At 64.2% G+C, this 57166-nt stretch carries 50 protein-coding genes and 1 tRNA gene (1 of these 51 running past the window's edge); 21 read left to right on the forward strand and 30 right to left on the reverse strand.

What is annotated here, in order from left to right:
* The 3 genes from LOZ77_RS08440 to LOZ77_RS08450 all read right to left on the reverse strand — a co-directional run.
* Window positions 1-586, reverse strand: the 5' portion of a protein-coding gene (locus tag LOZ77_RS08440) for an SOS response-associated peptidase (protein ID WP_230281679.1). It extends 14 nt beyond the left edge of the window; 586 of the gene's 600 nt are visible here — the first part of the coding sequence; the start codon lies at window positions 584-586; its stop codon lies beyond the left edge, outside the window.
* A gap of 122 nt (window positions 587-708) precedes the next feature.
* Window positions 709-921, reverse strand: coding sequence for a cold-shock protein (locus LOZ77_RS08445; protein ID WP_230281680.1), 213 nt, complete (start codon window positions 919-921; stop codon window positions 709-711).
* A 245-nt stretch (window positions 922-1166) separates the two neighbouring features.
* Entirely contained in the window at window positions 1167-2570 is a 1404-nt protein-coding gene (locus LOZ77_RS08450) for a short-chain fatty acyl-CoA regulator family protein (RefSeq protein WP_230281681.1), read from the reverse strand.
* Window positions 2571-2735: 165 nt separating this feature from the next.
* Between LOZ77_RS08450 and LOZ77_RS08455 the strand changes: the two genes are divergently transcribed.
* From LOZ77_RS08455 to LOZ77_RS08470, 4 genes are all read left to right on the forward strand, one after another.
* Window positions 2736-4331: an isocitrate lyase gene (locus tag LOZ77_RS08455; RefSeq protein ID WP_230281682.1), complete on the forward strand. Its 1596-nt coding sequence runs from the start codon at window positions 2736-2738 to the stop codon at window positions 4329-4331.
* 36 nt (window positions 4332-4367) lie between these two features.
* On the forward strand, window positions 4368-4520 hold the full coding sequence (locus LOZ77_RS08460; protein WP_230281683.1) for a hypothetical protein: 153 nt from the start codon (window positions 4368-4370) through the stop codon (window positions 4518-4520).
* Window positions 4521-4605: 85 nt separating this feature from the next.
* Complete coding sequence (locus LOZ77_RS08465; protein WP_230281684.1) at window positions 4606-6741, forward strand: malate synthase G; 2136 nt, start codon at window positions 4606-4608, stop codon at window positions 6739-6741.
* A 195-nt stretch (window positions 6742-6936) separates the two neighbouring features.
* Window positions 6937-8379: an ATP-binding protein gene (locus LOZ77_RS08470; RefSeq protein WP_230281685.1), complete on the forward strand. Its 1443-nt coding sequence runs from the start codon at window positions 6937-6939 to the stop codon at window positions 8377-8379.
* On the opposite strand, the gene LOZ77_RS08475 is transcribed toward LOZ77_RS08470, so the two are convergent.
* The 3 genes from LOZ77_RS08475 to LOZ77_RS08485 are packed head-to-tail and all read right to left on the reverse strand — an operon-like array spanning window position 8376 to window position 12899.
* Window positions 8376-9647, reverse strand: a complete 1272-nt coding sequence (locus LOZ77_RS08475) for an MFS transporter (protein ID WP_230281686.1) — start codon at window positions 9645-9647, stop codon at window positions 8376-8378. The two genes, LOZ77_RS08470 and LOZ77_RS08475, sit on opposite strands and share 4 nt — an antisense overlap.
* Window positions 9644-10540, reverse strand: a complete 897-nt coding sequence (locus tag LOZ77_RS08480; RefSeq protein WP_230281687.1) for an alpha/beta hydrolase — start codon at window positions 10538-10540, stop codon at window positions 9644-9646. The genes LOZ77_RS08475 and LOZ77_RS08480 overlap by 4 nt, the downstream gene beginning before the upstream one ends.
* 22 nt (window positions 10541-10562) lie before the next feature.
* Entirely contained in the window at window positions 10563-12899 is a 2337-nt protein-coding gene (locus LOZ77_RS08485; RefSeq protein WP_230281688.1) for a TonB-dependent receptor, read from the reverse strand.
* Between the two features lie 114 nt (window positions 12900-13013).
* Between LOZ77_RS08485 and LOZ77_RS08490 the strand changes: the two genes are divergently transcribed.
* From LOZ77_RS08490 to LOZ77_RS08500, 3 genes are all read left to right on the forward strand, one after another.
* Complete coding sequence (locus LOZ77_RS08490; RefSeq protein ID WP_230281689.1) at window positions 13014-13634, forward strand: TetR/AcrR family transcriptional regulator; 621 nt, start codon at window positions 13014-13016, stop codon at window positions 13632-13634.
* A 108-nt stretch (window positions 13635-13742) separates the two neighbouring features.
* On the forward strand, window positions 13743-15242 hold the full coding sequence (locus LOZ77_RS08495; RefSeq protein WP_230281690.1) for a DUF4139 domain-containing protein: 1500 nt from the start codon (window positions 13743-13745) through the stop codon (window positions 15240-15242).
* An 11-nt stretch (window positions 15243-15253) separates the two neighbouring features.
* Window positions 15254-16915 (forward strand): DUF4139 domain-containing protein, encoded by a 1662-nt coding sequence (locus LOZ77_RS08500; RefSeq protein WP_230281691.1) that lies wholly within the window; start codon window positions 15254-15256, stop codon window positions 16913-16915.
* On the opposite strand, the gene LOZ77_RS08505 is transcribed toward LOZ77_RS08500, so the two are convergent.
* A complete protein-coding gene (locus tag LOZ77_RS08505; protein ID WP_230281692.1) occupies window positions 16901-17488 on the reverse strand; it encodes a GNAT family N-acetyltransferase in 588 nt (195 codons plus the stop codon). The two genes, LOZ77_RS08500 and LOZ77_RS08505, sit on opposite strands and share 15 nt — an antisense overlap.
* Window positions 17489-17592: 104 nt before the next feature.
* Here LOZ77_RS08505 and LOZ77_RS08510 point away from each other — a divergent pair, with 104 nt between their 5' ends.
* The 3 genes from LOZ77_RS08510 to accC all read left to right on the forward strand — a co-directional run bounded on the left by LOZ77_RS08510 (window position 17593) and on the right by accC (window position 20110).
* Complete coding sequence (locus tag LOZ77_RS08510) at window positions 17593-18006, forward strand: holin family protein (protein ID WP_230281693.1); 414 nt, start codon at window positions 17593-17595, stop codon at window positions 18004-18006.
* A gap of 246 nt (window positions 18007-18252) precedes the next feature.
* The gene (accB, locus tag LOZ77_RS08515; RefSeq protein ID WP_370638062.1) at window positions 18253-18744 is read left to right on the forward strand and encodes an acetyl-CoA carboxylase biotin carboxyl carrier protein; all 492 of its coding nucleotides are present in this window, start codon (window positions 18253-18255) and stop codon (window positions 18742-18744) included.
* Between the two features lie 16 nt (window positions 18745-18760).
* Window positions 18761-20110, forward strand: coding sequence for an acetyl-CoA carboxylase biotin carboxylase subunit (gene accC / locus LOZ77_RS08520; protein ID WP_230281694.1), 1350 nt, complete (start codon window positions 18761-18763; stop codon window positions 20108-20110).
* Window positions 20111-20190: 80 nt separating this feature from the next.
* On the opposite strand, the gene LOZ77_RS08525 is transcribed toward accC, so the two are convergent.
* Window positions 20191-20610, reverse strand: coding sequence for a hypothetical protein (locus LOZ77_RS08525; protein WP_230281695.1), 420 nt, complete (start codon window positions 20608-20610; stop codon window positions 20191-20193).
* Window positions 20611-20800: 190 nt separating this feature from the next.
* On the opposite strand from LOZ77_RS08525, the gene argJ reads away from it, so the two are divergent.
* Window positions 20801-22021: a bifunctional glutamate N-acetyltransferase/amino-acid acetyltransferase ArgJ gene (argJ, locus tag LOZ77_RS08530; protein WP_230281696.1), complete on the forward strand. Its 1221-nt coding sequence runs from the start codon at window positions 20801-20803 to the stop codon at window positions 22019-22021.
* Window positions 22018-22809: an inositol monophosphatase family protein gene (locus LOZ77_RS08535; RefSeq protein ID WP_230281697.1), complete on the forward strand. Its 792-nt coding sequence runs from the start codon at window positions 22018-22020 to the stop codon at window positions 22807-22809. The genes argJ and LOZ77_RS08535 overlap by 4 nt, the downstream gene beginning before the upstream one ends.
* Here LOZ77_RS08535 and trxA read toward each other — a convergent pair whose 3' ends face one another.
* From trxA to LOZ77_RS08580, 9 genes are all read right to left on the reverse strand, one after another.
* On the reverse strand, window positions 22810-23130 hold the full coding sequence (gene trxA, locus LOZ77_RS08540; protein ID WP_230281698.1) for a thioredoxin: 321 nt from the start codon (window positions 23128-23130) through the stop codon (window positions 22810-22812). It lies immediately after the preceding gene.
* Window positions 23131-23227: 97 nt separating this feature from the next.
* Complete coding sequence (addA, locus tag LOZ77_RS08545; RefSeq protein ID WP_230281699.1) at window positions 23228-26710, reverse strand: double-strand break repair helicase AddA; 3483 nt, start codon at window positions 26708-26710, stop codon at window positions 23228-23230.
* Window positions 26707-29739, reverse strand: coding sequence for a double-strand break repair protein AddB (addB, locus tag LOZ77_RS08550; RefSeq protein WP_230281700.1), 3033 nt, complete (start codon window positions 29737-29739; stop codon window positions 26707-26709). Before addB ends, addA begins: the two co-directional genes overlap by 4 nt.
* Window positions 29740-29741: 2 nt before the next feature.
* Window positions 29742-30479, reverse strand: a complete 738-nt coding sequence (locus LOZ77_RS08555; protein WP_230281701.1) for a nucleotidyltransferase family protein — start codon at window positions 30477-30479, stop codon at window positions 29742-29744.
* Window positions 30480-30484: 5 nt separating this feature from the next.
* Entirely contained in the window at window positions 30485-31498 is a 1014-nt protein-coding gene (locus LOZ77_RS08560) for an aminoglycoside phosphotransferase family protein (RefSeq protein ID WP_230281702.1), read from the reverse strand.
* Window positions 31495-31947, reverse strand: a complete 453-nt coding sequence (gene tsaE, locus LOZ77_RS08565) for a tRNA (adenosine(37)-N6)-threonylcarbamoyltransferase complex ATPase subunit type 1 TsaE (protein WP_230281703.1) — start codon at window positions 31945-31947, stop codon at window positions 31495-31497. Before tsaE ends, LOZ77_RS08560 begins: the two co-directional genes overlap by 4 nt.
* A 13-nt stretch (window positions 31948-31960) precedes the next feature.
* A complete protein-coding gene (locus tag LOZ77_RS08570; protein WP_230281704.1) occupies window positions 31961-34285 on the reverse strand; it encodes a PAS domain-containing sensor histidine kinase in 2325 nt (774 codons plus the stop codon).
* 143 nt (window positions 34286-34428) lie between these two features.
* Window positions 34429-35844 carry an adenosylhomocysteinase gene (ahcY, locus tag LOZ77_RS08575; protein WP_230281705.1) on the reverse strand — a complete coding sequence of 472 codons (1416 nt, stop codon included), beginning with the start codon at window positions 35842-35844 and terminating at the stop codon, window positions 34429-34431.
* A 249-nt stretch (window positions 35845-36093) separates the two neighbouring features.
* Window positions 36094-36561, reverse strand: coding sequence for an S-adenosyl-L-homocysteine hydrolase (locus LOZ77_RS08580; protein WP_230281706.1), 468 nt, complete (start codon window positions 36559-36561; stop codon window positions 36094-36096).
* Window positions 36562-36821: 260 nt separating this feature from the next.
* Between LOZ77_RS08580 and LOZ77_RS08585 the strand changes: the two genes are divergently transcribed.
* Window positions 36822-37301, forward strand: coding sequence for a peroxiredoxin (locus LOZ77_RS08585; protein ID WP_230281707.1), 480 nt, complete (start codon window positions 36822-36824; stop codon window positions 37299-37301).
* Window positions 37302-37434: 133 nt separating this feature from the next.
* Window positions 37435-38787 (forward strand): DUF4010 domain-containing protein, encoded by a 1353-nt coding sequence (locus LOZ77_RS08590; protein ID WP_230281708.1) that lies wholly within the window; start codon window positions 37435-37437, stop codon window positions 38785-38787.
* 6 nt (window positions 38788-38793) lie between these two features.
* Here the strand turns inward: LOZ77_RS08590 and LOZ77_RS08595 are convergent, their stop codons facing one another.
* The 5 genes from LOZ77_RS08595 to LOZ77_RS08615 form a co-directional block, all read right to left on the reverse strand.
* Window positions 38794-40323 carry a phospholipase D-like domain-containing protein gene (locus LOZ77_RS08595; protein WP_230281709.1) on the reverse strand — a complete coding sequence of 510 codons (1530 nt, stop codon included), beginning with the start codon at window positions 40321-40323 and terminating at the stop codon, window positions 38794-38796.
* Window positions 40324-40401: 78 nt separating this feature from the next.
* Window positions 40402-40887, reverse strand: coding sequence for a hemerythrin domain-containing protein (locus LOZ77_RS08600; protein WP_230281710.1), 486 nt, complete (start codon window positions 40885-40887; stop codon window positions 40402-40404).
* A gap of 164 nt (window positions 40888-41051) precedes the next feature.
* Window positions 41052-41693, reverse strand: a complete 642-nt coding sequence (locus LOZ77_RS08605) for a family 16 glycosylhydrolase (protein ID WP_230281711.1) — start codon at window positions 41691-41693, stop codon at window positions 41052-41054.
* Window positions 41694-42247: 554 nt separating this feature from the next.
* Entirely contained in the window at window positions 42248-43006 is a 759-nt protein-coding gene (locus LOZ77_RS08610) for a molybdopterin-binding protein (protein ID WP_230281712.1), read from the reverse strand.
* The gene (locus LOZ77_RS08615) at window positions 42996-43661 is read right to left on the reverse strand and encodes a cytochrome b/b6 domain-containing protein (protein ID WP_230281811.1); all 666 of its coding nucleotides are present in this window, start codon (window positions 43659-43661) and stop codon (window positions 42996-42998) included. The genes LOZ77_RS08610 and LOZ77_RS08615 overlap by 11 nt, the downstream gene beginning before the upstream one ends.
* A 210-nt stretch (window positions 43662-43871) precedes the next feature.
* Between LOZ77_RS08615 and LOZ77_RS08620 the strand changes: the two genes are divergently transcribed.
* Window positions 43872-43948: transfer RNA gene (locus LOZ77_RS08620), tRNA-Arg, on the forward strand.
* Between the two features lie 135 nt (window positions 43949-44083).
* Here LOZ77_RS08620 and LOZ77_RS17835 read toward each other — a convergent pair.
* Window positions 44084-44551, reverse strand: coding sequence for a (deoxy)nucleoside triphosphate pyrophosphohydrolase (locus LOZ77_RS17835; protein WP_370638063.1), 468 nt, complete (start codon window positions 44549-44551; stop codon window positions 44084-44086).
* 80 nt (window positions 44552-44631) lie between these two features.
* On the opposite strand from LOZ77_RS17835, the gene LOZ77_RS08630 reads away from it, so the two are divergent.
* Both LOZ77_RS08630 and LOZ77_RS08635 read left to right on the forward strand, forming a co-directional pair.
* Window positions 44632-44814 (forward strand): Flp family type IVb pilin, encoded by a 183-nt coding sequence (locus tag LOZ77_RS08630; RefSeq protein WP_230281713.1) that lies wholly within the window; start codon window positions 44632-44634, stop codon window positions 44812-44814.
* Between the two features lie 149 nt (window positions 44815-44963).
* Window positions 44964-45140 carry a Flp family type IVb pilin gene (locus LOZ77_RS08635; RefSeq protein WP_230281714.1) on the forward strand — a complete coding sequence of 59 codons (177 nt, stop codon included), beginning with the start codon at window positions 44964-44966 and terminating at the stop codon, window positions 45138-45140.
* A gap of 115 nt (window positions 45141-45255) precedes the next feature.
* Here the strand turns inward: LOZ77_RS08635 and LOZ77_RS08640 are convergent, their stop codons facing one another.
* The 5 genes from LOZ77_RS08640 to LOZ77_RS08660 all read right to left on the reverse strand — a co-directional run bounded on the left by LOZ77_RS08640 (window position 45256) and on the right by LOZ77_RS08660 (window position 50988).
* Window positions 45256-46758 carry a M48 family metalloprotease gene (locus LOZ77_RS08640; RefSeq protein ID WP_230281715.1) on the reverse strand — a complete coding sequence of 501 codons (1503 nt, stop codon included), beginning with the start codon at window positions 46756-46758 and terminating at the stop codon, window positions 45256-45258.
* A 159-nt stretch (window positions 46759-46917) separates the two neighbouring features.
* The gene (locus tag LOZ77_RS08645; protein WP_230281716.1) at window positions 46918-47874 is read right to left on the reverse strand and encodes an acetyl-CoA carboxylase carboxyltransferase subunit alpha; all 957 of its coding nucleotides are present in this window, start codon (window positions 47872-47874) and stop codon (window positions 46918-46920) included.
* Window positions 47875-47929: 55 nt separating this feature from the next.
* Window positions 47930-48835, reverse strand: a complete 906-nt coding sequence (locus tag LOZ77_RS08650; protein ID WP_230281717.1) for a tyrosine recombinase — start codon at window positions 48833-48835, stop codon at window positions 47930-47932.
* A 12-nt stretch (window positions 48836-48847) separates the two neighbouring features.
* Window positions 48848-50740: a hypothetical protein gene (locus LOZ77_RS08655; RefSeq protein ID WP_230281718.1), complete on the reverse strand. Its 1893-nt coding sequence runs from the start codon at window positions 50738-50740 to the stop codon at window positions 48848-48850.
* Complete coding sequence (locus LOZ77_RS08660) at window positions 50737-50988, reverse strand: hypothetical protein (RefSeq protein WP_230281719.1); 252 nt, start codon at window positions 50986-50988, stop codon at window positions 50737-50739. Before LOZ77_RS08660 ends, LOZ77_RS08655 begins: the two co-directional genes overlap by 4 nt.
* Window positions 50989-51116: 128 nt before the next feature.
* On the opposite strand from LOZ77_RS08660, the gene LOZ77_RS08665 reads away from it, so the two are divergent.
* Both LOZ77_RS08665 and aroB read left to right on the forward strand, forming a co-directional pair.
* Window positions 51117-51698: a shikimate kinase gene (locus tag LOZ77_RS08665; protein WP_230281812.1), complete on the forward strand. Its 582-nt coding sequence runs from the start codon at window positions 51117-51119 to the stop codon at window positions 51696-51698.
* A gap of 2 nt (window positions 51699-51700) precedes the next feature.
* Window positions 51701-52816 (forward strand): 3-dehydroquinate synthase, encoded by a 1116-nt coding sequence (aroB, locus tag LOZ77_RS08670; protein ID WP_230281813.1) that lies wholly within the window; start codon window positions 51701-51703, stop codon window positions 52814-52816.
* Window positions 52817-52928: 112 nt separating this feature from the next.
* Here aroB and LOZ77_RS08675 read toward each other — a convergent pair whose 3' ends face one another.
* Window positions 52929-54485 (reverse strand): arylsulfatase, encoded by a 1557-nt coding sequence (locus LOZ77_RS08675; RefSeq protein WP_230281720.1) that lies wholly within the window; start codon window positions 54483-54485, stop codon window positions 52929-52931.
* Between the two features lie 297 nt (window positions 54486-54782).
* On the opposite strand from LOZ77_RS08675, the gene LOZ77_RS08680 reads away from it, so the two are divergent.
* Both LOZ77_RS08680 and LOZ77_RS08685 read left to right on the forward strand, forming a co-directional pair.
* Entirely contained in the window at window positions 54783-55694 is a 912-nt protein-coding gene (locus LOZ77_RS08680; protein ID WP_230281721.1) for a CHAD domain-containing protein, read from the forward strand.
* Window positions 55678-56226, forward strand: coding sequence for a CYTH domain-containing protein (locus tag LOZ77_RS08685; RefSeq protein WP_230281722.1), 549 nt, complete (start codon window positions 55678-55680; stop codon window positions 56224-56226). The genes LOZ77_RS08680 and LOZ77_RS08685 overlap by 17 nt, the downstream gene beginning before the upstream one ends.
* 225 nt (window positions 56227-56451) lie before the next feature.
* Here LOZ77_RS08685 and LOZ77_RS08690 read toward each other — a convergent pair whose 3' ends face one another.
* Entirely contained in the window at window positions 56452-56919 is a 468-nt protein-coding gene (locus LOZ77_RS08690) for an Lrp/AsnC family transcriptional regulator (protein WP_230281723.1), read from the reverse strand.
* Between the last annotated feature and the right edge of the window lie 247 nt (window positions 56920-57166).

Below are 57166 nucleotides of genomic sequence, written 5' to 3' on the forward strand. Positions count from 1 at the left end.
ATGGTTCTTCCGTGCGCGCAATCGCAATTGCCCCCCGATAGGGCGCGCATAGTTCCTTTGCCCTGTCGGGCGCGGCGTCCATCCATTGCGCCCTGTCGTCAGGCGATACAATCACGGGAGACCGGTCGTGGATGCCCTCCATCGCGGGGGCGGCATCGGTCATCACCATGGAATAGACAGGGCCCCATTCGTCGCTGTCGCGCCAGATGGCCGCGATGGTGAATACGGGCTGGTCGGGCAGGCTGAACCATGTCCGCGTCTTTCCGCCCTTCGGGCCCTCCGCCTCGGCAAAGGCGGTCAGCGGGATCAGGCAGCGACGCTCGGCAAAGCTGTAGCGCCACATGAAACTGTCGAGCTTGTCCGAGCGGGTATTATTGACCGGTCGGGGTTTCAGCATCCGGCCCGACTTGCCCTTGACCGAAAGGGGAAAGCCCCAGCCCATGCTGCGCAGGGCGGTGCCGTCGAACACCAGACCCGGATAGCCGGGATAGACTTCCTCTGCCGCGTTCAGACCGCCGGGTGCCTCTACGCCGAACAGCTTCGCAATTTCTGACGTAGCCTTGGTCATGCGATAGAGATTGCACATGCGCCAAGGCTGCCCCGTGCGCGGTCGGATGTCAAAGCAGTGCCGGAATTGCGCCCGTTCGAACCGGACGTCTTTTGCTGCCCCGCGCCGGTCGCAATGCCGGCGCGGGGAAGCGCAAAGGATCAGTCGGCAGCCGAAAGATTGACTGCGCTGGCCTTGCCGTTGCGGCCGGTTTCGATTTCGTAGTTCAGGCGCTGTTCCTTATCCAGCGTCTGCATCCCTGCGGCCTGCACGGCCGTGATATGGACGAAGCTGTCCGCCGTGCCATCGTCGGGCTGGATGAAGCCATAGCCCTTGTCGGCATTGAAGAATTTTACGGTGCCGGTCTTCGACATGATGTGTTCCTTTCAAGAACGGTGTGATTTGCCCGACGCGAATGCGACAAGGCGGTCGTGCATAAAGTCGTTCAAAAAAAGGAAGTCGCCGTCTAATTTACGCCGGACTGGTCAACAGTATGGGCGGTCGTCAAATGCCGAAGTCCGTCGCTTGTTTTCGACGTCAGCAGGCGCGGGCAATAGCAGGGTTTGGCTCCCGAACCTAATTCTTATTGAATCCCGATATTCATTGGCACTGCCCCGTTCTACTCGTCGGCAAAGGCGAAGGGCACGCCCGACTGGCGATAATGGTCGAACCGCAATTCGCGGCCCATCGGCGGGGCGGACCGCGCGATGCATTGCGGGCGGTGGCAAAAGCGGCAGGCAATACCGATCGGCGTCGGCTCTTCCGCGTCGGGCGCATTGCCATAGACCAGCTCTGCGCTGCGTGCATCGGCACAGGCCAGTGCGACGGCGCGGGTCACCCGCTCTGCCCGAAAGCTGCCGCCGCCCGAGATCACGGTGCGCGCGACCGACAGATAGCGTTCTCCATCGGGCAGTTCGATACGCTGGACCAGCACCTCGCCCTCACGGTCGAAAGCCTTGTGCACGTTCCACAAGGGGCAGGCCCCGCCGTGCCGCGCGAACGGAAAGCCCGCGCCGTCAAGCCGTTTCGACACATTGCCCGCGCGGTCGACGCGGATGAAGAAGAATGGCACCCCCTCTGCCCCCGGCCTTTGCAGCGTGGTCAGCCGGTGGGCGACCTGTTCATAGCTGACCTGAAACTCAAAGGTCAGCGCGTCGATATCGTACCGCAACCTCTTGGCCGCATCGAGGAACGGGCGATAGGGCATCAGCAAGGCTGCCGCCCAATAGGATTCCAGCGCGCGACGGGCCAGCACCTTGCCGTTCCCGCTTTCGAACCGTCCCTCGGCAATCGCGGCCTCGATCTCCTCGCCCCGTTCCAGCACCGCCAGTTGCAACGCCAGCTGAAAGCGGCGCGCCTTGTGATCCAGCTGGCGCGAAAACAGCACGCGGCGGCGATGGTAATCGTACCAGCGCATGGCCCCCATCAGCACTTCGGGCGGCGCGAAGGAAACGTCGAGCTGGTGCCGGTCCCTGATCCGCGCGATCATCGAGGACACAGTGGGCAGGTCCTGCGCCGCGAGCGATGCGCTGTCGTCGAGCGCGGGAAAGCAATTGCGCCGCGCGGCGAGGAAGTTGCGCGCCTCTGCCACCGGATCGGGCGCGGTCGGCCCGCCTTCGCCCCCCGCACCATCCTCGCGCCGCGCGGCCAGCGCCAGTTGCTCCTCGCCATAGGCGGTGTGAAGGCGCAGCAGTGCCTCGGCAAACGAAGGGAAGCTGGTGGCGATATCGGCTACGTCGAGCGTGGGCAGGTCGATATCGGCAAAGATCGGATCGCGCAGAACGGCTTGCAGGCGGGTCACCGTCTCTTCGCTATCGTCGCTGGCCAGATCGGCGATATCGATGCGATAGGTGGTCGCGATTTTTAGCAGCAGATCGGCGGTAACAGGGCGCTGGTTGCGTTCCATCAGCGCGATATAGCTGGGCGAGACATCCAGATCGCCCGCCATATTGGCCTGCGTCAGCCCCAGTTCGCGGCGCATGCGTTTCAGCCTTGGCCCCAGATAGATTGCCTTGCGCGCCATGGCTGCATACCCGCTGTGAATGACATTACAACTATACAAGCAAATCTTGTAAAGTTTGACAAGAGCACACCGCGCGCAATTTCCGAAAAGCATTTTGCACTGCACAAGACCGGTCATGCCCAAAAGGGGCGCACGAATCACATTTGCAACGAAGGCCGATCACCAATGACTTACGCAGCAGAAATCCAGCGCCAGCGCGGCACCATCGCCAGCCTTGGCCAGAAATGGGCCGCCATCGAACCCGAAATGGCCGCCCGCATGGCCGTGCAGAACAAGTTCCGCACGGGGCTCGACATTGCGCGCTATACCGCAAAGATCATGCGTGAGGACATGGCCGCCTATGACGCGGACCCCGCCAATTACACCCAGTCGCTGGGGTGCTGGCACGGGTTCATCGGGCAGCAGAAGATGATCTCGATCAAGAAGCATTTCGGCACGACCAAGGGCAAGTATCTGTATCTGTCCGGCTGGATGGTCGCCGCTCTGCGCAGCGAGTTCGGCCCCCTGCCCGACCAGTCGATGCACGAAAAGACCAGCGTTCCCGCGCTGATCGAGGAACTCTACACCTTCCTGCGGCAGGCCGATGCGCGCGAGCTGGGCATGATGTTCCGCGAACTGGACGATGCGAAGGCCGCAGGCGACGTGATCAACACGCACCGCCTGCTGCGCGAGATCGACGAACACCAGACCCATGTCGTGCCGATCATCGCCGATATCGATGCAGGCTTCGGGAACGCCGAGGCGACCTATCTGCTCGCCAAGAAGATGATCGAGGCCGGCGCCTGCGCGCTGCAGATCGAAAACCAGGTTTCCGACGAAAAGCAGTGCGGCCATCAGGACGGCAAGGTCACCGTTCCGCACGAGGACTTCCTGCAGAAGATCCGCGCGATCCGTTACGCGTTCCTCGAACTCGGCGTGGAAGACGGCATCATCGTCGCCCGCACCGACTCGCTGGGCGCGGGGCTGACCAAGCAGATCGCCTTCAGCAAGGAACCCGGCGATCTGGGCGACCAGTACAACGCCTTCCTCGATTGCGATGAAGTCGATCCGGCGAACATCACCAATGGTCAGGTGTTCATCAGCCGCAACGGCAAGCTCATGGCGCCAAAGCGTCTGCCGTCGAACCTTTACCAGTTCCGTTCGGGTACCGGTGAGGACCGCTGCGTGCTCGACTGCATCACCGCGCTGGAAAACGGGGCGGACCTGTTGTGGATTGAGACCGAGAAGCCCCACGTCGCCCAGATCGGCGGCATGGTGAACCGCATCCGCGAGGTGATCCCGAATGCAAAGCTGGTCTATAACAACTCGCCCAGCTTCAACTGGACGCTGAACTTCCGCCAGCAGGTGTTCGACGCGTGGAAGGCCGAGGGCCGCGACATGTCTGCCTATGACCGGGCAAAGCTGATGAGCGTGGATTACGACGGCACCGATCTGGCCGCCGAAGCCGACGAGCGCATCCGCACCTTCCAGAAGGACGCGGCACGCGAGGCGGGGATTTTCCACCACCTCATCACCCTGCCGACCTATCACACGGCGGCATTGTCGACCGACAATCTTGCCAGGGAATATTTCGGCGAGGCAGGCATGCTGGGCTATGTCGCAGGGGTCCAGCGCAAGGAAATCCGCGAAGGTATCGCCTGCGTGAAGCACCAGAACATGGCCGGTTCCGACATCGGCGACGACCACAAGGAAGCCTTTGCCGGCGAAGCGGCCCTGAAGGCCGGCGGCAAGGACAATACGATGAATCAATTCGCGGCGTAACACCCGCGCGACACCAAGAAGGAAAGGAGACTACCAATGCCCGAACCCGCACTTGCCCGTCCGGTCTTCTCGACCGAAGATTCGCGCCTGATCCGCCGCGCTGTGCAGGAATTCATCCGGAACAATCAGGACGATATCGAAACGCCCAAATTCGTGAACCTGCACCACCGGCTCGGCCGGCTTGGATAAAGCGAATTAACTGACGAAAATACATGGAAAGACCCGCCCCCCGAAGCCAGCGCGCTTCGGGGGCGCGGTACAGGAAGGACGAGTTATGCTGACCGATTTGCACCACGAGAGCGAGACCCCCGGCGGGGAGGCTGGGACCGTGTCGCGTGCCGGGTTGCAAGTCGACCGGTCCCTGGCGAGCTTCGTGGAAAATGAAGCCATGCCGGGGACCGGTATCACTCCCGACGAATTCTGGCAGGGGCTGGCGGCGCTGGTCGCGCGTTTCGAACCGCGCAACCGCGAACTGCTGGCCACCCGCGACAGCTTGCAGGCGCAGATCGACGCATGGCACCGCGCCCACGTCGGTGCGGCCACCGGCGCGCCCGAAAGCTTCCTGCGCGAGATCGGCTATCTGGCGCCCGAACCGGCGCCCTTCACCATCGGCACGCAGAATGTCGATCCCGAAATCGCCAAGGTCGCGGGCGCACAGCTTGTCGTTCCCGTGCTCAACGCCCGCTTCCTGCTGAACGCGGCGAATGCGCGCTGGGGCAGCCTGTATGACGCGCTTTACGGCACCGACGCGCTGGATGGCTCGCTGCCGCAGGGCAAGGCCTATGACGAGGAGCGCGGCGCGCGCGTGATCGCATGGGCCAAGGCGTTTCTGGACGATGCGGCTCCGCTGGCCCAAGGGTCGTGGGCAGACTGGACAGGCGGCGCTCCGGCTCTGGCCGATCCGTCGCAATATATCGGTATGCGCGGCGACAATATCCTGCTGCGCCGCAATGGCCTGCATATCGAAATCGTGGTCGATCCCGCCCATTCGATCGGTCGGTCAGACCCCGCCGGTATCGCGGATATCGAACTGGAATCGGCGCTGACCACCATCGTCGATCTTGAGGATTCGGTTGCCGCCGTCGATGCATCGGACAAGACCGATGCCTATCGCAACTGGCTGGGCATAATCCGGTCGGACCTGACGGCCGAGTTCAGCAAGAACGGCGAGACGATGATCCGCCGCGCCAGCCCCGACCGCAGCTACACCACCGCCGACGGCGAGCTGACCCTGCCGGGCCGCAGCCTGCTGCTGGTCCGCAATGTCGGCCATCTGATGCGCAATCCGGCGATCCGCCTGCCTGACGGAAGCGAAATTCCAGAAGGTATCATGGATGCGGCGATCACTTCGCTGATCGCCCTGCACGATTTGAAGGGTCTGTCCGAAAACACCAACAGCCGCGCCGGTTCGGTCTATATCGTCAAGCCCAAGATGCACGGGCCCGACGAATGCGCGTTCACCAACGAACTGTTCGACGCGGTGGAGGACCTGCTGGGCCTGACGCGCCACACGATCAAGGTCGGCGTCATGGACGAGGAACGCCGCACCAGCGCGAACCTTGCCGCGTGTATCCATGCGGTGAAGGACCGCGTGTTCTTCATCAACACCGGCTTCCTCGACCGCACGGGGGATGAAATCCATACCTCGATGCTGGCAGGCCCGATGCTGCGCAAGGGCGAGATCAAGCAGGCCGGATGGATCAAGGCGTATGAGGATCGCAATGTCCAGATCGGGCTGGCCTGCGGCTTTGCCGGACGAGCCCAGATCGGCAAGGGCATGTGGGCCGCGCCCGACCGGATGCAGGCGATGCTGGCGGAAAAGACGGGACACCCGCAATCGGGCGCCAGTACGGCATGGGTGCCATCCCCCACGGCGGCGACATTGCATGCGACGCATTACCATCGCTGCGACGTCGCCGCGCGGCAGGCAGCGCGCGCGCAGGAGAGCATCGCGCCGCTGTCTGCCCTGCTGACCGTGCCGCTGGCAAATGGGGCCAACTGGTCGGAAGACGAAATCCGCGAGGAGGTCGAGAACAATTGCCAGGGCATCCTCGGCTATGTCGTGCGCTGGATCGATCAGGGCGTCGGCTGTTCCAAGGTGCCCGACATCCATGACATCGGGCTGATGGAAGACCGCGCCACCTTGCGCATTTCCAGCCAGCACCTTGCCAACTGGCTGGAACATGGCGTGATCACCCGCGACACTGTGGAAGCCGCGCTGTGGCGAATGGCCGAGGTGGTCGACCGCCAGAACGCGGGCGATCCGTCCTACGCCCCGATGATCGCACGCGGCCGCGACTGCCTGCCGATCAGGGCATCGCGCATGCTGATCCTTGAAGGGCGCGACCAGCCCAATGGCTATACCGAGCCGGTGCTGCACCGGATCAGGAGAGAGGCGAAGCAGGGCTAAACGGCGTTATTGCCGCCAAGGCAGGTCTCGTATAAAATTCGGCATCCCGCGCGCGGAGAAATTCCCGGTCCGCGCGAAAATGGCGGCCCGGTCGTACTCCGTCGCCAGCGGGATTTCTGTCTGTCACAACCCAATCGGGCAAAAGCCCCCTCCCCACCCTTGGGCGCTGGGGCGCCAGCCGCTAACCCCTGATCGGTGGATTCGCATATTGTCATAGGTCAGGACGCGCACGGGGCAGATGTGCGTGTCGATATTGAAGAGCTGCTCGCCACGCGCCTGCTGGTGCAGGGCAATTCGGGTTCGGGCAAATCGCACCTCCTGCGCCGCCTGCTGGAAGAAAGCGCGCAGATGGTGCAGCAGATCATCATCGACCCCGAGGGCGATTTCGCCTCGCTCTCCGATCATTTCGGCCATGTGGTGATCGATGCCAGCGCGCATTCGGCGGCGGAGATCGTGGCGCTGGCCGCGCGCGTGCGCGAACATCGCGCCTCGGTGGTGCTGGGGCTGGACGGGCTGGATGTCGAATTGCAGATCCGCGCCTCGGCCCAGTTCCTGAACGCGCTGTTCGATGCCCCGCGCGAGCACTGGTTCCCTGCCCTTGTCGTGGTGGACGAGGCGCAGATGTTCGCGCCATCGGCCAGCGGCGAAATGGCCGAGGATACGCGCCGCCTGTCGCTGGGCGCGATGACGAACCTGATGTGCCGCGGTCGCAAGCGCGGCCTTGCGGGCATTGTCGCCACGCAGCGCCTTGCCAAGCTGGCCAAGAATGTCGCGGCAGAGGCGTCGAACTTCCTGATGGGGCGCACATTCCTCGATATCGATATGCAGCGCGCCGCCGATCTTCTGGGGATGGAGCGCAAGCAGGCCGAACAGATCCGCGATCTGGAACGCGGGCGCTTTCTGGGGCTGGGGCCCGCGATCACGCGGCGGCCCGTCGCCATCAAGATCGGACCGGTGAAATCGGGCTCGCGCGTCAACGCCAGCGCGCTCGTGCCGCTGCCCAGCGCCCCGCCCGAAGAGATGGAAGCGCTGCTCCACAAGGAGCTGGACAAGGTCGTCCCGCCGCCCCCTCCCCCGCCGCCGCCGCGTCAGGATCCGGAGGAACTGGCCCGCCGCATGGAGCCTGCCGCACAGGCACGTGCCTCCTCTGGCGGACCTGCCGCGTCTGCCGTGACTTCGGCGGAGAGCGAGGCGATGCTGGACGAAATCCTGGTAGAAATGGCGGGCGATACCAATATCACATTCCAACCAGCCGCCAGCCAGTTCCAGAGCTTTATGATGGCCTGCCGCCGCAGGGGCGCGACCGCCGCGCTGCTCGACATGGCGGCATTCCGGCGCCGTTTCGCCATTGCGGTGGCGGGGCTGGACCATCTGGACGACGACATGCGCGAACGGGTGCTGGGCCTTGGCGCCATGGTCGATGACGATCTGCTCGCCCCGTTCCTGTTGATTGCCCGATCTGCGGCACAGGGCATGGAATCGCCCGACGAGGAGGAATTGTCGCGCGCCTATGGCACCAGCTCGCCGGGGCGCATCCGGCGGTTGCTGGAACATCTGGAACGCAAGGGGCTGATCGTGACCCGCGAGGATTACGGCGGCGGGCGCACGATCAATGTGCCGGGTCTTGAACTGGCTTAGGCTTCCTCAACCCAGCCCTTGCGCAGCTTCGGCCCCGCCAGCAACATCAGCAGCCCTGCCAGCAGGTAAAGCGTCAGCCCCAGCAACATCGAATAGCGCAAGGCCTCGTCACCATAGATGGGCGTCAGCAGGGTCGAAACCTGCCCCAGCGCATAAATGCCTCCGCCAAGACCGATCAGATTATTGATCAGCAGGAACAGCGCCGATGCCGTCGCCCGCGCGGGCGGAGGGACAAGGTGCTGAACAGCCGACAACACCGGCCCCAACCACACATAGACCAGCGCCTGCGGCAGGATGAACAGCGCGAACGCCAGCATCACGCTGCCGCTCATGATACCAAGCGCGAACAAAGGCGCGCCGATCAGGAATGCCGCACCCGGCACCCATGCGAACCATGCCCGGTCGCGCCCGCCCAGCCGGTCGCCGATCCAGCCGCCCAGCAGCATGCCCGCCACCCCGCCGATCAGCAGGACAAGGCCAAAGAACCACGCAGCCTCTACCAGCGTCAGGCCAAAGCTGCGCTGCAACAGGCTGGGCAGCCAGAATGCAAGGCCATAGCCGCACATCGAACTCGACGCAGCGCCAAAGGACAGGAACCAGAACGCGGGCTTTTTCGCCAGCATGCGCGCGGTTTCGGACAGGCGGGGCTTGTCGATCACCGGCTCGCCCGCGGCCACCTGCGGACGATTGTCGCGCACCAGCAGGCGGAAAACGGGTGCGATCAATATGCCAAGAATGCCGACTGCCAGAAACGCCATGCGCCAGTCGACCCGCGCCGCGATATAGCCGCCCGCCAGCACGCCCGCCGCCGAACCCAGCGGAATGCCCAGCGAATAGATCGACAGCGCAAACGCCCGCCTGTTCGACGGGAAATAGTCCCCGATCAGCGCATAGCTGGGCGCAACGCCCCCCGCCTCGCCAATACCGACCCCCAGCCGCGCAAGGAAGATGTGCCAGAACCCCTGCGCCGCGGCGCAGGCGGCGGTAAAGCCGCTCCACAACACCAGCGACACGGTGATCACCCAGCTGCGGCTGGTGCGATCGGCCAATGCCGCCAGCGGCACGGCAAGGGTGGAATAGAGGATCGCAAAAGCCAGCCCGCCCAGAACGCCCATTTCGGCATCGCTGAGATCCAGATCGGCCTGGATCGGGGCGGCAAGGATCGACAGGATCTGCCGGTCGACGAAGTTGAAGATATAGACGACCAGCAGCATCGCCAGCACCACATTGGGGCGCGATTGCCGGGGATTGGCTGCGGCGTCGGTCATACCGGATAGTGCTCCGTCAGGAATGTTTCGATCGCTTTGCGCGCCGCAGGCTCGTTCAGCAATGGGGTATGGCCGCGAAGGGGCACGTCGACCGATGCGAAGGGGCCTTCGTGCGTGCGGTCCATTTCCGCGACCGTGGCGGCGGACAGCAGATCGCTCATCACCCCGCGCACGACCAGAACGGGTAGCCCGTCCATGGCCCGCCATACGGGCCACAGATCGACCTCGCCATTGCCGGATTCGTTCCCGGCCTCGAACGGAACGGCGATGGCGGGATCATAGTCATAGGCAACGCCATCCGCTGTGTCGCGGCAGGTGCGGCGGGCGAATTCCATCCAGTCGGCATCGGTGAAATCGGGAAAGACCGGCCCGTTCACCGCGCGGCATCCCGCTGCCGCCTCGTCCCAGTCGGCAAATGCGGGCGATTTGCCGACATAGCTGGCGATGCGGGCCAGCGCGTCGGGTTCCAGATGCGCGCCCACATCGTTCATGATCACCGGCCCCACGCGCGGCGGCAGATCGCGCGAGCGTCCGCGATCCATCGCCGCCATGGCCATTGCGATCAGCCCGCCCATCGACGTGCCGATCAGCCCCGCGCTGTCGATGCCCAGATCGTCCATCAGCGCGAACATATCCTCGGCATAGACGGCGGGGTTGTAATGCGCCGGTTCGGGATCGCGGTCCGACAGGCCGCGACCGCGCACATCGGGGACGACCAGCCGGTATCTGCCACCCAGCCAGTCGATCAGCGGTTCGAAATCGGCGCTGTTGCGGGTGAGCGCATGGATCAGCAGCAGCGGCCGGGCGGCGCTGTCCGTCCCGGGATAATCCCGGGCGAACAGGTCCAGCCGCCCGTCCGCGCTGCGGAAGCGGTGGGATCGGTAATCCGTCATGGCAATCCGGTCCGCGAGCGGATCAGAAACGGATTTCGCCGGTCACGAACACGCGGCGCGGGTCGCCATAGAAACCGGTCAGCGTCCCTTCCTGCCCCAAAGTGGGCGCGCCATTCGCGCCGATGAAATTATAGCCCGACACGATATAGCGCTTGTCGAACAGGTTCTTGCCGTGAACCCCGATCGAGAAGCGGTCGGAATCGTCGGTATAGACCACGCTGGCGTTGACAAGCGTAAAGCCGTCCTGATCCAGATAGGGATTGGGCACTTCGAACTGGCTGGCATCGCTGCGCATCGAGACGGAGCCGATGAAATCCACAATGCCGCTCGCCACCGGCAGGCCAAGGTCGAAACCGGCATTGACGGTGAATTCGGGCGTGTTCTGGAACACGCGCTCGTCCGCCACGTCATTTCCGAATGCGTCGATATATTCGTTGAACTTCGCATCCAGATAGCCAAGCGCGAAATTCACGTTGAACCGGCTGCCCATCCCCGCGAAATCGCGACCCATCAGGGCGTTCATCTCGAACTCCACGCCGTTGACGTCGGCGTCGGCGGCGTTCGATGTGATGCCGATGAACGTTTCGTTCACGCCGTCGCCGTCGGAATCGACACCTGCCGATCCCGGGATCTGCACATCCTTGTACTGCGACATGAAACCGGCAAGGCTGATGTTCAGGCGGCGGTCGAGCAGCGAAGCCTTCCACCCCAGTTCAAAGCTGTCGACCGTTTCGGGGTCGAACTGCATGAAGTCATAGACTTCGTCATACGAAACCGTGCCGTCGCCATCGAAATCGGGGGCGCTGCTGGTCTGGCCGCGTGGGTCGAAGCCGCCGCCCTTGAAGCCCTTGGAATAGGTGAAATAGAAATTGTGATCGGGCGTCGGCATAAAGCTGATCGACGCGCGCGGCGTGAATTCCTTGAACGTCGCGCTATCGTCGAAGTCCGAAGTCACGGCGATCGGGATGGACCCTTCGGCGAACAGGTCGGAATAGCCCCCGATGAATGTGGTGCGCAGCACGCGCGACGAACGCTTGTCATAGGTGTAACGGCCGCCGACCGACAGGCTGAGCTGGTCGGTAAGGTCATAGGTGAAATCGCCGAACACCGACCATGTCTTGGTGTTCACATCGCCCAGCGTCTGCGCGGTCAGGCCCGGCAGGCTGATCAGATCGCCCGTGGTCCAGATGCCCACGTCGAACGCGGTATAGGCATTGGCGTCAAGGTAATAGGCGCCCAGCACACCCGAAAGCCGGTCGCCTTCGTACAGCAATTGCAGTTCCTGGCTGAACTGGTCGTTCTTGTAGATCGCGGGCACGTCGACATCGACGGCGGGCAGCGAATCGAAGTCGATGGGCGAGGTCGATTCATCCTTTCGATAGCCGGTGATCGACTTCAGCGTGATCGTGTCGGACAGTTCGAGCGCCATGTTGAGCGCGCCGCCATAGGCCTCCACTTCCTGATCCACGACATCCAGACCGGCGCGCGTGTCATAGGGATCGTCCAGAACCGGCGCGCCGCTGACCATGCCCTCGATCAGGCGGTGGCCCTGACGGGCGGCGGAATCGTCCTTGACGTAATCGCCCGAAAGGCGTGCGAAAAACGCGCCGCTCTCGAACTCGATAGTGCCGCGCGCGGCCCATACGTCCTTGTTATAATTCTCCACCCCGTCCTGATAGAGATTGTCGCCGAACCCGCCGCGCGACAGGCGCGCGCCGCTGGCGCCGATATTCAGATTATCGCCGATGGGCGTGGAGGCCGTGACGATCAGATCGGCCTGGTTATAGGAGCCATAGGTGCCGCGGACCTTCACCTCGGTCTCGTCAGGCAGGCGCGCGGTGACATATTTGATCGCGCCGCCGATGGTGTTGCGGCCGTAAAGCGTACCCTGCGGACCGCGCAGCACCTCGATCCGTTCGACATCGTAAACGTCCAGAACGGCAGCCTGCGGGCGGTTCAGATAGACATCGTCGACATACAGGCCGACGCCTGCCTCGAAACCGGCGACGGGGTCCTGCTGGCCCACGCCGCGGATAAAGGCGGTCAGCGTGGTATTGGTGCCGCGCGATACTTCCAGCGTCAGGTTCGGGACCTGCTCGCCGATTTCCTCGATCGTCTGGGTGCCCTGCTTGGCCATGGCGTCGCCGCTGATCGCGGTGACGGAAATCGGAACGTCGATCAGCCGCTCTTCGCGGCGGCGGGCGGTGACGACGATGGCATCGCCGTAATCGACGTCATCGGTAATCTCGGTTTCGGCGACGGCATCGGCAGCGTCCTGCGCAATGGCGGACGGCGCGGCGATGGCGGTGGAAATGGCAAAAACACACGCGGTCGTATGCCGCAGACGGGCCTTCAGCATCCAATATTCTCCCACTTGGAACCTTTGTTATGACCCGGTGAATATTGAAACCCGAACCACCTTTCAACTTTAAAATTTTGCCAAGCGCGATTTTGCGGTTTAGCCAGTGTCCTTATGACCACAGATCGCCCCGCCATCGCCCTTGCCGGCGGCAAGCAGCCGCGCACGGAACGCGGCCGCAAAAGCTTGCGCAAGCTGCTGGATGCCGCCGCGCTGGAGTTCGGGGAAAAGGGATTCCACGATGCCTCTATCAGCGGGATCACCCGCCGCGCAGGCATGGCGCTGGGCAGTTTCTATACCTATTTCGACAGCAAGGACGCGCTGTTCCGCGCATTGGTGAACGATCTGTCGGCCCGCGTCGGTGAAGAAGCTGGCAAGGCGCTGGCGGGCGGCCACGATGCGCTGGGAGCCGAACGCGCGGCGTTTTCCGCATTCCTCAACTTCGCGCGCGAGCATCAGGAAATCTATCGCATCATCGACGAGGCTGAATTCGTCGATCCCGACAGCTTCCGCGCCCATTACGAATCGGCAGCGCAGCGCATTCACGAACGCTTGCAACGCGGCGTGGCTTCGGGCGAATTCCGCCCCGATCTGGACGAGGCTTGCGCATGGGCGATCATGGGCATGAACGTGTTCCTCGGCCTGAAATACGCGGTCTGGTCCGATGGCCGCGCGACCGACGATATTGCCGGCATCGCCAGCGCCTTGCTGGAAAAAGGCATCGTAAAGCGTTGAAAAACCGTACCGCCGCGTAACGAAATCGCATCATTCAGCCGCGATGCAGGATCGGCCTGACAGCTTTCGGGCCGGCTTTTGCGCGCATAATCCGTTGGGGGACGATCGATGAAGCATTTCAGACTGGCACTGGCACTGACTTTGGGAACAGGCTGCACGGCGATGGCGGCCTTTGCGCAGGATGCCAGCGACCCCACCGGCAAAAGCCAGCAGGGCGATGTTTCCGTCACCATCTATAACGGCGATACCGCTCTGGTGCAGGACGTGCGCGATCTGTCGTTTCCGCGCGGGCGGACGCGGATCGAATTTCCCGACGTGTCCAGCCGCATCCGGCCCGAGACATTGAGCTTTGCTGCCGACAATACGGGCATTGTCGAACAGAATTTCGATTTCGACCTGCTGACCCCGTCGAAGCTGATGGAAAAGGCGGTGGGCGAAACGATCACGCTGGTCCGCACCAATCCCGCCACCGGCGCCGAAACGCGCGAACGGGCCAAGGTTCTGTCGGTCGCGGGCGGCGTGGTGGTGCAGATCGGCGACCGGATCGAGGTGCTGCGCGACGACGGCCTGCCGGTGCGCGCAGTGTTCGATCGCGTGCCCGACGGGCTGCGCGCCCGCCCCACCCTTTCGGTCACCGTAGATTCGAGCACGGCAGGGCGGCGGCCAGCCTCTATCCGCTATCTGACGACGGGGCTGGGCTGGAACGCCGACTACGTGTCGCTGTATGACGAGGCTTCGGGCACGCTGGACATGCAGGGCTGGGTCACGCTGACCAATAACACCGGCACGACATTCGAAAACGCGAAAACCGTGCTGGTGGCCGGCGATCCGTCGACCGGGCGCAACAATTACAGGCCGCAGCCGCCGCGCAATCAGGTCCGTTCCATCGGCACCGAAAGCGCGGATCGCGAGCGTCTGGCGGATTATTACCTCTATCCGCTCGACGCGCGGACCACCATCGCCAATGCGCAGACCAAGCAGGTCAGCTTCATGGACGTGCAGGGCGTGCCCGCGCGCAAGATCTATGCCCGCACGCTGAACTGGATGCAGAACGACAGCGATCCGGTGCAGGTGGAAAGCCGCCTCGCCTTCTCCTCGTCGCGCGAGGGCGGATTGGGCGATGCACTGCCTGCTGGCACGGTGCGTTTCTACCAGCGCGATGCGCAGGGCACGCCGCAATTCATCGGCGAGGACGCCATCGGCCATACGCCCATGGGCAGCGAGATGAGCCTGAAGCTGGGCGATGCGTTCGACATTTCGGTACAGGCCAGCGTCACCGCGCGGGCGAAGATCGATTCCGAGGAATATGTCCGTTCGGCCCGATACCGCGTGATCGAGGATGACCGCGTCCGCCAGATTACCGTCGAACGCGCGCAGACATTCTATCGCACCACCATGCAATATCGCGTGACCAATGCGAAAGCACAGCCGGTGACCGTCGATGTCGCACAGGCGGGGCTGGATCGTGGATGGTGGAGCAACGACTTTCGCGTCGTCAGCGAAAGCATCAAGGGCGAACAGGTCAATCTGGACAAGCGGCAATGGGCCGTGCCCGTTCCCGCCAATGGAGAAACCGTGCTGACCGTGGTTTACGAGACGCGATACTAGGGGGCGGCGCGATGCGGCGCTTTGCTTTCCTGATCTGCGCGCTGGCAGCGACCGGTGCCGCGGCGCAAGAGCCGCCCGCACTGCCCGCGCGGCTGGCCGTCGACGCCTCTGCCCCGTCGGACATCGCCGTTACCATCTATCGCGACGAGGGCCGCGGCGGCGATCCCATCGACGTGCGCTGGGTGGGCGGCTTTGCCATGATTTCAGAAGTGCGGCAGGTCACCCTGCCGCCCGGCCATTCACGTATCCGCTTTACCGGCGTGGCCGAAAGCATGGTGGCGGTCAGCGCCATCGTAACCGGCCTGCCCGGCGGGACCATCGAAAAGAACCGCAACGCCGATCTGCTGTCCCCCGCCGCTTTGGTCGACGGCACATTGGGCAACCGCGTCACCATCACCCGCACCAATCCCGCGACCGGAGCCGAAATCAGCGAAAGCGCGGTGATCCGCACGCGTGCCGATGGCGGGCTGGTCCTGCAAACGCGCGAGGGGTATGAGGCAGTGCGTTGTTCTGGCCTCCCCGAAGGTCTGACCTTCGACCGCGTGCCAGAGGGGCTGTCGTCCGACCCCGTGTTCAGCGTCGATACGTACAGCGCGGCGGGCGGGACCCATACGGTCACGCTGACCTATCTGGCGACGGGGTTCGACTGGCAGGCGAATTACGTCGCCACATTCGCAGAGGCCAGCCGCGAGAAGGATCGCACGCTGGAACTGATGGCGTGGCTGACCGTGGCGAACGGTAACGGGCAAAGCTTTCCCGATGCCGAACTGATGACCGTCGCGGGCCGGATCAATGTCACCAGCGATTACGAGGATCTTTCCGATCCACCCGTTGCCCGCCCTTTGCAGCTGAGCTGCTATCCCATCGGCAGCACATCGCGCGGCACCTATCCGCCGCCGCCTGCACCCCCTCCGCCCCCACCGGCGCCCGCCCCAGCGATGATGGCGGACCAGATCGTCGTGACCGGCAGCCGTTTACGGAAGGCCGAGATGGAATCGGCCATGGCCGTGACAGAGGTCGAGGCGGGCGAGGAAGCGCTGGGCGATCTGAAGCTCTATCGCGTGCCGGTAGCGGTCGACGTGGCCGCGCAGTCGCAGAAGCAGGTGAAATTCCTGACCCTCGACGCGGTCAAGGGCGAATTGATGCATACAGGGCGCTGCGTTGCGGAAATGGAAGAGGCGCTCGCCGGTATCGAATTGCGCAGCCGCAATCTGGAAACGCAGGGTCTGGGCCGGTCGCTGCCGCAAGGGCGGATCGCCGTTTTCGAGCCCAGCGCCCATGGCCCCCTGCTGGTGGCCGAGGACGATATGCGCGACCGCGCCGTCGGCGAGGATGTGGAGATTGTCCTCTCTCCCGACAGTGCGGTAATCTATGCCTGCCGCCCGCGCGGCGCATCCTCTGCCAGCGACCGCGATACCGCGCTGGAGGCATGGCGCAATGCCGTCGCCAAGGGAAAATGGGCTGCGATGGAAGCCGATGTCACCAATCCGACAGGCGAGGCCCTGCGCTTCGAACTGGCGCTTGGCCCGGCCAGTGCGATCGCCCTACGCCGCGCCTCGCAAAAAATCGCGATCTATCGCGGGCAACAGGTGCTGCGCATCGACGTGCCCGCAGGTGCGACGCGGCGGATCACATGGCAGATGCGCGATCCGAACGCGTCAGAAAGCCCTTAGCCAATATTGCATCGCCTTGGGCGTCTCCGCCGCCTCGCCATGGTCTTTCCATGCAAGCTGTGTCACCAGACCGCCCACCGGCGCATAGCCCCGCCCCGTCCAGAACCGGTCATGCGGGTGGTATCCGGCAGGGCGCAGCGGATGATCGTCGGGCCTGACGACCGATGCGAAACACGCCGATGACGCGCCCCATGCCTGCGCCTGCGCTTCCCTTGCATCAAAGAACGCATGGCCGATCCCCTGTCCGCGATATTCGGGCAGCAACACGCTCTCTCCGAAATAGAACAGGCTTGCCGTATCAATTCCGCGCGCATCGAACGGTGCGCGGAATTCGGGCTTTTGCGATGCCATGGGCGATGCCGTTGCCGCGCCGACAATGCGCCCCGCATCTTTCGCGGCGATCAGTACGCTGTCGGGCTCTGCCATGAATTCGCGGACATATGCCCGTTCGTATTCCGCGCTGCCGTCATAGAGATAGGGGTATTCGGCAAAAACCGCGATGCGCAGCGCCGCCAGCGCATCGACCGCGTCGTGCAGTGCCGCGCCCGTCAGCACATCGATGTTTACAGCCACAGCGGCAATCCCTCTGAAGCGAACCGCACCGGTTCTTTTATTTTCCTACTTCCCGCCGATTCGGCACGACGCCTGCTGGCCTGCCACAACAACGGGAAAATGCCATGCCCCTTATAGAATCGCTTATCGGTCCAATCTCAAAGATCATCGACCGCGTCATCCCCGACAAGGAAGCACGTGAACGCGCCAAGCTGGAACTGCTGCAACTGGAAAACAGCCAGGAACTGAAAACGATCGAGGCGCGCCTGTCCGCCATCGTGACCGAGGCGCAATCCGCCGATCCCTGGACCAGCAGGGCGCGGCCCGGCTTTCTCTATGTAATGTATGCGCTGATCCTGTTCGCCATCCCCATGGGTTTTATCGCCGCGTTTCGCCCCGACGCCGCCGATGCCATCGCGCGCGGGATGACGGGCTATCTCGGCGGGCTGCCCGAACCGCTCTATGCGCTCTTCGGTACCGGCTATCTGGGCTATACCGCCGCGCGCCAGTGGGGAAAGGCCAAGGGCACCGATCGCTAGTTTAAGCACTCTCCGTCAGGGTCGGGCCGCATCGAAGATCGACGGCACCGGCCCTGCCGCCTCTGCCGGCCGCATCCCAAACCGGCAAATTAATGCCTGTATGTCAGGGATTTGCCACATGATTCGGAGGCTGGCAGCCCTTATGTCGCTGCCAAGTTTCCGCACAATCGCCCCGCACCCTCTTGCCCTTGTCGATGCACAAGCGCATAGGCCCGTCCCATTGTGCAACCTCAAGCGAGGCGATGGATGAGCGACGGAAAGACCGCTCCCGGCAAGACGAATTCGGGAATGAACGTTGATAGCGCGCTGGTGCGCGAACTGGCCGAACTGCTCGGCGAAACCGGCCTGACCGAGATCGAGGTCGAGGATGGCGACCGCAAGATCCGCGTATCGCGCGCGGGCGGCGTCGCTGCCTATGCCGCGCCTGCGCCCGTGATGGCCGCGCCTGCCGCACCTGCCGCCGCCCCCGCGGCAGAGGCCGCCCCCGCCACCGCTCCCGTCAATGGCGACGCTGTAAAAAGCCCGATGGTCGGCACCTGCTATCTGGCGCCCGAACCCGGCGCCGCCGATTTCATCAAGGTCGGACAGAGCGTGAAGGCAGGCGAAACCCTGCTGATCGTCGAAGCGATGAAGGTGATGAACGCCATCCCTGCGCCCCGTGCAGGCACGATCGCGCAGATTCTTGTCGGCAATGCGGACCCGGTCGAATTCGACCAGCCGCTTGTCGTGATCGAGTGACGGCGGGCCGCTGACCATGGCCATCAAGCGTATCCTGATCGCCAACCGGGGCGAGATCGCGCTGCGCGTGCACCGCGCCGCGCATGAAATGGGCATCGAAACCGTCGCGGTGCATTCCACCGCAGACGCCGATGCCATGCATGTGCGCCTTGCCGACCATTCGGTCTGCATCGGCCCCGCGCCTGCCAGCGAAAGCTATCTCAACATCGCCGCGATCATTTCGGCAGCCGAAATCGCAGGCGCGGATGCAATCCATCCCGGTTACGGTTTCCTGTCCGAAAACGCCCGTTTTGCCGAGATTGTCGAGGCGCATGGCATCAAGTGGATCGGGCCCAAGCCCGAACATATCCGCACCATGGGCGACAAGGTGGAAGCCAAGCGCACCGCGGGCGCGCTGGGCCTGCCGCTGGTGCCGGGCAGCGACGGCGCGGTCGACAATGCCGACGAAGCACTGAAACTGTCGGCGGAAATCGGCTATCCCGTGCTGGTCAAGGCGGCCAGCGGCGGCGGCGGTCGCGGCATGAAGGTCGTGCAGACGCCCGAAGAACTGCCCGCCCTGATGAGCGCGGCGCGGTCCGAGGCAAAGTCGGCGTTCGGCGACGACACGGTTTATATCGAGAAATATCTGGGCAATCCGCGCCATATCGAATTTCAGGTGTTCGGCGACGGCAACGGCCAGGCCATCCATCTGGGCGAGCGCGACTGTTCGCTGCAACGCCGCCACCAGAAAGTGCTGGAAGAGGCCCCCTCCCCCGTCATCAGCGCGGACGAGCGCGAGCGGATGGGCGGCATCTGCGCCAAGGCGATGGCTGACATGGGCTATCGCGGCGCGGGCACGATCGAATTCCTGTGGGAAGACGGCGAGTTCTATTTCATCGAAATGAATACCCGTCTGCAGGTCGAACATCCGGTAACCGAAGCAATCACCGGCGTCGATCTGGTGCGCGAGCAGATCCGCGTCGCCGACGGCAAGCCGCTGTCGGTAAAGCAGGACGAGCTGGTCTTTGCCGGCCACGCCATCGAATGCCGCATCAATGCGGAAGACCCGTTCAACTTCACGCCATCGCCCGGCACGCTGACCAGCTATCACGCGGCGGGCGGCATGCATGTGCGCGTGGATAGCGGGATCTATGCGGGCTATCGCATTCCGCCTTACTACGATTCCATGATCGCCAAGCTGATCGTCTATGGCCGCACTCGCGAAGGCTGTATCATGCGGCTGAAACGCGCGCTGGAAGAAATGGTGATCGAAGGGGTCAAAACCTCGATCCCGCTGCATCAGGAACTTATCCGGCAGGACGATTTCCTGAACGGCGATTATTCGATCAAATGGCTGGAGGAATGGCTCGCGGAGCGCGAGGCATAGGGGCAACCCCATCGGCGTTGCGTAAAGTCACGCTAGTCCGGTTCAGTTCACTTCAGGGCTGACCGGGCTGGCGCCTGTCTTCAGAACGCCCAACTTACGCGGACATGGGCCAGCCGGCCCGATTTCTTCTGGCCGCCGCCCAAGGCGGCAAGCTCCAGCGCGGGGCCGTCTTCGACGGGGCGGATCGACCATTCGCGTTTCAACCCGTCGTCCACCCATGGCTGGCGCGGCATGGCAGGCGCTTCGAGCGCGCCTTCCTCTTCTTCTGTTTCAGCCTCTGTTTCGGCAGGTGCGGTTCCGGCATCGCTCTCGTGCAGCGCTTCGGCACGGTCACGTCCTGCAAGGTCGAAGTTCATCGCCAGCAAGGCGGCCCCGCCGACGCGGGCCAGTGCCGGATCGTCCCGCATATTCGCCGGTTCGGCACAAGCGGGCAGTGCGGCCATACCGGCACCGCAACAGCAGCCGGCAAAGACAAGGCGCGAATAAATCCTGTTCGACATGACGGATGGCATGGATTTGTCCCGAAGCTCCGCAACGCGTAATTTCTATCCTATATCCATTTCCAATGCGAATATTGTGTGACGGTTCCCCCGACGAAGCGAGATATTTGCGGGGGAAAACGAACGGCGCCCCGTCCGCACCCATTTCGCGATTGCGCCCCAACCCGCCGCGCCCTAGTCAGCGCGCATTATGGAAACATCGCCGCTTGCCCGCCCCTTTCCCGCCCTTCCCGCGATCGCGGGCGCCGTGCCGCGCGTGGCGCGGGCCGGTTACAAGAACTGGGGCCGCTGCGACCTGACCTTCGTGACCCTGGACAAGGGTACGGCCGTTGCGGGCGTGTTCACCAAGAATGTGTGCTGCTCGTCCGAAGTCGAACTGGGCCGCGAACAGGTCAAGCTGGGCCGTGCCCGCGCGCTGGTGGTGAACGCGGGCAATTCCAATGCCTTCACCGGCTATCGCGGGCGCGAGGCGGTGGAGACGATCATGGCCGAGGTTGCCGCCCATCTGGACTGCGAACCGAGCGATGTGTTCGTCTCCTCCACCGGCGTGATCGGCGTCCCCCTGCCGCAGGACAAGGCACGCGAAGGGCTTGCGCGCGTGTTCGGCGCGGAACCCTGCGGCTGGGAACAGGCGGCAGAGACCATCGGCACCACCGACACATTCACCAAGGGCGCGCATGCCAGCGCGATGATCGGCGGCACCCGCGTCGAATTCAGCGCCATCATCAAGGGCAGCGGCATGATCGCGCCCGATATGGCGACCATGCTCGGCTATGTGTTCACCGACGCGAATGTCGCGCCCGCGTTTCTGCAACAATGCCTGTCCGCCGCGAACGCGGCGACGTTTTCCTGTATCACGGTCGATGGCGATACCTCGACCAGCGACACGGTGCTGGCGTTCGCCACCGGCAAGGCCGGGAACGAGGAGATTACCGGCCCCGACAGCCCGGGCGCGGATGCGTTTGCCGCCGCGCTGCACGATATCTGCCGCCAGCTGGCCCATCTGGTGGTGCGCGACGGCGAAGGCGCGCAGAAATTCATCGAGATCGCGGTGACCGGCGCGACATCCGACGAAAGCGCGCGCCGCGTGGGGCTGGCCATTGCCAATTCGCCGCTCGTCAAGACGGCCATCGCGGGCGAGGATGCCAATTGGGGCCGCGTCGTCATGGCCGTGGGCAAGGCGGGCGAACCGGCGGACCGCGACCGCCTGTCGATCGGCTTTGGCGGCATATGGACGGCAAGGGACGGCCAGCCGGTCGCCGGATATGACGAAGCGCCCGTCGCCGCCCATCTGAAGGGCGAGGATATTCGCATCGATGTCGACCTTGGCCTTGGCAAAGGGCGCGCGACGGTTTGGACATGCGACCTGACGCATGGCTATATCTCGATCAATGCGGATTACCGGACATGAATGCGCTGACCGATCAAGTCGCCGCGCTGATGCGCGAGGTGGCGGAAAAGGCGATCTTGCCCCGCTATCAATCGCTGGCCAGCAGCGAGATTATCGAAAAGGCGCATGACGATCTGGTCACCGTCGCCGACCGCGAAAGCGAAGTGATGCTGGCCGAGGGGCTGGCGCGCATCCTGCCCGACGCCGCCATCGTGGGCGAGGAAGCGGCCCATGCCGACAGCGCGGTCATGGACCGGCGCGGCGCCGATCTGTGCTGGATCATCGACCCGCTGGATGGCACCAATAATTTCGCGCGCGGCAAGGCCCCGTTCGGGATCATCATCGCGCTGGCCGCTGGCGGCGAGACACAGGCTGGCTGGCTGTGGGATCCGCTGGGGCAGCGCTTGTGCCACGCCGAACTGGGCAAGGGCGCGTTCGTCAATGGAGATCGCATCGACGCGCGCCCGACGGGCGAGGACAAGCCCGTGGCCGCGATCAGCACGGTGTTCATGGACGAAGCGCAAAGGCACGAGGTTCAGCGCAATGTTGCCCCGCACTTCCGGCTGGTCGACATTCCGCGCTGTGCAGCGGAGCAGTATCCGCGGCTGGCGCTGGGCGTGAACGATGTGTCGGTGTTTCAGCGCACCCTGGCATGGGATCATGCGGCGGGCGTCTTGTGGCTGAACGAAGCGGGCGGCATGGCCGCGCGGATCGACGGTTCGCCCTATCGGCCGGACCAGGACGGCACCGGCCTGCTGGCAGCGGCGAGCCCTTCGCTGTTCGAAAAGCTCGCCGCCTGCATTCCCTGATTAAAGCTCGCTTTCCAGCCAGCCCTTCAGCTGGCTTTTCGGCGCGGCGCCCAGCTTTTGCGCGACAGCCTCGCCGTTCTTGAACAGCACCATCAGCGGGATCGACTGCACGCCGATCTGGCCCGGAACGCCGGTGTTTTCCATGATGTCCATCTTGGCGATGGTCACCTGCTCGCCCAGCTCCTCGCTGATTTCCTCAAGCGCGGGGGCGATCATCTTGCACGGGCCGCACCAGTCGGCCCAGAAGTCGACCAGAACGGGCTTGTCGGACTTGAGGACGTCTTCCTCGAAGCTGGCGTCGGTGACGGCGATAGTGGCCATGAATCAATCTCCAAAAATGCGAATGGGCATGAATATGTCTTGGACGTATAGATAGGGCCACATACCGCAGACGCAAACGGCGGGCGGGCAATGGATTCTACCCCCCCCTTAACGCGGCCTTCTCGCGCTCCAGAATATCGGGCGGAATCGCGAAAATGCGCGGGGCATGGGTATAAAGCAGCAACGCCTCTACCCTGCGGCCGGGGTGGATCGCCTCCAGCGCGCAGGCATAGGCAGCCATCTGGCGTAAATAGGCTGGCGGAACCTGATCCAGGCGTTCGGGCGGGCGGCGCGCGGTCTTGAAATCGACAATGCGGATCGGGTCGGCAGGCGTATTGCCCAGATGCAGACGGTCGACTGTGCCCGCCACCACACGCGTGCCGACAGTGGCGGAAAGCGAGACTTCGGCCAAAGCCTCAGGCGCGAACAGCGCGGCGCAGGCCGGATCGTTCAGCGTGCGTACCGCCGCCTGCACCATTTCGGCGCGCGTTTCGTCGGACAGATCCGCCGCCTGCCGCGCCAGCCAGCGCGTGGCCGCGTCGGCGCGGCGGTCACCCGGCAGTTCGGGCAGGCGTTCCAGCAGCCGGTGGATCAGCACGCCGCGCCGCGCCGCATCCACGCCAATGCCGCCCATGGGGGCCAGCGGCGGCTCGGCCGCTTCATGCGGGTCGCCCAGCGACGATGGCGCAAGCGGGCGCGGCGGCGCGGGTTCCGCCCCTGCCGGTGCCAGCGCCCAGCCCGGCAGCAGGGCGAAACCCGATTGCTTTGCGCCCGCGGGCATGCCGGGAGTTCGCTGTGCCCCCTGCCCCAGCTGTTTCGCGCCGCCCCACACCGGATCGGTCAGCCAGTCGTCGCTGTCCCCGAACAGAGGTGCCAGCCGCGCATACCAGCTGTTCGCGGGCGGCTCGGTCTTTTTGGCCCGCAATGCGCCCGCGATGAACAGCGCTTCTTCCGCCCGCGTCATCGCGACATAAAGCAGGCGCCAGTGCTCCTCGCGCTCCTCGCGCGCGGCCTCTTCCTCGGCCGCGGCGATGGGGCCGAGTTTTTCGGATTTCCTCAGCGAGGGCAGCGGAATGGTGCGCGGTGCGAAACCCGCCATGTCGGGCAATGGCTCGGCCAGTTCCAGCGTGCGCGGCATCGCCAGATCGGGATCGTCGGCGGCGTCGGCCAGAATGACGATGGGGGCCTGCAATCCCTTGGACCCGTGCACCGTCATCACGCGAACCAGCCCGCCCTGCTGGTCGGCTTCGCGCTTCAGCTCGCCGTCGCCTGCCTCGAACCATCGGATGAATCCGGTCAGGCTGGGCGTCTGGGTTGCGCTGAAGGCCATGGCGGCATTCAGCATCTCGTCTATGGGATCGTTGACTTCGCCGCCCAGCCGCGCCGCCAGCCTGCGCCGCGCCTGCCACGGTCCCACCAGCATCCAGTGGAGTAGGGCCTGCGGCGTATCGTAATCGGCCAGCCGCAACAGATCGTTCAACATGGCCAGCGCCTGACGCGGGCGGGCTTCGGTGCTTTGGCGCAGCCGGTCATAGAGCCGGACACCCTTTTCGCGCCAGCCGTGTTCCAGCAGCTCTTCCTGCGTCCAGCCGAAGATCGGCGATACCAGCAGGCAGGCGAGCGAGAGATCATCCTCGGGCTGGGCGGCAAAGCGCATCGCCGCCATCAGGTCGCGCACCCCCAATGGCGCGCCCAGCCGCAGCCGGTCCACCCCCGCGACCGCGACGCCCTTGGCATGCAGCCGCGCGACGATCAGCCCCGCCAGCTCCTTGCGCTTGCGGACAAGCACCATCACGTCGCCCGGCCCCGCCAGCCGCTCGCCGCCCTTTACCAGCGGAAAGCCCGCATCGATCCAGTGGCGGATCTGGGTCGCGATATTTTCCGCCACGCGGCGGTCGGGGCGCGAGAGCCAGCCCTCTTCACCCTCGTCAGCTTCGTCATCCAGACCGACGGGATCGCCGACCGTGCGCCACATCACCACCTGCCCGGGCCGTTTCTCGCCCAGATGCACGCCCGGATCGTCGGCAAGGCCCAGCGCCTCGGGCCCGATTTCGGCAATCGCGGCATCGACGAAATCCAGAACGGGCTGCGCGGTGCGATAGCTGCGGGCAAGGCCATATTCGCGGAAAGGGCGATGCTCTTTCGCGCCGCGCGTAAAGGACAGGTTCTCAATCGCGCCTGCCATCCGTTCCTTCACGCGGTCGCGCGCCAGCTTGAAATTTTCGGGACTGGTGCCCTGAAAGCGGAAGATCGCCTGCTTGTAATCGCCCACCACGAACAGGGTCCGCAACCGATCGCCCCGCGCGCCTTCGCCGGTAAAGAACTCCTCGGTCAGCGCGTCGATCACGTCCCATTGCGCGCTATTCGTGTCCTGCGCCTCGTCGACAAGGATATGGTCGAATTGCCGGTCCAGCTTGTACCGGATCCAGTCGGCCATGTCCGACCGTTTGAGCAGGCGCGCCGCCTCCGCGATCTGGTCGTCGAAATCGATCAGGCCCGCCCGCGCCTTCGCCTCACCCCATTTCAGCGCGAATGCCCGGCCAAGCGTCAGCGCGGGGGCCAGCCACTGCGCCAAGGCGCCCAGATCGCGGCAGGCGATAACGCGGTCGATGGATGCGCGCACGGATTCGACCGCATCGTCATAGGCAAAGCTGTCCTTCACCAGCTTGCGCGGCTCGCCCTTTTGCGTGAACAGCGCGTTGTAAAGGTGGTCGAGCGTCTCCAGCCGCTTGTCCGCATCGCTGCCCAGCCACGCGGCGATAGGTTCGGCCGCATCCAGCGCCTTTTTCCCGCCCTTGTCGCGCAGCATCGCCTCGGCCGCTTCCAACGCGCGGCAATCGAACGCATCCGGCCCGCAGAGTGCTGCCACATGCGCCTCGCAATGATCGGGCTTCAGCCCCAGCAGACGATAGACGCGCGGCAGCAGCGGCGGCACCCAGCTTCCGGTCCCTTCCCATGCCGCGCGCGCTTCGGCGCAGGCCATCAGGAACCGTTCGATCGCACCCTGATCGGCCCGCAGCGACAGGGTCGCCAGCGCATCGGTCAGCGAAGTGTCGCCCCGCTCCTCGGCCTGGATCAGCAATTCGGCCAGCGTGTCGCGCAGCAGCAATTCGCGGTCGCGGTCCTCCATCGGGCGCGTGCCCGGGACCAGCCCCGCCTCCAGCGGAAAGGCCGAAAGCAGCCATTGCGAGAAGGCATGGATCGTCTCGATCCTGAGGCCGCCGCCGGGGCAATCGAGCACGGCGGCAAAACGCGTGCGGGCGCGGGCGCGGGCATCAGGACCTGAATCCGCGCAAATTGCTTCTAGCTCATGAAACAAATCATTGTCGGACTGTCGAACCCAACGCGCCAACACCTCGTTGACGCGATTTGCCATTTCCGCCGCACCCGCCTTTGTGAAAGTCAGACACAAAATCTGAGACGGCTCTACGTCCGGCTGCAGGAGCAAACGCAAGACACGGCTGGAAAGCACCTGAGTTTTGCCTGTGCCGGCACTTGCAGATAGCCAAACTGTGTCCGCCGGATTGACGGCATCACGTTGGCTGCCGGTCAAAGGGTATAACTTCGCGGGACCACTCATCCGGCTTCCCCCTCAGGCGAACCGCGCCCCTGCCATTCGTCCAGCCGCATCAGCTGATCGTAATCGTTATATCCGGGCAGATCGGGGTTGAGCCGCGCGGTAAACGGCTCCTCCCCCACGATCCAGCGGTCGAGCGCGTCGTGCAGCAGCCGTTCGCTCTCGGTGAGGAACTCCTCGCGCAATATGCCGCTTTTCTTGCGGCCCTCCAGGATCGGCTCGTCGCGATAGCCGAACTCGCCCGTCTTGCGGTCGCGGCCCAGCGACCAATATTCGAAATGCGTCGGTTCGCCGCGCAAGGCATCGAACCCCTCATGCGCTGCGATCACGCCCGTCGTGCCAAGCTGCAACGCATATCCCGCCGCCACTTCGGAAGCGCGCGGCGGGTGTCCCGTCTTGTAATCGACGATCGCCAGATCGCCATTGGCCAGCCGGTCGATCCGGTCGGCCCGCGCGCTGATTTCCACGCCCTTCACGCTGATCCTGCCGGTTTTCTCCACCACCGCGATCTCGCGCCCCTCGGCGCGCAGGGCCTGCGTTTCGGCGTCCAGCCATTCCAGCGCGGCCAGCAGGCGCGGCTGCCACAACCCGCGCATGAACGGATGGCCCGACAATTCGCGCAGCCGCTCTTCCGCCAGCGGCACCAGCGCGCCGGGGGCGGCATCGTGTTTCTTGTACCAATCCTCTAGGATCGTATGCACCGCGCTGCCGCGCCATGCGGGCGTCGGCTCCTCGTCGATGCTGTCCAGCCGTTTCAGCCGCATAATGTGCGAGGCATAGAACTGGTACGGGTCCGACCGCAGCCGGTCCAAGGCCGTCGCGCTGATGTCCACCTTGCGCTGCGCGGCGCTGGGCATGGGTTCGGGCTGCGGATGCGGCGGAACCGGCTGGGCGAAATCCATCTGTTCGGCCAGCGCCGGTATCTCGCGCTCCATATGCTTTTCCAGCAATTCGCCCAGCATGGCGCGCACGCGCAGCACAAAGCGGCTGGCAATGGCGGGCCCGCTGGCGTCCTTGCGCGCATAGGACAGCACCACTTCCGGCGCGCCCAGCGCGGCGGCAAGGTCATGCGCTGAAAGCCCGATGCGGAAATCGCCCCCCGGCACGCCCAAGGCGCGCATCACGGCGGGCGCGACCAGCGGATCGCGCGCAGGCGGCTGGGGCCAGCTGTTTTCGGTCAGCCCGCCGCAGATGACAAGGTCGGCGCGGCTCATCCGCGCCTCGATCAAGCCATAGATCGCGATGCGCGGGTGCCCGCCATAGGGCGGCCGGACCGAGATCGTGTCGATCGCATCGCGCAGCACCAGCGGCACCTCGGCAGGGGCCAGCGCGGTCGGCACCTCGCGCGCGGCGCTGCGCAGGGTTTCCAGCGCCGCGGACAATGCGCGCCCGTCCGCCTCGGCCCAGATGCGCATATCACAAAGCGCTTCGCCCGCCGTCGCAATCGCGGACAAAGCCTCGGCCATGTCGACCTCTTCGTGCTCGCCAAGCATGACCAGCGGCTCGATCACCGGCTCGACCGAGGCTTCCCACCAGTCCAGCAGGCGTGTGCTGCCGCGATCCCTGGCGTGTTTTTCCAGCTGGGCACGGATCGGCATCAGGCCGGTATCGATGCGCGGCCCGCGCAGCAGCTTTTCGAACCGGCGTAAATTGCGCAGCCATGTGCCGCGATCATCCCCCGTGCCGCCCGCCAGCGGGTGCGACAGCGCCGCGACCAGCGGCACCGGCGATGCGCGGGTGGCCAGAATTTCGGCCAGCAACAGCGCCATGCGCCCTGCCGTGGTGTGCGGCATGGGGCGTCCGGCGGAATCGTCGGCCTGAATGTTCCAGCGTTTCAGATGGGCGATCACCCGCCCCGCCAGCCCGCGATCGGGCGTGACCAGCGCGACGCGGCGTTCGGGCGTTTCCAGCGCCTCGCGGATCAGCAGGGCAATCGACTGCGCCTCATGCTCGGGCCTTGCCGTTTCCATCAGCCGAACCCCCGACAGGCGGCGGCGTTCGGGCGGCAGATCGACCCAGCTTGCGCTTTCCTTCGGCGGCAGGAACAGGCTGGAAAGCGCCCGGCTGCGTTCTGGCGGGGCGGCGGAAGCGCCCCGGCGGTGCCAGTTGCGCACTTCTCCGCGCGCCACGCCCATGCGGTTCAGCAGCAGCTTTAAATGATATTGCGGGTGAGTCACCGCATCGCCCGCGCCCAGCGGCGCATCGCCCGCTTCGGCGCCGATGCCCGCGCGGCCCAGCGCCTCCCACACCTCGTCATCGAGCGAGAGGTCGAGATCTGGCAGCACCACCGCCCCGTTCGGCAATCCGGCAATCGCCCGCAGCAATCCGGCAATGGCGGGGCTGGCGCTGGTGATCCCCGCCGCGACTATCGGGCTGGCGGGAGGGGTTTCGCGCCAGCGGCGGGCGGCATGGTCGAACAGCGCATTGCGGCGCGCGGGCGTGTCGGTTTCGCCGCGTTCCTGCAATTCGGCCAGCCACAATGCCTGCACCGTGGCGAACAGATGCAAGTTCTGTTTCCAGTGCTCCGACAACTCGCCCACGATATCGAGCACGCGCTCGCCCAGCAATTCCTCGGGCCCGATGCCTTCGACCAGCAGCCGGTCCATCGCGCGCCCGATCTCGCGTGCCTGCCGCAAAAGGGCAGAGGCAACGGGAATCTGCATCCCCGCCCGCTCCATCGCGGCGCGCAGCAATTCGGCCAGCCGCAACCAGCGCCGCGTGGGATCGGCGGCAGGGGGAATGTCGGCCCCTTCCCCGATGGGGTCGAGCAGCGGGCCCAAAGTCTCGTCCAGATCGATATCGCCGATCACCGCCATGCGCGGCAGCAGCAGGCCGGTCCGGCCTTCTTCTCCCATCAGGCGCGTAAACGCCTCGGTCATGGTGCGGATCGCGCGGCGGCCGGGCAACAGCAGGGTCAGCCGTGCAAGGCCATAGCCATCCTCGTGGTAACGCGGCACCAGCCCCGCCGCGAGCGCATCGGCAAAGCCGCGATGGGCGGCAATGGAATAGATCGAGAGCTGCTGCGAACCCACGATTACAATGTATCTGAGAACAAGGCCTCTGCGGGCGCGATATGCTGCGGCTCGCCGATCTCGATCCAGTCGCCCTGATGGACGACGCCGTAAAGCCGTCCGTTCTCTATCGCGCGGTTCCAGAATATATTGGTCGAGAATTTCGCCTCTGCCGGCGGATCGCGCAGCAATGCTTTCGATACCAGCTGGATGCCGGTGAACACATAGGGGGCGACGCGGCCCGATTTGCGGCGCGATATCCGGCCATGCGGGTCAAGGTGGAAATCCCCCTTGCCGCGATAATTATGCGCGCGCTTGTGCGGCACCATCAGCAACAAGGCGTCCATCCGCTCCGCGTCCCATGCGGCCGACAATTCGTGGAACACGTCGACCGGTCCGTCCAGCCACATCGCATCGGAATTCAGGCAGAAGAACGGATCGGCATCGATCAGCGGCCATGCCTTGACCAGCCCGCCGCCGGTTTCCAGCAATTGTTCGCGCTCGTCCGAAATCGTGACCTGCGGGCGGCTGCGCAATTGCATATGCCCCTCGATATGGTCGGGCAGGTAATGCACGTTCACCACCACGCGCGCGATGCCCGCATCGGCGATCTTGTCCAGCGCATGGTCCAGCAGCGGCTTGCCCGCGACCTTGACCATCGGCTTGGGACGGCTGGCGGTCAGCGGGCGCATGCGCTTACCCAGCCCTGCGGCCATCACCATCGCCACATCGGAAACCAGCGGGGGCTTGCTGTTTGCCATGAACCTTACGCCTCTTGCGTTGCGCCACCGGCCGAACGGAGATGGCCGGGAATATTCGCCTCCATCCAGCGCGTCACCGGTTCCAGCGCGGGATGGGCAAGGTCGCGCTCCATCAACGCCCAGACGCGCGGGATCAGGTCAAGATAATGATGCTTGCCGTCGCGGCGCGACAGGCGGACGAAAATGCCGACGATCTTGGCATTCCGCTGCGCGCCGAGGATGGCGTAATCCGACAGGAAATTTTCGCCCGCGCCGGTCTGCGCGCGATAATGATCCAGCATTTCGGCTTCCAGTTCCGGCGCGACATCGCGGCGCGCGTCCTGCAGCAGCGAGACAAGATCATAGGCAGGGTGACCGACCAGCGCGTCCTGGAAATCCAGAAGACCCTGCTCGGTCAGGCCGTCCAGCAGCATGACGTTTTCGGCGTGATAATCGCGCAGCACCGTCACCCCGCCACCGGGCAAACCGGCCTGCGTGTCGAGCACGGGGGCCAGCACCTCGCGCCACGCGGCCTCGAACCCGTCGTCGTCCACGGCAAGGCCATGCGCGACGCAGAACCATTCGGTGAACAGCTTCGCCTCGCGCAGATAGGTGTTGAGGTCATAGGGATCGAACGGGCCCGCGGGCGCCTTGGCCAACCGCGCCAGCACATCGACCGCCCCTTTATAGACCGCGCCTTCGTCATCTCCTGCCACGTCCAGATGGTCGCGCATGCGCCGATGCCCGAAATCTTCGAGGAGGACGAGGCCCTGCGCTGCATCCTCGGCCAGAATGGCGGGCGCGCGAAAGCCGTGATCGGCAAGGTAATGCGCCGCCCGCAGGAAAGGGCGCGGATCTTCATGCGGCGGGGGCGCGTCCATCAGCATAGCGCTGGCCCCGCCGCGCAAAATGCGGAAATAGCGCCGGAAAGAGGCATCGCCCGGCAGCGGTTCGATCACCGCCCCGCCCCAGCCCGCCGCGTCGAGGAACGCGCGCGCATGCGGGGGGAACGGGCGGGAACTGGATACGGGCGTGCTCATCCCCAGCGCCTTAGCCAATCGGCCCCCGCGCGGGCAATGGCGATCCGCCCTGCTTCACCCGTTTCGATGTGGATTTGCAGGCACGCCGGATCATATTCGAACCCGCCCGCCATTTCGGGCCATTCGGCAATCAGTGCGGCATCGTGGCGATAATCGTCAAGGCCAAGCTCCTCGGCCTCCATCGGATCTTCCAGCCGGTAGAAATCGGCATGGACCAGCGGCAGCGACACATCCGGCGGATCATATGTCTGGATGATGGCAAAGGTCGGGCTAGGCACCTCTCCCTCATGCCCCAGTGCGCCGATGATCGCGCGGGCAAGAGTGGTCTTGCCCGCGCCCAGACCGCCGCTCAGTGCCACGACATCGCCTGCGCGCAGCAGGGCCGCGATGCGTTTGCCGAAAGCCGCGGTTGCGGAAAGGTCGGGCAGCGGGTGGCGGGTTTCGTTCATGACACTCCGGCGATCATGGCAGGTTGATCGTCACCACGACCCGCCCGCGCGCGTCCTGCGCATAGTCGAGGCTGCCCTTGTGCGCCTCGATCAGTTCGCGCGCCAGCGGCAGGTTCAGCCCCGCATTGGTGTCCGCGCTGCCCGATACGCCTTCCTGCGCATTATCGTGGGTGATGATCACGGCCACCCCTTCGCGGCGGCGGCGCAAATCCATATTGATCCGCCCCCCGCGCGGAGAGGACGCGATCGCATTGTCGACCAGATTGCCGATGGCGCGCGCCAACTGCCGCTCGTCCCCCTTGACCATGCCCGAAGACCGGTCGCCGCGCAGGTTGAAGCTGATATCGGCTGCCTCGATCGACTTGACGCGGTCCTGCACCAATGCCGTCACCAGCGGCATCAGTTCGACGTCTTCCTCGGCCAGCGGCATCAGCCCCGCCTCGCTTTGGGTCAGGTCCAGCACCGCCTCGATCTGCTGCGACAGGCGAGCCGTGGAATCGAGGATCGCGTTCACATAGTCGCGGCCCGTCTCGCTCATCTCGCCCGCCACGCCCTCGCGCAGCATCTCGGCAAAACCCGCGATAGAGGTCAGCGGCGTGCGGAATTCATAGCTCATATTCGCAAGGAAACGGGTCTTGACCGCATCGGCCTCGACCAAAGCCTCGTTCCGCTCGATCAGCGCGGCCTCGGCCTTTTGTGAATCGGTGATGTCGAGGCTGGTCAGCATGCCGTTCCCGTCAGGCAGAGGCACGCCCATCAATGCCAGCGTGCGCCCGTCGGCCAGATTGACGCGCCCCGTCGCGGGCTGGCGCTGCAAGGTCGCGCTTTCGACCAGTGCGCGGATGCGGCGCGTATCGGCCCTGTCTTTCAGCAACGGCCCCATCGCGTCGAGCAGCGCGTCGATATGGGGGTGCCCTGCCAGCATCCCCTCTTGCAAATCCCACTCGCCCGCGAAACGGCGGTTCCAGATTTGCAGGCGGCCATCGGGGGCCAGCACGACCAGCCCTTCGAACAGATTGTCGAAAGTGGCCGTGCGCGTGCGCAACAGCGTGTCGCGCGCGCTGGCCAGTTTCAGCTGTTCGGTCCGGTCCTCGACGATCATCACCAGCCCGCCGTCGGGCATGGGCTGCGCCACCACGCGCAGATGGGTGCCGTCGGCCAGCACCCATTCCTCGTCCTTCACCTCGCTCGCGGTAAACCAGCCCTCGTGCTCGGCGCGCCATGCGGGAAAGTCGCGCACTTCGGGCAGACGGCCCGCATTGCGCATCATGTCGAACACGCGTCCCACGGGCAGCGCTTCCTGTCCGATATTGGGCGGCAGGCGGAAGATGCGCTGCATCGGCAGATTGGTGAAAACCAGCTGCCGCAGATGATCGAACTGCGCCACGCCGCTGCTCATCTGGTCCAGCAACGCGCGCTGCGCATTGCGAAAGGCGCGATATTCACGCTCCAGCAGCTGCAGATCCTCGACATCCACGGCATAGCCCGCCACGCCGTCATCGCCCACCGGCAGGTCCGACACGCGAAAGGCACGGCGTTCGCCGTCGATGGTGATCATCGCCTGCCGCTCCACGGCCTGTTGCGACGATTTGGCCTGTTCGGCCACTTCAATCGCGGTCACGCCGTCGACCGTTTCGACCAGCTCGATCCCGCCCGACACGACTTCTTCCGCGCTTTCGGCCCCGACCGCGGCGACATAGGCGGAATTGACCAGCCGCAGCCTTCCGTCGGTATCGCGGAACCACATCGGCACGGGCGCAGCCTCGATCAATCCGACCAGCGCATGGAAATCGTGGCGCGACCTTTCCGCTTCCGCCGACAGGCGCGCGATTTCCTCTGCACTGTCGCTGGCGTCGAACACCCACAGCATCACCGCCCCGCCGCCCGCGACCTGCGGATCGGCCAGGTGCCCGATAACCGACAGCGCATGGTTGCGCCCGCCGGGATGCAGCATCATGCGCAAGGGCGCGGCGGAGGACCGCGTCTTTTCGACCGCTTCCCACAGGGCTTCCGCCTCTTCCACCGGCAGACCCGATTCCGGACCCGCCAGCCCGTGCAGATGTTGCGGCAGGCTGGCACAACCGAACCACGCCGCCAACCGTTCCGATGCCTCTATCCGCCCGTTCGACCGCACCAGCAGCGGCAGGGCGGGCGATTCGTCGATCATGCGCGACAGGCGCAAATTCGCCTTGCGGTCGCGGCGCGCGCGGCGAAACTTGCGCTGCGAAACTACCAGAGCCCAGCCTGCCGCCGCCGTCCACGCGGCCAGCAACAGGCCGATCAGCAGCAAGGCGGGCAGTCCCAGTGTAAACCCTTCGGCAGCGGTCGTTGCATTCATGGCGATGGGCTAGGACAGCTAGGGCGCAAGGGCAATCGCGTTAAGCGCGCTTATGCGCGATGATGCAGTTCACTTGCCCCGAACGAAAACGGCCGCCTCCGGTATAGAGGCGGCCGCTTGCCCGGATCGACGGATATCCGCGATCAGTAACGGTAGTGCTCGGGCTTGAACGGCCCTTCGACTGGCACGCCGATATAATCGGCCTGACGCTGCGACAGCTTGGTCAGCTTCACGCCCAGCTTGTCGAGGTGCAGCGCGGCGACCTTTTCGTCGAGGTGCTTGGGCAGGATATGGACCGAATTGTCATACTGGTCCGCCTTGGTGAACAGCTCGATCTGTGCCAGCGTCTGGTTGGTGAACGACGACGACATGACAAAGCTGGGGTGGCCGGTGGCGCAGCCCAGGTTCACCAGACGACCCTTGGCCAGAACGATGATCTGCTTGCCGTCAGGGAAGGTGACGAGATCGGTGCCCGGCTTCACTTCCTTCCACTCGTAATTGTCGAGTGCCGAAATCTGGATCTCGCTGTCGAAGTGGCCGATATTGCACACGATCGCCATGTTCTTCATGGCTTCCATATGGGCGCCGGTGATCACGCCTTCGTTGCCGGTGGCAGTGACGAAGATGTCGCAGCGCTGCACAGCCTCGTCCATGGTGACGACTTCATAGCCTTCCATCGCGGCCTGCAGAGCGCAGATCGGGTCGACTTCGGTGACCATCACGCGTGCGCCGCCATTACGCAGCGAATCCGCCGAACCCTTGCCGACATCGCCGAAACCGGCGACGCAGGCGACCTTGCCGGCCAGCATCACGTCGGTCGCGCGGCGGATCGCATCGACCAGCGATTCCTTGCAGCCATACAGATTGTCGAACTTCGACTTGGTGACGCTGTCGTTCACATTGATCGCGGGGAACGGCAGCTTGCCGTTCTTGGCGATGTGATACAGGCGATGGACGCCGGTGGTCGTTTCTTCCGACACACCGCGGATATTGGCGACGGTCTTCATCAGATAGCCCGGATGCTTGGCGACGAATGCCTTCAATGCGCGCTGCATCTCGATCTCTTCGGCGTTTTCGGGATCGGGCATGGTCTCACCCGCGTCCAGACGCGCACCCCACAGCGCGAACATGGTGGCATCGCCGCCATCGTCGAGGATCATGTTCGCCGTCTCACCGCTGCCATCGGTGGCGCCCCAATCGAAGATGCGGCCGACATAATCCCAATATTCGGCAAGGCTTTCGCCCTTCACCGCAAACACAGGGATGTTACTGGCCGCGATCGCGGCGGCGGCGTGGTCCTGCGTCGAAAAAATATTGCAGGTCGCCCAGCGCACCTCTGCGCCCAGCGCAGTCAGCGTTTCGATCAGCACGGCGGTCTGGATCGTCATGTGCAGCGATCCGGTGATGCGCGCGCCCTTCAGCGGCTGGGCGGCGCCATATTCCTCGCGCAGCGCCATCAGGCCCGGCATTTCGGTTTCGGCGATGGCAATCTCGTCGCGGCCATAATCGGCAAGCGACAGATCGGCGATGACATAATCCTTTTCAGCGACGGTGGCCACGGCGGGTGCTCCTGATCTTCGGGCTTTGGTCAATGGCGGCGCAATGCGCCCCTGCTTGTGCACTCCGCTCTACAGGGCCAGCCGCGTTAGGGCAAATATAAAGCTTTCTTTATATCGCTTGCGCCGCACGATAGCCCGCATGCGCAAAAAAGGCCGGAGCGCGATGCTCCGGCCTCTCCCGGCAAGAAGGTGGAATGGATCGCCTTCTTGCAAGCGTGCCCCCTTTTCAGGGGGATGGAAAAGCAGCTGTCAGTCCACCATCGCGAATTGCGCCGGACGGGCAGGAGCCAGGAGATGCTCTGCCGCCAGCAACAGTTCGGCATGGCCGCCATTATGCGCAAGGTCCTGCGTCACCTGCTTCAACTGGTCGCATTCCAGCCAGGGATGGCCCAGCCCGTACTGGTTCGCCATGCCCACGCTGATCTTGTCCATCTCGCGCTTGGCCCCGCGTTCGCCAAGGCGCCGGACATGCCCGCTCTTCAACGTGGTATAGGCCGACTTCATGATCGTCAGCCGCTTGGCCGAAAAGTCGTTGTAGTCCGCCTGAAAATCGAACGCGCCCTTGCGGCAGCGCAGCGACGTGACCATCAGCATGATGTCCAGCTTGCGCAGGCTTTCCGCCTGCGAAACCTCTGCCTGCGTGGCGGCCGTCGCCGGAGCGGCGACCAGCATGGCGGCTGCCGAAGCGGCCGCGGCGATTTTTCCCAAAGTCCCCATTGTGCACGAACCCCATTTGCCCGGACCACCCCTCGGCCCATGACGGCAGGATCGCGCAAAGCGTTTACGCAAACTTAAACCCGTGCGGTAAACCGGTTTTTACCATAAAGCGCCGATGCGCTGGTGCAGGCGATCGCGCGGGCGGACTGGCTGGCACGCGAACAGGGCGCATGCCGCTTCTTGCACCTTGGCGCTTTAACCCTATGTCTCGGCCTGACGCGCGGCAAAGCGCGGGACACGGGAAAGAAGGACCCCAGAATATGACCATCCAGCAAGGCCAGAAGCTGCCCGATATCACGCTGATCAAGCCCACCGCCGATGGCCCGGAAAAGGTTCAGTCGGGCGAATATTTCGCCGGCAAGAAAGTGGCCCTGTTCTCCGTCCCCGGCGCTTTCACCCCCACCTGTTCGGCCAAGCACCTGCCCGGATTCGTCGAAAAGGCGGACGAGCTGAAGGCCAAGGGAATCGACGAGATCGCCTGCACCGCGGTCAACGATCCCTTTGTCATGGGCGCATGGAACGAACGTGACGGCAGCGCGGATGTCACCATGCTGGCCGACGGCAATGGCGATTTCGCACAGGCGCTGGGCCTGACGATGGACGGTTCGGGCTTTGGCCTTGGCCAGCGCGGACAGCGCTGGTCGATGGTGGTCGACGATGGCACCGTCACCGAACTGAATGTCGAAGATCCCGGCGCGTTCGAGAAATCGACGGCCGAATATATGCTCGGCCAGCTCTGATCGCATCGATCCCCTGAAATAAAGAAAGGGCGCTTCCGGCAAAGGAGGCGCCCTTTTTCGCGGGCGATTAAACCATGTCGCACGGGCGCGCGGGGCCATTCCGCAAAGGCGCGCGGGCCGCTATGCAGGCGGCATGGACGGCGCGAACGACTGGGCCCTGCAATGGGATATGGCCATGCATCTGCTGGCCGCGATGGCCTGCGGCCTGCTGGTGGGGATCGAACGCGGCTGGCGCCAGCGCGACGAGGCAGAGGGCGCGCGTGTCGCGGGGGTGCGCACCTTTACCCTGATCGGCGCAGGCGGCGGTCTGGTCGCGCTGTGTTCGGTGGCGCTGTCGCCGGTGCTTGCCGCGATCCTGCTGGTCGCGCTGGGCGCGATGCTGGTCGGCGGGTTCCTGTGGCCGCGCCAGACACGGATAGAGCGCGACGCGACCACCATGATCGCCGCCATGGTCGTGCTGGGGCTGGGCCTGCTGGCGGGCGCGGGACTGGCGGCGCTGGCGCTGGCGGGCGCGTCGGTCACGGTGCTGCTGCTGGCCGCGCGCAGGCCAATGCACGGGCTGCTGCGCGAACTGACCGAGACGGAAGTGCGCGCCATCGCGCGTTTCGCGGTGATCGCGCTGGCCGTGTTGCCCTTTCTGCCCGATCGCGGCTTCGGCCCCTATGACGCGTGGAACCCGTTCCGCCTGTGGCTGGTGGCTTTGCTGGTCACGGGTTTTTCCGTCGCAGGCTATGTCGCCAATCGCGTGATCGGGCAGCAGCGCGGCACCATCGTGATGGCGCTGATCGGGGGTGCCTATTCCTCCACTGCCGTGACCGCCGCACTGGCGACGCAATTGCGCGCAAACGGCGGGGGCGGCAGTTTCGGCACCGGCATCGTGCTGGCAAGCGCAGTCATGTATGTGCGCGTCACCGTGCTGGCTGCCGTGCTGGCCCCGTCAGCCGCCGTGCCCGTCGCATCGCTGCTGGCCCCCGCGGGCGCGGCGACATTCGCGCTGGCATGGCTCGTCTGGCGCAGGGAACGCGCGGCGGACCGGATCGGGCCGGTGCAAGCCGGGGCAGCGCGGGCCGGGGGAGCGCAGGGTAGCGCCCCGTCTGCGGGCGAACCGACGAAGCTGACCGCACGACCGTTCGAACTGCTGCCCGCGCTGGGCTTCCTGCTGGCGATGGCGGCGGCGACATTGCTGGTGCGATGGGCGCAGGCCGAATTCGGGCAAAGCGGCGCGGCGGTATCGCTGTTCATAGCGGGCAGTTTCGATGTGGACGCGGCCATCGTCGCCTTTTCCGCCCTGCCCGCGGGCGCGATCGCGCTGGCGGTTGCGGCACTGGCGCTGTCGGGCACGGTCGCGGTGAACATGGCATTCAAGACCGGCATCACATTCGTGACCGCCGGAAAGGCCGGCCGCACGGCAGGCATGGCATTGCTGGCCAGCACGCTGATCCTGACCGTCACGCTTGCCCTGCGCGCGCTGATGCTGTTCGCCTAGGCCGCGCTAAACCGGGGCCCGTAACCGGCGGAACAGGGCGGGCCGCCTGCTTTTCGCAGCGACGATAGGCTCGAAGAAATCCGACGGATCCTCGGGGTCCAGCCATTCCTCGTCCGCCATCCGTTTTTGCAGCCCGTTGAGCTCACGCATGGGCAGCGGTTTCAAGCGGCGGCCCGGCTGGGGATGCCGGTCGATCAGCGCATGCATCGATCCATAGCGTTCGATCAGCGGCCCCACCTCTTCCGCCTCCAGCCCGATATGTTCGCCCAGCAGCGAATGGCGTATGCGTCGGATCTGTTCGTCGCAGCCCGCGTTTGCGGGGCGGTTCGCGTCGATGAACAGGTCGCATTCGCTGTCCAGCCCCAGCGAGCGGTTGTTCATATTGGCCGACCCCACTTTCAACATCATGTCGTCGACAATGGTCAGCTTGGCATGAACATAGATCGGGCTGTCGCCATCGGTGTGCGGGACATAGATGCGAAAACGGTTCTGCTTGTCGACGCGGCCGATGGTTTCCACCAGACGCTGGCGCGCGGTATCCATCGCTTCCTGTTCCAGCCAGCCATCGGCGAACAGGGGATTGATCAGCACGATTTCGGGCGGATCGGGTTCGCCCATACGCTGCGCGATGACTTCGGCAATCCGGCGCGATGCGAAATACTGGTTTTCGGCATAGATAAAACGCTGCGCCTTGCGGATCATGTCGAGGAACAATGTCTCGATCTCCGCGATCTCCTTGTGGTCCTTCCACTCGGCGCGGGTGCGGGCGATACCGATTTCGATATCGGTGAACTGCGGCTTCAGTTCGGGCGGCCACGCGCTTTCGGGCTGGTGCGGCAAAGGCGGAATGTCTTCGCCACCCGCTATGTGCCAGCGATTGCGTCCCAGCTCGTCCAGAGCGCCCGCGACCTCGCCCTCCACCATCATGGTCACATCATGCCATGGCATATAACGCTTGCCGCCCGGCGCGCGGCGCAGGCGATCCTTTTCGCGGTGAGCGCGCGTGTCCCAGCGTTCGGCAGTCATGTCGATTCCGCCGCACACGGCAAAGCGGTCGTCGATGATCACGATTTTCTGATGATGGCTGCATCCGACGGGATGGGCCGCATCGAATTTGAACGTGATCCGCCGGTTCTTGAACCAGCGCCACAGATCGATGATCATCGATCCGCGGAAAAACATCTTCACTGCCGCGAAATTCCATTTCAGCACGCGGATCTTCAGATCCTTGTTCTGCTTGGTCAGCCAGACGATGAACGCGCCCAGCCTGCGCGGCGGGTGGCGGCGTTTGAAGATATTCATCCACCCGCGCCCGCGCCCCAGCGCGATACGGGTGTCGAAATCCCATCCGATCAACATGATGCGCCTCTGCGCGCGCAACATCGCCTGTTGGATCAGCAGAAAATAATCCGCCGCATCGACGACCAGCGTGGCGCGCGTGCAATGTTCGTAACGCCACACCCCGCGCTCCTCGCTTTCGGGATCGGCGGGGCCGGGTTCGTCTTCGGGCGGCCAGAGAGGGGCTGGCTCCGTCACCTTGGGGCCGTCCCTCTCGTCGTTCACACTGGTCAAGCGCACCTCCGGCGGTCGATGCGGGTTGAAACTTGTCGGTGCTTACTCTTTCGCGTCGGCCATGGCGACAGGGGTCACCTCGGCTTCCTCGCATTCCTCGGCCTTATGCTCGTCGAATATCTTGCGCATATGCGCCTTGTCGGTCTCGGTCAGGTAATCCCCGAAATCAGGGAAATGCTCTTCCTCTTCCTCGTCGATATGGTGCGTGTAACGATGGGCCAGCTTGTCGAACTTGGCCAGCCATGCGCTGCTGCTCATATCCGTCGCGGCCAGATCGTTCAGCATTTCCTCGATCTCGTGATGCTCGGCGACCGAATGGCGTGTCTCGTCATTGGTGGGCGGCTTGCGCAGCGTGGTGGAATAGAGTGCCATTTCCTCGGCCGCGGCATGGGCTTTCAGTTCCTTGGTCAAAGTCTCCAGCAATGCGCGCCGGTCCTCGCTGTCGCCATGCGTCTCGGCGATCTGTTTCAGCAATTGGCGATGCTTGTCGTGATCTTCGATCAGGCGGTCAAAAATCTTGTCGGCCATTATGCGGCTCCTGTTGAATGGGTGTTTGCCCGATCAACAGGTAAAGGCGCGATTGGGTTCCGAAAGCGGTCTGGCAACGTTCCGAAAGCGGTCCACCAACAGGGCACGCGCGCGCCGAAAATGGGATGTGGCAGCGCCGCAACCGGCGGATTCCGGCATACCCCCTAATTCGAGTATTCGTATCCGTGCACGGTCATGCGCAATTCCTCGCCCGCTCGCATGCCCTGCCATTTGCCGGCCCAATAAACAAAACCGGCGTCTTCCGGATAGAGCGGAAAGAACTGCATAAAGGGTCGAAGCGGATCGTTGACGAACCAGCCGGTATCCGACCGCAGAAAGCTGTATACCACTTCGCCATCGACCAGCATGTCGATAACGCCTGCATCGCTATCGACGTCGATGCCGAAACGCATTGTCCGCCCTGAAAAATCCTGCCCCGCAAACAATCGCACGGTTTTCGACTTGTGCACGCCATCGACATAGCGATGGATCGAAACATCCAGGCCCTTGCGCCCGGCAAATTCGAAATCGATCTCGTCCCGCGTGTCGGAATTATACAGCCAAAGCGGCGCCACAATCATCCCGTCGCGCATTTCGGGCAATGTCACCTCGGCTTCCCACAAACCGTCACGACGCGCGGGCGTGCCATCAACCGCCTGAAGTTGCGGCGCGCCACTTGCATTGAGGATGAAGTCGACCGATCCGTCAGAGCGTTGGCGGACATGGTCGTATTTCCACGGAATGGGGCCGAATTCATTATCCCACTGCGACGCATGCCAGGGCGCGCTCCACCGCCACAGGGCCATTTCCGACAAATCCAGCGGCGGCAGTTCGGCAAGGGAGGATGATGTTCCCTGTGATGCCGATGGTGCCGGTGCAGGAGAAGGCGCAGCGGTTGGAGATGGCGCGGGTGTCGGAGACGGTGCGGGTGTCGGAGAAGGCGCGGGCGCCGGTGTCGGAGACGGTGCGGGGGATGGCGCGGGAGAAGGCGCGGGAGAAGGCGCAGGACTCGCCGTGCCATTGTCCGGTGCCGAGGGAACAACCACCGGTTCCGACGCTGCTCCGCTCGCGCTTTGGGTGCTCCCCGCCTCGCCGCCGCCGCAAGCGGCCAGCGTGCAAACCGCCACACCGGCGAGCCAATATCTGCCACTCGTTCGTGCCATTTCCTGCCCTTCAGAACGCACTGCGGCGATCGAATATGCAACGCGGAAAACCCGCCGTCCTTTGGCAGAAAAGCATGCAGCTACTGGGTTAAATGACAGCTAAACCCTTGGGTTAACGCAAGTTAAGATGGCTAGGATGGCGCTTTATTCGTAATGCGTAACGGCCCGGCCCGATGGCAGGAACCTGACCGAAGGGCCTAAATCCCCGCATACCAGTCATAGCCCACCCGGTCCTCCCAATATCCGCCCTTGCCGCCACCGATAGGGGTCAGCGATTCCACGATCTCGATCGCCTGAACATATTTGGCGTGCTTGTATCCCAGCTGGCGTTCCACCCTCAGCCGCAAGGGGGCGCCATTCGCGACGGGCAGCAAAGTATCGTTCATGGCCCATGCCAGAATGGTCTGCGGGTGGAACGCATCGATCAGATCGATCGATTCGTAATAGGGTGTCCCGCGATACAGATCGGCGCAGCGGAACACCGCATATCGCGCCTGCGTCTTCAACCCCGCCGCCTTCAATAGCAGCGACAAGGGCGGGCCATGCCATTTGCCGATGGCGCTCCATCCTTCCACGCAGTCGTGGCGCGTGATCTGGGTGCGGGCGGGCATGTTGCGGATTTCGGCCAGCGACAGCGCCATCGGGCGTTCGACAAGCCCGCCGATGGTCAGCACCCAATCTGCAAAGCCGTTCGCGGCCATCGCGTTGTAATCCGCCGTATCGGGATTGCGCGTGCCATTGGCGCGGAACACGGGCGACATCTCGCTCTCGGCATATTCGCGGGCCAGCGCGTTCCGGTCCATAATCGTGCGTTGCAGCGCCTGATGCGCCTTTTCCCCGCTGAACAATATCGCGCGGCCCGCGGCGCTGTCCTGAAACGCGTCGCATCCGGCCAGCGCCGATCCGGCCAGCCCGCCGATCAGCGCGCGGCGGGTGAACTTGGGATCAATGCTCATCGGGAATTCTCCAGCGGCCCGTGATCATGGACCGGATTTCGTTCACCGGCCCCGCCAGCAGCACCAGCAGCAGGTGAACAACGATAAAGACCATGACCGCCCAGCAGGCGATGAAATGGATCGAACGCGCCGATTGCCGCTCGCCGAATATGTCGAGCAGCCACGGCCACGCTGCGTTCATCGCGGGCGAGAGCGTCAGGCCGGTCAGCACCAGCAGGGGCAGCGCGACGAAGATCACCGAAACATAGGCCAGCTTCTGCAATATATTATAGGCATCGGGCCGTTCGGGATCGTGAAAGCGCAGCCGCAGATGCGCCCTGATATCGGCCCACAGATGCCGCGGCGCGATGTCGGCAGGGCGGATGCGCAGGTCGCGCACAATATGTCCGTTCAACAGGCTGGCGATCATGAACACAGCCAGATTGAACGCGAACAGCAGCGCAAAGGTCAGGTGCCAGCGCCGCGCCATGGCCAGGTTATACTCGCTGGGGATCGTGATCCAGCCGGGAAAACGCGGCGGGTGCAGCCATGCCGGATCGAAATTCGCCCCGAACTGCCCCCAGTACAGATGCGGATGCGCGTTCGATATCATCAACCCGCTGCCGATCAGCACGAATACCGCCAGCACGTTCACCCAGTGCCACAGCCGCGTCATGATCCGGTGCCGATAGATGCGCTGCGGCGATTCGCTCTGGCTCACATCCCTCTCCCTATAGGTGGCAAGCGATTGCCCGAACGCAGCCTAGCGGGATCGGATCGTTGCGTCACCGTGGCCCCGCGCAGCTTTTTTCGCATCTCGCGCAAAAAGAGCCACAGAAGGGGTTGCCAAGATTCAAAGCCCGCCCTATTGGCCGCCCTCCAGAGCGCGCCCGTAGCTCAGCTGGATAGAGTACCTGACTACGAATCAGGTGGTCGGAGGTTCGAATCCTTCCGGGCGCGCCAACAAAACACCCGCCCCTTCACGCGAAGGGGCGGGTGTTTTGTTTTCGGGCCATGGCAGGTTGGAACTGATCGGAGACGGCCAGAGCGAAGCGGCGGCCAATCCTTCCGGGCGCGCCGCCGCCAGCACCACGCCCATCAAACCCCCGACCACAACTGCCCCAGCAAAATCCGGTCCAGCGGCGCCAGATCCAGCGAATCGACATCGGGAATCGCAAACCAGCCCAGCCCCCCGCCTTCCAGCGGAGCGGGATTTCCGGCCCAGATTCGGCAGCTGTAAAGAAGCAATACAATGCCGCGCGCCGGTTCCGGCGGCGAAAAATCGCGTGTTTCATATGCAAATCCGCGTGGCGAAAATGCACTGTCCGAAATTGTTACACCCAGCTCTTCGGCCAGTTCGCGGGCCAGCGCCGCGGGAGGCGTTTCGCCTGCCTCAACCTTGCCACCGGGAAATTCCCACAATCCTTCCAAGTGTTTACCGGCAGGGCGGCGATGCATCAGTACGCGGTTCGCATCGTCGATCAGCGCGCCAGCGACCACCAGCATCGGCGGCCGGATGACCGAATTGGCACCGTCCGGGCCCCGATCTGTCGGCCTGTTTTTCAACTCACGCCTCCGCATCAACTAAATCTTAATTCCTGCAGGTGATTTTGATGATCGGACCACATGAGGAGGCCCGATTAGCAATGACGAACATCGTTCAACAGATGCTGCGTGACGAGCAAGGTGCAACGGCCATCGAATATGGCCTGATCTGCGCCCTGCTGGCGATCGCCGCAATGGGCGCGATGCAGGGATTTGCAAATTCGACCATCGCCATGTGGATGAACGTTTCTAGCAAGACTCTGGAAGCCGCGAAGGACGGATAGCTTTCCGTAATTTACGAATAATTCAGGATCTTATTCTAGGAAGAGTGGGCTTGATCCAGACTTTGGGGGCACCGGAATTCGTGAAGACTTCCGCCAAATACGGAAAGAGCTGGTGAATTGAAGTACTTTATTTGACCAGGAGAATGACCATGAAGCTTTTCAACGAAATCCTCAACGACGAATCCGGCGCGACCGCAATCGAATACGGTCTGATCGCTGCCCTGATCGCTGTTGCTTGCATCACCGCGCTGACCTCGCTGGGCGGTTCGCTCGAGAACACCTTCACGAAGGTTGACACCGACCTGTCGGCTGCGAACCAGGGCTAATAGCCTTATCGGTTACTGAGCGGAGGGGTGGCAGGAAACTGCCACCCCTTTGTATTTGGTTATGCGATAAACCCGCCGCAGACAAAAAATCTGCGGGTGCCGCACCTCCAGCCAATCAATACACGACCAGCTTCACCTTTTGGCCAGGCTGCAACACCGAATTCTGCGTCAGCGAATTCAGCACCAGAAAGCGTTCCAGCTTCGCATTGTCATAGGCCATGCGATTGGCCAGCCCCTGCAATGTGTCGCCCGATTTGACAGTCACGACATCGATCCGGCGCGGCTTTACCGCCGATGCTTCGCTGGCCGAAATGCGCCGCATCGACGAATACATCGGGTTGAACACACTCGCCCCGCCCGCCTGCGTGATCGTCACGAAGTGGAAGGCCTGCGATTTCGAGAATTCATAGGCAAACACCGTCACATCGACCGATCCGTTGCCCGTATTGGCGCGCGCGGTGCCATAGGCGGCCGGAATGCCGTTCACCGTTGTGCGCTGGATTTGCGCAGGCTGGATCTTTGCCTGCCCGTCGCCCGTCAGCTCTCCGAACACGCCGCTGATATAACTGTCCATATTACCCGAATAGGGGCGACCGGCCAGTTGCCCCTTGCCCGACTGTCCGCTGATCGACACCGCCTGCGTGCCGTTCACAAGGAAGAATCCGCTGGGTGCCTTGAACGCGAAGCGCAGTTCGGGATGAATGAAATTCGCCCCGTCAACGATGCCCTGCTTGGGATCGTCGCCGTACAGCATGCCGTCGATCGCGGTCAGGAACATGTCGCGATTGGTCACGGTGCCGGGCTTGCCCTGCGCATCCTGATACGCGCCGCGCACGCGGCTGGCGGGATCGGGGTGGGTGCTGGCCCATTCGGGCACCTGATTCGAACTGCCCATCAGCTGCGCGTCCAGCGTATTTTGCTGCGCCAGACTTTCCAGAACGGTCGCCATTGCGGTCGGATCGTAACCCGCGCTCGACAGATAGGCGATGCCAAGATCGTCAGCCTGCAATTCCTGACTGCGCGAATATTTCAGGGTCAACAGCTGCGATCCCTGCATCGCCAGTTCCTGACCCAGCTGTCCCAATTGCGAATCGCCCAGTAGAACGCTGGACACTACCGCGCCCAGTACGCCCAGAATGCTGTTCTGCTGCGCCGCCTGTTGCCGCTGCTGCGAATGGCGCGCGGCGACATGCCCGACCTCGTGCCCCAGCACGCCCGCCAGTTCCGCCTCGTTATCCATCAGCGCGACCAGCTGGCGCGTGGTATAGATATAGCCGCCGGGGATCGCGAAAGCATTGTTCACCGGGCTGTTCAGCAGCGTCACCGTATAGGCATCGCGCGCACTGGCAAGGCCGGATTGCGCGGCGATATTCTTGCCCACGCGCTCGACATAATTGGACTGCGTACCGGTATAGGCACCGCCGAACTGGGCAAGGAACTGGGGATGCGCCTCGCGCCCGATCTGCTGTTCCTGCGCGGTAATCGCGCCCGCCTGCCCCGGCGTTACCGGCGCGGTGGTCGCCCCGACGCATGCGGTCAGCCCGATGGCCAGCGCACTGACCGAAGCGATGGCTATGCCCGTTTTACGCGAAAACGGGCGGAAATGGCGGCGGTTCATCGGCATCGGCTCCCTCGATTGGCATCCTGACAGGCGCAATCGGCGCCGCCCGCGTCGGGCAGCGCCGAAGTCCCCATGACGGGTAAAACAAGGTTATGACAGCATTTGTTCCCGCAAGCTGAACGGGAATGCATGAGGGTTGCAGGGCCGTAGCCGCCCCTAGAAGCCCGAGCCAATTTGCAGGAAACGCTCTGCCCGGCGTGCCTGCAACTGCGCGGCATCATATTGGGCAAGCCCGGCCAGTTCCTCGCCGATTGCGGCGCCAAGCGCCTCGGACGCGGCCGCCGGATCGCGATGCGCGCCGCCCAACGGCTCGGGCACAATACGGTCGATCACGCCCAGCTTTTTCAAATCCTGTGCGGTGACCTTCATCGCTTCGGCCGCGTCGGGCGCCTTTTCCGCGGTGCGCCACAGGATCGATGCGCAGCCTTCCGGGCTGATCACCGAATAAACGGCGTGTTCCATCATCAGCACGCGTTCGGCAGAAGCCAGCGCCACCGCGCCGCCCGATCCGCCCTCGCCCACAATGGTGGCGACCATCGGCACCGGCAGGTCAAGGCATGCCTGCGTCGCGCGGGCGATCGCCTCGGCCTGACCGCGTTCCTCAGCCTCGATCCCCGGGAACGCGCCCGACGTATCGACCAGAGTGACCACCGGCAGGCCGAACCGGCCCGCCATTTCCATCAGGCGCACTGCCTTGCGATAGCCTTCGGGTTTGCCCATGCCGAAATTATGCTTCAGCCGCGACTGGACATCGTGGCCCTTTTCATGGCCGATCAGCATCACTTTCTGCCCCGATTTCAGCGTGGCGAAACCGCCCAGAATCGCCTGATCGTCGGCAAAGCTGCGGTCGCCGCCCAGCGGCACGAAATCATCGGTCAGATGCGCGACGTAATCGCGGAAATGCGGGCGCTGCGGATGGCGGGCGACCTGCGTTTTCTGCCACGGCGACAGGCTGCGATAGATCTGGGCGCGCTGGTTGGCGGCCTTGGCCTCCAGCTTTGAAACCTCGGCCTTGATGTCGACGACATCGTCCTTGTCCGCCGTGTCGCGCAGCGCCTTGATCTGGGCTTCCAGCTCGGCCAGCGGCTTTTCGAATTCGAGATAGGAAATCATGCCATCGCGCTAAACGCACATTTCGCAATGGGCAAGAGCATGCATGCCCCCGTCCCTAACGATGCACGCGCCATGCTCCACCCGCCAGCGGATGCTTCGCGTTCACAAGCTCCACCAGCCGCGCCGAATCGACATGGGTATAGATCTGGGTGGTCGAAATGTCGGAATGGCCCAGCAATGTCTGCAACACGCGCAGATCGGCCCCGCCTTCCAGCAAATGGGTGGCGAATGCATGGCGCAGCACATGCGGGCTGACCGCTTCGGGGGCAATGCCTGCCCTGCCCGCCAGATCGCGCAGCAACTGGAACAGGCGCACCCGGCTGATATGGCCGGTGCGCGAGGGGAAGAGGAAGCGCGCCCCCTTGTCATTCTTCGCCGGGACGATGCGTTTTGCCAGCCATGCCGACAAGGCCTGCCGCGCGCGGGTCGAAACCGGCACCATGCGCTGCTTCCCGCCCTTGCCCGTCAATGTCAGCAGCGGTGCATCGCGCGGCACGCTGTTCAGGGGAAGCGACACCAGCTCGGTCGCGCGCAGGCCCGATCCGTACAGCAGTTCCAGCAGTGCCAGCATGCGTACCGCTTCGGGCTTGCCGGTCTGCGCCTCTTCCTCAGCCACGGCGAACAGCGCGGCGATCTGGTCGTGCGTCAACAGGCGCGGCAGCGGGCGGCGGGTGCGCGGGCGCGGCAAAGCATCCGAAGGATCGTCCTGTCGCAGCCCCTCGTCCACCAGAAAGCCATAGAACTGGCGCAGCGCCGAACAGCGGCGCGCAAGGCTGCTGGGTGCCAGATGCGCCCATTCGCTGCCCAGCCCCGCCAGCGCGTCGCCATCGGCATGGACCAGATCGGGCACCGCCTCGCGCGCGGCATCAAGGTCGCGGGCATAGGCGGCCAGCGTATTGGTCGCCGCCCCGCGCTCCGCCGCCAGATGGGCAAGGAATTCCTGTATGGCTGCGCGGCTCATGCGCGCATCGCCTCAGCCGCGGGCCACGGCTTCTGCCGCGATCATCCGTGCTTCAGCTTCCAGACCCGCCGCCTTCATGGCCGAGACGATGTGATACAGATGCAGCGGCGTCATCTTGGACCAGCCGGAGCCCTGCATGCCAAGGCCAGCCAGCATCGTCACCAGCACAGGATTGCCCCGCTCGCCCGCGCGGGCGATCGCACGGGTCCATGCGGTTTCGCGGTTCAGGTCGAACGCCAGCTCGCCCGACAATTCGCCGGTATTGGCCGGTGTCATCCGTCCCAGCCCCGCCAGCCCCGCGACCAGAAAGCGCGAACGGCGGCCCGCGCCGTCATGATCCATGAAACTGCGGATCACGCCTTCCTCTACCGGCGCGTTGCGCGCGGGCGCGGCCAGCGCCAGCAGCGCCCAGCCGTCGCTGCCCACCGGCACGACACCGGCCCAGCGCATCGCATTGCGGTCCAGCCCCGCCGTCAGCATCGATGCGATCAGATCGCCCGCATCATCGGCCATCCCGGCATTCACCGGCATGCGCGCCGCGGCATAGGCAGTCAGCACCAGCCGCGCATAATGCGCATCGTCGTCCGCATCGCCCCAGATGTCCTGCATCGCGGCCAGACGCTCTGCCGGTGACCCGACATAGGCTTCGCGCAATTGCGCGGCGCGCGCCGCCGCATCGCCCGACAATTCGGTATCGTCATAGATCTGCGCATAAAGATCGACCATCGCGGTGCCCGACAGGATGCCCCGCCGCCCCGCCAGATCGGAAGCGCCCGCCCGCTCCACGATATTCACCGCGGGCGAACTGGCCGCCATGACAAGGTAACGCTGCCCGCCGGTCGCACGCAGCCCTTCGGGCACTTCGGCCCCCGTCGCCGTCGCCAGCGCATAGCGCCACGGGCTCAACTGTTCGACATTGTCCCATTCCAGCGTGACCGCGCGGCGCTGCCGCCCGACCGCGCCTGCGTATTTCTGCGCCAGCAACGCATCGAAACGGTTGTCGTCGCCGCGCCGGACCATGCGTTCGATGCGGTCCATCCCGCCGCTCTCCCCCGAATAGGTCGAGCAGATCGCGCGCCACATATCCCAATGCGCGTCCTCTCGCGAAGCGCCGTGAATGCGCATCATCGGGCATGCGCCGGTGATATCGCCGGTGCCGAGATAGGCGTCATAGGCCGCGGAAATGAGGCGTTGCGAATAATCCGCCGTATCGACCTCTTGCACCATGGCGCGGGCCACCGCCGGTTCGCCCATGCGGTTCAGCAGCGCGGCGCGCAATGCGGCGAATTCCACCCCGTCCATGCCCGCAGGCGCGATCATCCGCCCTGCCAGCGCGCGGCGCAGCGCGATATGGCCCCAGCGCGACACCAGCGGGCCTTTCGTTCCCGCCAGCACATTGCGCACGAACAGGGCGCGCGTATTGGCCAGCGCCGCATCGCCCATGCCGCCTTCGTTCGCGGCCAACAGGCCAACCCGCGCGGTCGAACGGCGCGCGGCGGGCGGGATATCGAAGGTAGGCTTCAGGCCAAGCAATTCGTCCAGCGCATCCGTGTCCATCTCCTCCAGCTCTTCGAGCGAGGGGAGGCTCTCCAGCAAGCGGCGCGCAGCCTCTGCCCGCGACAGGGCGGGCGGCGCAGCGCTCGCACCGCTAACATCCTGCACCACCGGCTGCGAAACGCTGCTGCCCGTGGCGGGAGCGGCGGGGGGCTGGCCATTGGCTGGGCGCGCAGACGGTGCGGGCGCAGGCGCGGCCTTGGGGGCCGGAGCCGGAGCCGGTGCAGGCGCGGGCGCCGGATCGTCGAAACCCGGCGGCAACAGCGATTCGGGCGATTGCTGCGCCATCAGCACTGCCGCAGGGGTCGCCGCCATCAGCGCGGCGACGGTCAGCCGCATCCGCATCCTCATGCGCCGTCACCCTGCATGGCGTCTCCCTGCGCGGTGACGGGATGCAATTCTTCCTCGATCAGATGGACATCGCGATATCCGCCGTCAATCCACGCATAGGCGATCACGGCCAGCACCACGCCGCCCGCGATCAGGGCCCAGCGCGGCAGACGCGTCTTTCTCCGGCTGCCGGAATACCGGCCAGACGACAGCTTTTCATAGGGGGATTTGCGCGAAATCGTACTCACCATCACCTGCTTTGCGCGCATATTCGGGACCTTGCCCGCCGCACCCGTTCAAAATTCACGGCATGGCACGCGCTTGCAAGACCGGTTAGCCCAACTATAGGCATTGCTCAATGTCCCAGCCGAGCAATTCATCGCCCGATATACACAATATGCACGCCGCCCTTCCGTTGCCCGATGCTGCGGCGCTGTCCGCACTGGCCGCCCGCGTGGATCGTCCGGTGGTGCTTGTGGGCCTGATGGGCGTGGGAAAATCGACCATCGGGCGGCGGTTGGCGCAATGCCTTGGCACTCCCTTCGTCGACGCGGACGACGAGGTGGTGGAAGCCGCACAGATGAGCATTCCCGAAATCTTCGACCGTTTCGGCGAAGCCTATTTCCGCGACGGAGAGCGCCGCGTGATTGCCCGGCTGATCGAGGATAATGCGGGCCGCCCCGCCGTGATCGCCACGGGCGGCGGCGCCTTTGCCGACGACGAGACGCGGGCGCTGATTCTGGATCGCGCGATCGCGGTATGGCTCGACGCCGATATCGACACGCTGGTCGCGCGCGTCAGCCGCAAGAGCACGCGCCCGCTGCTAACGGGCAAGGACCCGCGCGCCGTGCTGGAAGATCTGTTGGCAAAACGCGGCCCCGCCTATGCCGAGGCACCGATCAGGGTGATCAGCGACGGCGGGCCGCAGACGAATGGCGTTGCGCGCATTCTGGCCGCGCTGGGAGACTATCTGGCATGACGATCTTTACCGTGCCCGTCGCGCTGGCGGGCCGCAGCTATGACGTGCGCGTGGGCAGCGGATTGCTGGGCGATCTTGCCGTCGAATGCGGCCCCCTGCTGCGCAAGGCCGCCGTGCCCGTCGTCACCGACGAACAGGTCGCCCCATTGTACCGCGACGCGATAGAGGCATCGCTGGCCGCCAGCGGCAAGGAAGCGCGCTGGATGATCCTGCCCGCGGGCGAGGCGACGAAGAACTGGGCCAGTCTGGAAGCGGTGTGCGATTTCCTGCTGGCCGAAGGCGTCGACCGCGGCGACCATATTCTGGCGCTGGGCGGCGGCGTGATCGGCGATCTGACGGGCTTTGCCGCATCGGTGCTGAAACGCGGCTGCGGCTTTATCCAGCTGCCCACCACACTGCTGGCGCAAGTCGATTCCAGCGTCGGCGGCAAGACCGCGATCAACACGCGCGCGGGCAAGAACCTGATCGGCGCATTCCACCAACCCGCTCTGGTGCTGGCCGATACCGGCGCGCTGGCCACGCTGCCCCCGCGCGAATTGCGCGCAGGCTATGCCGAGGTGGTGAAATACGGCCTGATCGACGATCCCGAATTCTTCGCATGGTGCGAAGCGCATGGCGCGGCCCTGCTAGCAGGGGACGAGGCTTTGCGCGGCGAAGCGGTCCGCCGCTCGGTCGCGGCCAAGGCGCGTGTCGTCGCCGCGGACGAGCGTGAGACGACCGGCACCCGTGCCCTGTTGAACCTTGGTCATACGTTCGGTCACGCGCTGGAGGCCGAATGCGGCTATTCGGGCAGGCTGCTGCATGGCGAGGCGGTTGCGATGGGCATGGTGCTGGCCGCGCGATATTCGGTGCGGCGCGGCGAAATGCACGGGCAGGACGCGGAACGGATCGCGGCCCATTTCAGGGCAATGGAGATGCGCGCCGACCTGACCGAGCTGGGCCTCGATTGCGATGGCCGCCAGCTTGCGGACCACATGCTGCACGACAAGAAGATGGATGCAGGCACGCTGCCCTTCCTGCTGATGCGGGGGATCGGACAGGCCTATCTGGCAAAGGATGTCGCGCTGGACGACGTGGCCGCATTCCTGAACGACGAGCTGGCCCGCCAGGCGGCCTGACCCCCATCACCTGATTTCTTCATAAAGCCCGCCATCACGAAAAAGGCGCCCTTCCCGCGTGGGAAGAGCGCCCTTTCTTGCAGACGGACCGTTCGATAACGGGCCGTTCCGTTTAGTTGCTGGCCGCCTTGGCGTTTTCCAGCTTGGCCATCGCGCCTTCCAGCGCCTTGTGCAGGCTCAGCGTGTCGGCGCCCTGGCTCGGCGGATATTCCTGAAGGCTCTTCAGATGTTCCGCGATAAAGGGCGTGGCTGCCGTCGGCGCCCACAGCTTCGATGCCATGAACTTGCGCCCGACATAGCCCCATTCCTCGCTTTCGGGATCCATCTTTTCCAGCGGATCCATCAGCAGGTTGAACACATAGGGGACCGAGGGATAGCTGCGTTCGTTGAACCAGCTGTTGTTCATCTTCACCCCGATGTGCATCTTCCAGCCGTCGATACGCACGGCGGTCAGCTCGGTCTCGTCGTAATAGAAATGGGCGCGGCGGGCCGATTTGGTCGACTTGCCGGTCCACATGTCCAGCTGGCTGAAACCGTCGAGGTGAACCTTGAACACGGTTTCGTCGTCGCCCAGCGTCGTGCCTTCGAGCAGCTTTTCCTTCACGTCGCCCATGCCGGCGGCCGAAGCCAGCGTCATGAACACGTCTTCATGGTTCTGCAGGCCGTTGATCGAGCTGCCGGCCGGAATATTGCCGGGCCAGCGCGCCAGCATCGGCACGCGCACGCCGCCTTCCCAGGTGGTGCCCTTCTCGCCGCGGAACGGGGCATAGCCGCCGTCGGGCCACAGCATCAGCTCGTTACCGTTGTCGGTCGAGTAGATGACGATGGTGTCGTCGGCGAGGCCGTTTTCGTCGAGCCAGTCGAGCAGGCGTCCGACCTGTTCGTCATGCTCGATCATCTTGGCGCGGACCACGTCTTCCTCGGCGCGGCCTTCGTCCACGGCCATCTGCGTGTACTTCTTGGGCGGGTGCGAGAAGATGTGGATCGCGGTGGTGTTGAACCAGCAGAAGAACGGGCCTTCCTTGTTGCGGTCCAGCCAGTCGATGGTCTTGTCCAGCACTTCGCCGTCAAAGGTTTCCATGCGCTTGCGGGTCAGCGGGCCGGTGTTTTCGATCTTCTGCTTGCCGCGGACGCCGAAGATGCCGTCATCGGTATCGTCGAACTCGTCCGTCGCCCATGCATGCAGCACGCCGCGCGGGCCGTATTTCTTCTGGTATTCGGGGTTCTTCTGGCCCGGATAATCCAGCTCTTCGGGCTCTTCCTCGGCGTTGAGGTGATAGAGATTGCCGAACCATTCGTCGAAACCGTGCGACGTGGGCAGGAATTCGTTGCGGTCGCCAAGGTGATTCTTGCCGAACTGGCCGGTCTTGTAGCCCGCAGCCTTCAGCACCTGCGCCAGCGTGGGATCGCCCTTTTGAATGCCGCGCGGCGAACCGGGAATGCCGATGGTGGTCATGCCGGTGCGCACGGGCAGCTGGCCGGTGATGAATGCGGCGCGACCCGCGGTACAGCTGGGCTGGCCATAGTGGTCGGTAAAGACCGCGCCTTCCTTGCCGATGCGGTCGATATTGGGCGTATGACCCATCATGCCGTGGGTATAGGCACCGACGTTCCACACGCCGATGTCGTCACCCCAGATGACGAGAATATTGGGTTTTCCGTTAGGCATTAGATACTCCAGGCTGAAAGGCGCTTTGGATGTAACCTTGTCGGCCCGTGCGTTGCCCAACCCCATCAGGGATTCTCCCGAGTTCTGCGGGGGGACATCCTCGGGCAGGCGAAATTTTCCGATCGGAGAACGGGCGATATCCCGATTTACCCGCCCTGCTGCCGATAAAAATGAATAAAATATGACAATGTTACGCTTTGCTGGCAGGCTGCGCGTGCTTTTGGCAATGCGCGGCCCGCGCTGCCCCCGACCGGACCAGAGGGGCGGTTCGCGTGACTATCGGAGCGAAGCACAACAATGGCTTACCGCCTGCGCCGTAAGGACCGTTCGATCGAGAAAGCCGTCCGCCGCATCGCGCGCGAACAGATCGGCAAGGCGTTGAACGCGATCGAGGATTGCGAGAATCCGGCCGAACCCGTCCATGACATCCGCAAGCATTGCAAGAAATTGCGCGGGCTGCTGCGGCTGGTGCGCGGGGATTTCGAAGATTACGCGCAGGAAAATGCAGCCTTCCGCGATATCGCCGCGCGCCTTGCCGCACCGCGCACCACACGGGTGACGCTGACCATTTTCGACCGGTTGCGCGACGATATGAACGGCACGGCCAAGGGCAAGGCGCTGGCCGATTACCGTGGCTTTCTGGCCGAAGCCATTATCCCCGACACGCCCGCCGATACCCCGGCCGCCGCGCTGGACGAATGCCGCGCATTGCTGGAAGACGCTGCGCAGCGCGCGCGCAAATGGCATCTGGACAATGACGGGTGGAGCGCGATCAGGGGCGGACTTGCCCGCAGCTATACGCGCGGTTTCGACCGTTTCGCGCGCCTGTCCGCCGATGTTTCGGATGGCCCTTCCGCCAGCGCGCTGCACGATGCGCGCAAGGATCTGAAAGATCACTGGTATCACACGCGGCTGCTGGAAAATCTGGACCCGGCGAAAATGCGCGCCCGCGCCCGCATCGCGCACCGGCTGACCGAAGCGATGGGTGACCATCACGACCTGTCCGGTTTCGAAAGCGCACTGAATGCGGCGGGCGATCCGCGGCACGAGGAATTGCGCGAAATCCTGCTGGTGCTGGCCCGCCGCGACCGCGCCATTCTGGAAGAACGCATGCGCGAACTGGGCGCGAAACTGCTGACACCTGCCCCCGATGCGCTGGTGAAGGACTGGCACGGATTGTGGAAGCGCTGGCATGGCGGACGGGGCTGACCCTCTCCGCGCCCCTGCAATAGAGGTCGAGCGCAAGTTCCTTGTTACCGGCGACGGCTGGCGCGCTCAGGCAGGCACCCGCAGCCATATCGAACAAGCCTATCTGGCGCGCACCGCCGAACGCGAAATTCGCGTGCGCATTATCGACGGACGGGACGCCGTGCTGACGGTAAAATCGGCCCGCGCCGATATGATTCGACGCGAAGTCGAATGCCCGCTGCCCCCGGACAAGGCCCGCGAGCTGATCGCCATGGCCGACGGACGGATCGAGAAATACCGCCACCGCATCGCGGCGGGCGGGGCGCTATGCTGGGAAGTGGACGAATTCATCGTGACGGGCAGGTCGACGGATGGCAGGTCGATGGAGGGCGGGTTGACGGATGGTCGGTTGACGGGGGACGGGTTGGTATTGGCCGAAATCGAACTTCCCGCCCCCGACACCCCGTTCGACCGCCCCGACTGGCTGGGCCGCGAAGTGACCGGCGATCCGGCCTATTACAATGCCGCGCTGGCGGGCGGCTGCCCGCAATAGCCGGGCCCTCTGGCTGCAATTGCGCTGTCCTACACCCCGCGGTCCATGCAAAAGAGCCGCATCGCGAAATGGCGATGCGGCTCTTTGATCATCGTGTGAATTTTCGCGGCATGTGACCGTGTCAACCGACGGGCGGGATCGGGCCAAAAACGGCGGTTTTCTGCGCTTTCGGTTAGGGTGACACTGTTGCGACAAGTGTCACCTTTGTAACCCTGACAGCCCAAATTACCGGCCCTTGATCGGCACGCCCGGCTTGTTCTTCGCCGTCCGGATCACCAGCGAGGTTTTGACGCTGGCCACATTGGGTGCGGGCGTCAGACGGCTGGTCAGGAATTCCTGAAAACTTTGCAGATCGTGGCTGACGATCTTGAGCATGAAATCGATCTCGCCGTTCAGCATATGGCATTCGCGCACTTCGGGCAGCGTGTTCATATGCTCCTCGAACGCCTTCAGCGATTCCTCGGCCTGACTCTTCAGGCTGACCATCGCGAAGACGGTGATCGTATAGCTGAGAGCGGCGGGATCGAGTTCGGCGTGATAGCCGCGAATGATGCCCGCTTCCTCCAGCGCGCGGACGCGGCGAAGGCAGGGCGGCGCGGTCAGGCCGACTCGGCTGGCCAGCTCCACATTGGTGATGCGGCCTTCCGACTGAAGTTCGGCCAGCAGATGGCGGTCAATTTCGTCCAGAATCATAAGGGTTTAGTCCTTTGCCGTCTTCTGCGCCATCGCCATGCTCCCCAGCGGGCGGGACGGATGGTGAGACATATAACAAAGTTTTCGGCGTGTTTCTCGGCAATTTTTTAACATCAAGGCAATCGGCGTAAGGGTTGTTCCAGTTTGCAACGTGCCCGCCAACGCAGTTTTGCAATGTTAAGAGTTTGTTTACCTCTTGCGCTGCGGCAGGCAGGCGTGCGTTTCCCCGTCCTGTTTGTCGCACTTT

This window comes from Croceicoccus sp. Ery15 (genome assembly GCF_020985305.1).
Taxonomy (GTDB): Bacteria; Pseudomonadota; Alphaproteobacteria; order Sphingomonadales; family Sphingomonadaceae; genus Croceicoccus.

Coding starts and splice junctions, on each gene's coding strand:
- LOZ77_RS08445 (WP_230281680.1), bottom strand. CDS start 921: ATGTCGAAGACCGGCACCGTAAAATTCTTCAATGCCGACAAGGGCTAT.
- LOZ77_RS08450 (WP_230281681.1), bottom strand. CDS start 2,570: ATGGCGCGCAAGGCAATCTATCTGGGGCCAAGGCTGAAACGCATGCGC.
- LOZ77_RS08455 (WP_230281682.1), top strand. CDS start 2,736: ATGACTTACGCAGCAGAAATCCAGCGCCAGCGCGGCACCATCGCCAGC.
- LOZ77_RS08460 (WP_230281683.1), top strand. CDS start 4,368: ATGCCCGAACCCGCACTTGCCCGTCCGGTCTTCTCGACCGAAGATTCG.
- LOZ77_RS08465 (WP_230281684.1), top strand. CDS start 4,606: ATGCTGACCGATTTGCACCACGAGAGCGAGACCCCCGGCGGGGAGGCT.
- LOZ77_RS08475 (WP_230281686.1), bottom strand. CDS start 9,647: ATGACCGACGCCGCAGCCAATCCCCGGCAATCGCGCCCCAATGTGGTG.
- LOZ77_RS08480 (WP_230281687.1), bottom strand. CDS start 10,540: ATGACGGATTACCGATCCCACCGCTTCCGCAGCGCGGACGGGCGGCTG.
- LOZ77_RS08485 (WP_230281688.1), bottom strand. CDS start 12,899: ATGCTGAAGGCCCGTCTGCGGCATACGACCGCGTGTGTTTTTGCCATT.
- LOZ77_RS08490 (WP_230281689.1), top strand. CDS start 13,014: ATGACCACAGATCGCCCCGCCATCGCCCTTGCCGGCGGCAAGCAGCCG.
- LOZ77_RS08495 (WP_230281690.1), top strand. CDS start 13,743: ATGAAGCATTTCAGACTGGCACTGGCACTGACTTTGGGAACAGGCTGC.
- LOZ77_RS08500 (WP_230281691.1), top strand. CDS start 15,254: ATGCGGCGCTTTGCTTTCCTGATCTGCGCGCTGGCAGCGACCGGTGCC.
- LOZ77_RS08510 (WP_230281693.1), top strand. CDS start 17,593: ATGCCCCTTATAGAATCGCTTATCGGTCCAATCTCAAAGATCATCGAC.
- accB (WP_370638062.1), top strand. CDS start 18,253: ATGAGCGACGGAAAGACCGCTCCCGGCAAGACGAATTCGGGAATGAAC.
- accC (WP_230281694.1), top strand. CDS start 18,761: ATGGCCATCAAGCGTATCCTGATCGCCAACCGGGGCGAGATCGCGCTG.
- LOZ77_RS08525 (WP_230281695.1), bottom strand. CDS start 20,610: ATGTCGAACAGGATTTATTCGCGCCTTGTCTTTGCCGGCTGCTGTTGC.
- argJ (WP_230281696.1), top strand. CDS start 20,801: ATGGAAACATCGCCGCTTGCCCGCCCCTTTCCCGCCCTTCCCGCGATC.
- LOZ77_RS08535 (WP_230281697.1), top strand. CDS start 22,018: ATGAATGCGCTGACCGATCAAGTCGCCGCGCTGATGCGCGAGGTGGCG.
- trxA (WP_230281698.1), bottom strand. CDS start 23,130: ATGGCCACTATCGCCGTCACCGACGCCAGCTTCGAGGAAGACGTCCTC.
- addA (WP_230281699.1), bottom strand. CDS start 26,710: ATGAGTGGTCCCGCGAAGTTATACCCTTTGACCGGCAGCCAACGTGAT.
- LOZ77_RS08555 (WP_230281701.1), bottom strand. CDS start 30,479: ATGGCAAACAGCAAGCCCCCGCTGGTTTCCGATGTGGCGATGGTGATG.
- LOZ77_RS08560 (WP_230281702.1), bottom strand. CDS start 31,498: ATGAGCACGCCCGTATCCAGTTCCCGCCCGTTCCCCCCGCATGCGCGC.
- tsaE (WP_230281703.1), bottom strand. CDS start 31,947: ATGAACGAAACCCGCCACCCGCTGCCCGACCTTTCCGCAACCGCGGCT.
- LOZ77_RS08570 (WP_230281704.1), bottom strand. CDS start 34,285: ATGAATGCAACGACCGCTGCCGAAGGGTTTACACTGGGACTGCCCGCC.
- LOZ77_RS08580 (WP_230281706.1), bottom strand. CDS start 36,561: ATGGGGACTTTGGGAAAAATCGCCGCGGCCGCTTCGGCAGCCGCCATG.
- LOZ77_RS08585 (WP_230281707.1), top strand. CDS start 36,822: ATGACCATCCAGCAAGGCCAGAAGCTGCCCGATATCACGCTGATCAAG.
- LOZ77_RS08590 (WP_230281708.1), top strand. CDS start 37,435: ATGGACGGCGCGAACGACTGGGCCCTGCAATGGGATATGGCCATGCAT.
- LOZ77_RS08600 (WP_230281710.1), bottom strand. CDS start 40,887: ATGGCCGACAAGATTTTTGACCGCCTGATCGAAGATCACGACAAGCAT.
- LOZ77_RS08605 (WP_230281711.1), bottom strand. CDS start 41,693: ATGGCCCTGTGGCGGTGGAGCGCGCCCTGGCATGCGTCGCAGTGGGAT.
- LOZ77_RS08610 (WP_230281712.1), bottom strand. CDS start 43,006: ATGAGCATTGATCCCAAGTTCACCCGCCGCGCGCTGATCGGCGGGCTG.
- LOZ77_RS08615 (WP_230281811.1), bottom strand. CDS start 43,661: ATGACGCGGCTGTGGCACTGGGTGAACGTGCTGGCGGTATTCGTGCTG.
- LOZ77_RS08630 (WP_230281713.1), top strand. CDS start 44,632: ATGACGAACATCGTTCAACAGATGCTGCGTGACGAGCAAGGTGCAACG.
- LOZ77_RS08635 (WP_230281714.1), top strand. CDS start 44,964: ATGAAGCTTTTCAACGAAATCCTCAACGACGAATCCGGCGCGACCGCA.
- LOZ77_RS08640 (WP_230281715.1), bottom strand. CDS start 46,758: ATGAACCGCCGCCATTTCCGCCCGTTTTCGCGTAAAACGGGCATAGCC.
- LOZ77_RS08645 (WP_230281716.1), bottom strand. CDS start 47,874: ATGATTTCCTATCTCGAATTCGAAAAGCCGCTGGCCGAGCTGGAAGCC.
- LOZ77_RS08650 (WP_230281717.1), bottom strand. CDS start 48,835: ATGAGCCGCGCAGCCATACAGGAATTCCTTGCCCATCTGGCGGCGGAG.
- LOZ77_RS08655 (WP_230281718.1), bottom strand. CDS start 50,740: ATGAGGATGCGGATGCGGCTGACCGTCGCCGCGCTGATGGCGGCGACC.
- LOZ77_RS08660 (WP_230281719.1), bottom strand. CDS start 50,988: ATGCGCGCAAAGCAGGTGATGGTGAGTACGATTTCGCGCAAATCCCCC.
- LOZ77_RS08665 (WP_230281812.1), top strand. CDS start 51,117: ATGCACGCCGCCCTTCCGTTGCCCGATGCTGCGGCGCTGTCCGCACTG.
- LOZ77_RS08675 (WP_230281720.1), bottom strand. CDS start 54,485: ATGCCTAACGGAAAACCCAATATTCTCGTCATCTGGGGTGACGACATC.
- LOZ77_RS08680 (WP_230281721.1), top strand. CDS start 54,783: ATGGCTTACCGCCTGCGCCGTAAGGACCGTTCGATCGAGAAAGCCGTC.
- LOZ77_RS08685 (WP_230281722.1), top strand. CDS start 55,678: ATGGCGGACGGGGCTGACCCTCTCCGCGCCCCTGCAATAGAGGTCGAG.
- LOZ77_RS08690 (WP_230281723.1), bottom strand. CDS start 56,919: ATGATTCTGGACGAAATTGACCGCCATCTGCTGGCCGAACTTCAGTCG.